This window comes from Streptomyces roseifaciens (assembly GCF_001445655.1).
GTDB lineage: Bacteria > Actinomycetota > Actinomycetes > Streptomycetales > Streptomycetaceae > Streptomyces > Streptomyces aureoversilis.
Window position 1 is genome coordinate 115,344 of record NZ_LNBE01000003.1, and the last position, 57,368, is coordinate 172,711.

55 protein-coding genes and 2 pseudogenes (2 of these 57 cut by a window edge) are annotated in these 57,368 nt (G+C 68.1%); 29 read left to right on the top strand and 28 right to left on the bottom strand.

Features of this window, described 5'->3' with window-relative positions:
* From AS857_RS38660 to AS857_RS06570, 9 genes are all read right to left on the bottom strand, one after another.
* Positions 1-328 carry the beginning of a hypothetical protein gene (locus tag AS857_RS38660; RefSeq protein WP_058042201.1) on the bottom strand. It extends 788 nt beyond the left edge of the window, so 328 of the gene's 1,116 nt are visible here — the first part of the coding sequence; the start codon lies at positions 326-328; its stop codon lies off the left edge, out of view.
* Positions 329-365: 37 nt separating this feature from the next.
* A complete protein-coding gene (locus AS857_RS06535; protein ID WP_144440746.1) occupies positions 366-935 on the bottom strand; it encodes a hypothetical protein in 570 nt (189 codons plus the stop codon).
* 11 nt (positions 936-946) lie between these two features.
* The gene (locus tag AS857_RS06540) at positions 947-2,461 is read right to left on the bottom strand and encodes a TraC family protein (RefSeq protein WP_058042203.1); all 1,515 of its coding nucleotides are present in this window, start codon (positions 2,459-2,461) and stop codon (positions 947-949) included.
* A 36-nt stretch (positions 2,462-2,497) separates the two neighbouring features.
* Entirely contained in the window at positions 2,498-2,980 is a 483-nt protein-coding gene (locus tag AS857_RS06545) for a DUF6238 family protein (RefSeq protein ID WP_058042204.1), read from the bottom strand.
* A 32-nt stretch (positions 2,981-3,012) separates the two neighbouring features.
* Complete coding sequence (locus AS857_RS06550; RefSeq protein WP_058042205.1) at positions 3,013-4,482, bottom strand: SCO6880 family protein; 1,470 nt, start codon at positions 4,480-4,482, stop codon at positions 3,013-3,015.
* Between the two features lie 130 nt (positions 4,483-4,612).
* Positions 4,613-6,073 (bottom strand): SCO6881 family protein, encoded by a 1,461-nt coding sequence (locus tag AS857_RS06555; protein WP_420823941.1) that lies wholly within the window; start codon positions 6,071-6,073, stop codon positions 4,613-4,615.
* A 28-nt stretch (positions 6,074-6,101) separates the two neighbouring features.
* Positions 6,102-6,806 (bottom strand): hypothetical protein, encoded by a 705-nt coding sequence (locus tag AS857_RS06560; RefSeq protein ID WP_058042206.1) that lies wholly within the window; start codon positions 6,804-6,806, stop codon positions 6,102-6,104.
* Positions 6,806-7,114, bottom strand: a complete 309-nt coding sequence (locus AS857_RS06565) for a DUF6112 family protein (protein WP_058042207.1) — start codon at positions 7,112-7,114, stop codon at positions 6,806-6,808. The genes AS857_RS06560 and AS857_RS06565 overlap by 1 nt, the downstream gene beginning before the upstream one ends.
* A 254-nt stretch (positions 7,115-7,368) precedes the next feature.
* Positions 7,369-8,532 (bottom strand): C40 family peptidase, encoded by a 1,164-nt coding sequence (locus AS857_RS06570; protein ID WP_058042208.1) that lies wholly within the window; start codon positions 8,530-8,532, stop codon positions 7,369-7,371.
* A 501-nt stretch (positions 8,533-9,033) separates the two neighbouring features.
* Between AS857_RS06570 and AS857_RS06575 the strand changes: the two are divergent.
* Positions 9,034-9,402, top strand: a pseudogene (locus AS857_RS06575) (DNA methyltransferase); the annotation flags it as partial.
* 120 nt (positions 9,403-9,522) lie between these two features.
* Positions 9,523-9,897, top strand: a complete 375-nt coding sequence (locus tag AS857_RS06580) for a DUF6896 domain-containing protein (protein ID WP_245699632.1) — start codon at positions 9,523-9,525, stop codon at positions 9,895-9,897.
* Positions 9,898-9,901: 4 nt separating this feature from the next.
* Here the strand turns inward: AS857_RS06580 and AS857_RS37310 are convergent.
* A protein-coding gene (locus AS857_RS37310; protein ID WP_162492566.1) for an IS5 family transposase occupies positions 9,902-10,710 on the bottom strand; the annotation gives its coding sequence in 2 pieces (ribosomal slippage) (positions 9,902-10,371 and positions 10,371-10,710; 810 coding nt in all).
* A gap of 69 nt (positions 10,711-10,779) precedes the next feature.
* Between AS857_RS37310 and AS857_RS06595 the strand changes: the two are divergent.
* From AS857_RS06595 to AS857_RS06655, 14 genes and pseudogenes are all read left to right on the top strand, one after another.
* Positions 10,780-11,172: pseudogene (locus AS857_RS06595) on the top strand (DNA methyltransferase); the annotation flags it as partial.
* A 151-nt stretch (positions 11,173-11,323) separates the two neighbouring features.
* Positions 11,324-11,944 (top strand): DUF4913 domain-containing protein, encoded by a 621-nt coding sequence (locus AS857_RS06600; RefSeq protein WP_058042211.1) that lies wholly within the window; start codon positions 11,324-11,326, stop codon positions 11,942-11,944.
* Positions 11,945-11,951: 7 nt separating this feature from the next.
* The gene (locus tag AS857_RS06605) at positions 11,952-12,443 is read left to right on the top strand and encodes a hypothetical protein (RefSeq protein ID WP_058042212.1); all 492 of its coding nucleotides are present in this window, start codon (positions 11,952-11,954) and stop codon (positions 12,441-12,443) included.
* The gene (locus AS857_RS37315) at positions 12,440-13,054 is read left to right on the top strand and encodes a DUF3631 domain-containing protein (protein WP_079110133.1); all 615 of its coding nucleotides are present in this window, start codon (positions 12,440-12,442) and stop codon (positions 13,052-13,054) included. The genes AS857_RS06605 and AS857_RS37315 overlap by 4 nt, the downstream gene beginning before the upstream one ends.
* Positions 13,051-13,740, top strand: a complete 690-nt coding sequence (locus tag AS857_RS06615; RefSeq protein WP_058042214.1) for a helix-turn-helix domain-containing protein — start codon at positions 13,051-13,053, stop codon at positions 13,738-13,740. The genes AS857_RS37315 and AS857_RS06615 overlap by 4 nt, the downstream gene beginning before the upstream one ends.
* A 54-nt stretch (positions 13,741-13,794) precedes the next feature.
* Positions 13,795-14,592, top strand: coding sequence for a hypothetical protein (locus tag AS857_RS06620; protein WP_058042215.1), 798 nt, complete (start codon positions 13,795-13,797; stop codon positions 14,590-14,592).
* A 132-nt stretch (positions 14,593-14,724) separates the two neighbouring features.
* The gene (locus tag AS857_RS06625; protein WP_058042216.1) at positions 14,725-15,216 is read left to right on the top strand and encodes a hypothetical protein; all 492 of its coding nucleotides are present in this window, start codon (positions 14,725-14,727) and stop codon (positions 15,214-15,216) included.
* 39 nt (positions 15,217-15,255) lie between these two features.
* On the top strand, positions 15,256-15,678 hold the full coding sequence (locus AS857_RS06630) for a hypothetical protein (protein WP_058042217.1): 423 nt from the start codon (positions 15,256-15,258) through the stop codon (positions 15,676-15,678).
* Positions 15,679-15,766: 88 nt separating this feature from the next.
* Positions 15,767-16,639, top strand: coding sequence for a winged helix-turn-helix transcriptional regulator (locus tag AS857_RS06635; protein WP_058042218.1), 873 nt, complete (start codon positions 15,767-15,769; stop codon positions 16,637-16,639).
* A gap of 234 nt (positions 16,640-16,873) precedes the next feature.
* Entirely contained in the window at positions 16,874-18,634 is a 1,761-nt protein-coding gene (locus tag AS857_RS06640; RefSeq protein ID WP_058042219.1) for an Ig-like domain-containing protein, read from the top strand.
* A gap of 306 nt (positions 18,635-18,940) precedes the next feature.
* Positions 18,941-19,621, top strand: a complete 681-nt coding sequence (locus AS857_RS42310; RefSeq protein ID WP_420823942.1) for an SPDY domain-containing protein — start codon at positions 18,941-18,943, stop codon at positions 19,619-19,621.
* Positions 19,622-19,867: 246 nt separating this feature from the next.
* Complete coding sequence (locus AS857_RS06645; RefSeq protein ID WP_058042220.1) at positions 19,868-20,257, top strand: SPDY domain-containing protein; 390 nt, start codon at positions 19,868-19,870, stop codon at positions 20,255-20,257.
* A 44-nt stretch (positions 20,258-20,301) separates the two neighbouring features.
* On the top strand, positions 20,302-20,580 hold the full coding sequence (locus tag AS857_RS06650) for a hypothetical protein (protein WP_058042221.1): 279 nt from the start codon (positions 20,302-20,304) through the stop codon (positions 20,578-20,580).
* A 31-nt stretch (positions 20,581-20,611) separates the two neighbouring features.
* The gene (locus AS857_RS06655; protein ID WP_058042222.1) at positions 20,612-21,376 is read left to right on the top strand and encodes an SPDY domain-containing protein; all 765 of its coding nucleotides are present in this window, start codon (positions 20,612-20,614) and stop codon (positions 21,374-21,376) included.
* Between the two features lie 240 nt (positions 21,377-21,616).
* Here the strand turns inward: AS857_RS06655 and AS857_RS06660 are convergent, their stop codons facing one another.
* From AS857_RS06660 to AS857_RS06720, 13 genes are all read right to left on the bottom strand, one after another.
* Complete coding sequence (locus tag AS857_RS06660) at positions 21,617-24,286, bottom strand: RNaseH domain-containing protein (protein ID WP_058042223.1); 2,670 nt, start codon at positions 24,284-24,286, stop codon at positions 21,617-21,619.
* A complete protein-coding gene (locus AS857_RS06665) occupies positions 24,280-27,630 on the bottom strand; it encodes a hypothetical protein (protein ID WP_058042224.1) in 3,351 nt (1,116 codons plus the stop codon). Before AS857_RS06665 ends, AS857_RS06660 begins: the two co-directional genes overlap by 7 nt.
* Entirely contained in the window at positions 27,627-28,784 is a 1,158-nt protein-coding gene (locus AS857_RS06670) for a restriction endonuclease-related protein (RefSeq protein WP_058042225.1), read from the bottom strand. The genes AS857_RS06665 and AS857_RS06670 overlap by 4 nt, the downstream gene beginning before the upstream one ends.
* A 297-nt stretch (positions 28,785-29,081) precedes the next feature.
* A complete protein-coding gene (locus tag AS857_RS06675; RefSeq protein ID WP_058042226.1) occupies positions 29,082-30,569 on the bottom strand; it encodes a hypothetical protein in 1,488 nt (495 codons plus the stop codon).
* A gap of 78 nt (positions 30,570-30,647) precedes the next feature.
* Entirely contained in the window at positions 30,648-31,085 is a 438-nt protein-coding gene (locus AS857_RS06680; RefSeq protein ID WP_144440747.1) for a hypothetical protein, read from the bottom strand.
* Between the two features lie 46 nt (positions 31,086-31,131).
* Entirely contained in the window at positions 31,132-32,862 is a 1,731-nt protein-coding gene (locus tag AS857_RS06685; protein WP_058042228.1) for a relaxase/mobilization nuclease domain-containing protein, read from the bottom strand.
* A 10-nt stretch (positions 32,863-32,872) separates the two neighbouring features.
* Entirely contained in the window at positions 32,873-33,265 is a 393-nt protein-coding gene (locus AS857_RS41120) for a plasmid mobilization protein (protein ID WP_245699633.1), read from the bottom strand.
* A gap of 245 nt (positions 33,266-33,510) precedes the next feature.
* On the bottom strand, positions 33,511-33,744 hold the full coding sequence (locus AS857_RS06695) for a hypothetical protein (RefSeq protein ID WP_058042230.1): 234 nt from the start codon (positions 33,742-33,744) through the stop codon (positions 33,511-33,513).
* Between the two features lie 94 nt (positions 33,745-33,838).
* Entirely contained in the window at positions 33,839-34,030 is a 192-nt protein-coding gene (locus AS857_RS06700) for a hypothetical protein (protein WP_058042231.1), read from the bottom strand.
* A gap of 86 nt (positions 34,031-34,116) precedes the next feature.
* Positions 34,117-35,385: a DUF2637 domain-containing protein gene (locus AS857_RS41125; RefSeq protein WP_063804191.1), complete on the bottom strand. Its 1,269-nt coding sequence runs from the start codon at positions 35,383-35,385 to the stop codon at positions 34,117-34,119.
* Positions 35,382-35,993, bottom strand: a complete 612-nt coding sequence (locus AS857_RS06710; RefSeq protein ID WP_058042232.1) for a WhiB family transcriptional regulator — start codon at positions 35,991-35,993, stop codon at positions 35,382-35,384. The genes AS857_RS41125 and AS857_RS06710 overlap by 4 nt, the downstream gene beginning before the upstream one ends.
* Positions 35,994-36,098: 105 nt before the next feature.
* Positions 36,099-36,800, bottom strand: a complete 702-nt coding sequence (locus AS857_RS06715; protein ID WP_058042233.1) for an ATP-binding protein — start codon at positions 36,798-36,800, stop codon at positions 36,099-36,101.
* Complete coding sequence (locus AS857_RS06720; protein ID WP_058042234.1) at positions 36,800-37,843, bottom strand: hypothetical protein; 1,044 nt, start codon at positions 37,841-37,843, stop codon at positions 36,800-36,802. Before AS857_RS06720 ends, AS857_RS06715 begins: the two co-directional genes overlap by 1 nt.
* Before the next feature lie 512 nt (positions 37,844-38,355).
* Between AS857_RS06720 and AS857_RS06725 the strand changes: the two genes are divergently transcribed.
* Positions 38,356-38,811, top strand: a complete 456-nt coding sequence (locus AS857_RS06725) for a helix-turn-helix domain-containing protein (RefSeq protein WP_058042235.1) — start codon at positions 38,356-38,358, stop codon at positions 38,809-38,811.
* A gap of 28 nt (positions 38,812-38,839) precedes the next feature.
* On the opposite strand, the gene AS857_RS37325 is transcribed toward AS857_RS06725, so the two are convergent.
* Positions 38,840-39,673, bottom strand: a complete 834-nt coding sequence (locus tag AS857_RS37325) for a helix-turn-helix transcriptional regulator (RefSeq protein WP_160330194.1) — start codon at positions 39,671-39,673, stop codon at positions 38,840-38,842.
* Between the two features lie 271 nt (positions 39,674-39,944).
* Between AS857_RS37325 and fabG the strand changes: the two genes are divergently transcribed.
* The 4 genes from fabG (at position 39,945) to AS857_RS06750 (ending at position 43,734) form a co-directional block, all read left to right on the top strand.
* Entirely contained in the window at positions 39,945-40,649 is a 705-nt protein-coding gene (gene fabG, locus AS857_RS06735; RefSeq protein WP_058042236.1) for a 3-oxoacyl-ACP reductase FabG, read from the top strand.
* Positions 40,650-40,808: 159 nt separating this feature from the next.
* Positions 40,809-41,333, top strand: a complete 525-nt coding sequence (locus AS857_RS06740) for a hypothetical protein (RefSeq protein WP_058043951.1) — start codon at positions 40,809-40,811, stop codon at positions 41,331-41,333.
* A gap of 35 nt (positions 41,334-41,368) precedes the next feature.
* Positions 41,369-42,556 carry an MAB_1171c family putative transporter gene (locus AS857_RS06745; protein ID WP_216823952.1) on the top strand — a complete coding sequence of 396 codons (1,188 nt, stop codon included), beginning with the start codon at positions 41,369-41,371 and terminating at the stop codon, positions 42,554-42,556.
* Positions 42,553-43,734, top strand: a complete 1,182-nt coding sequence (locus tag AS857_RS06750; RefSeq protein ID WP_058042237.1) for a cytochrome P450 family protein — start codon at positions 42,553-42,555, stop codon at positions 43,732-43,734. Before AS857_RS06745 ends, AS857_RS06750 begins: the two co-directional genes overlap by 4 nt.
* 58 nt (positions 43,735-43,792) lie before the next feature.
* On the opposite strand, the gene AS857_RS06755 is transcribed toward AS857_RS06750, so the two are convergent.
* The 4 genes from AS857_RS06755 to aroF are packed head-to-tail and all read right to left on the bottom strand — an operon-like array spanning position 43,793 to position 48,523.
* A complete protein-coding gene (locus tag AS857_RS06755; RefSeq protein WP_058042238.1) occupies positions 43,793-44,845 on the bottom strand; it encodes a zinc-binding dehydrogenase in 1,053 nt (350 codons plus the stop codon).
* A 6-nt stretch (positions 44,846-44,851) separates the two neighbouring features.
* Complete coding sequence (locus AS857_RS06760) at positions 44,852-46,360, bottom strand: isochorismate synthase (protein ID WP_058042239.1); 1,509 nt, start codon at positions 46,358-46,360, stop codon at positions 44,852-44,854.
* A gap of 1 nt (position 46,361) precedes the next feature.
* On the bottom strand, positions 46,362-47,459 hold the full coding sequence (locus AS857_RS06765; RefSeq protein WP_058042240.1) for a class I adenylate-forming enzyme family protein: 1,098 nt from the start codon (positions 47,457-47,459) through the stop codon (positions 46,362-46,364).
* A 20-nt stretch (positions 47,460-47,479) separates the two neighbouring features.
* Entirely contained in the window at positions 47,480-48,523 is a 1,044-nt protein-coding gene (gene aroF, locus AS857_RS06770) for a 3-deoxy-7-phosphoheptulonate synthase (protein WP_245699635.1), read from the bottom strand.
* A 258-nt stretch (positions 48,524-48,781) separates the two neighbouring features.
* On the opposite strand from aroF, the gene AS857_RS06775 reads away from it, so the two are divergent.
* The 8 genes in view from AS857_RS06775 to AS857_RS06810 are tightly spaced (at most 52 nt apart) and all read left to right on the top strand, a layout consistent with a single transcriptional unit that may run on beyond the window.
* The gene (locus AS857_RS06775; RefSeq protein WP_245700003.1) at positions 48,782-49,447 is read left to right on the top strand and encodes a cyclase family protein; all 666 of its coding nucleotides are present in this window, start codon (positions 48,782-48,784) and stop codon (positions 49,445-49,447) included.
* Between the two features lie 34 nt (positions 49,448-49,481).
* Entirely contained in the window at positions 49,482-50,843 is a 1,362-nt protein-coding gene (locus AS857_RS06780) for an aldehyde dehydrogenase family protein (RefSeq protein WP_058042242.1), read from the top strand.
* Positions 50,840-51,580, top strand: coding sequence for an SDR family oxidoreductase (locus tag AS857_RS06785; protein WP_058042243.1), 741 nt, complete (start codon positions 50,840-50,842; stop codon positions 51,578-51,580). The genes AS857_RS06780 and AS857_RS06785 overlap by 4 nt, the downstream gene beginning before the upstream one ends.
* 49 nt (positions 51,581-51,629) lie before the next feature.
* Entirely contained in the window at positions 51,630-53,366 is a 1,737-nt protein-coding gene (locus tag AS857_RS06790; RefSeq protein WP_058042244.1) for a carbamoyltransferase family protein, read from the top strand.
* On the top strand, positions 53,363-53,662 hold the full coding sequence (locus AS857_RS06795) for a hypothetical protein (protein WP_058042245.1): 300 nt from the start codon (positions 53,363-53,365) through the stop codon (positions 53,660-53,662). The genes AS857_RS06790 and AS857_RS06795 overlap by 4 nt, the downstream gene beginning before the upstream one ends.
* A gap of 52 nt (positions 53,663-53,714) precedes the next feature.
* A complete protein-coding gene (locus tag AS857_RS06800) occupies positions 53,715-54,710 on the top strand; it encodes a hypothetical protein (protein WP_144440748.1) in 996 nt (331 codons plus the stop codon).
* Positions 54,711-54,750: 40 nt separating this feature from the next.
* Positions 54,751-56,034, top strand: coding sequence for an ATP-grasp domain-containing protein (locus AS857_RS06805; RefSeq protein ID WP_058042247.1), 1,284 nt, complete (start codon positions 54,751-54,753; stop codon positions 56,032-56,034).
* 16 nt (positions 56,035-56,050) lie between these two features.
* Positions 56,051-57,368 carry the 5' portion of an amino acid permease gene (locus tag AS857_RS06810; protein ID WP_058042248.1) on the top strand. Its footprint extends 131 nt past the window's final position, so the window shows 1,318 of its 1,449 coding nt (coding positions 1-1,318); its start codon is at positions 56,051-56,053; its stop codon lies off the right edge, out of view.

A 57,368-nucleotide genomic window follows, 5' to 3' on the forward strand; every position in this document is an offset into this window, starting at 1 on the left:
CAACGGTGATCCCGTTGGGCTCGGGTACGCCGTGGAAGAGGTGGTCGTCCAGTTCGGGCGGCGCGAGGGCGGCCACGATGAACTCGTTCTGGTTGAGGGGCCGGTCGATGACGTACAGGCGTTTGCCGCCGGGGCCGGTGAGTACGGCGTCGTGGTTGAGGACGAACTCGGCGACGGCCCAGTGGGCATGGGCCATGTCCCACAGCTGTTCGGCGATGGGGAACTGGGCGGGGTAGTCGGGGTGCGGGTGGTACTGGCTGGTCCACGTGCCGGGCAGCCGCTGGGCGAGTGCGTCGGCGAACGCGGACAGATCAGCTCGGTGAGGCAAGAGGGAGGTTCTTTCCGGTGACGGGTAGGTGGTGCGGTCAGGGGGCCGGTCGGCGCAGAGGGGTGGTGGGAACGGCCACCGGCGTGGGGGGCTGCTGGGCCTGCGCGGTCGGGACGGCACTGCGTGGGGCGGGACGCCGTGGTGGCTGGGTGAGGTGGCGGGTGTCGGTTTCCAGCTGGGTGGCGGTGTTTTGCAGTGCTGTGCGGGCGTCGTCCAGGCGGTCACCGATGACGTTCCATGCGGCCTGCTGGGCGTCGGCGAGGTCCGGTCCTGGCCGGCGCGTGGCGTGTTCCTGGAGGAAGGCGACTTGCTGGAGCGCTTCAGCCAGGTGACCCATGGCCTGTGACGTCCCGGCTGCGGCGGTGGCGAGGGCTCCGGCACCGCGACGCTCGGCGCGGTCGGCGGAGGGCTCGCCGGTGAGGTTGTACAGCAGGGTGTTGGAGAGCATCTCCGATATGCCGCCGAGGGCCTTCATCCGGGCGCCGGCGGTGAAGGCCGCTGTCTCGGGCGTGTTATGGGTGAACAGTGTGAGACCGTTGGCCAGTTCACGTAGTTCCTGGGCGATAGTGTTCAGGTGGGCGGGGCTGCTCGGGTCTATGCGCAACAAGATCGCTCCGGTCAATGCATGCGGGCATCGGTGTCGAAGAGCGCCAGTTCCTGTGGATGGAGCAGGTGCTGGACGATGAAGGACCGGCCGGCGACCTTCCACAGGCCGCGTCCGCGGTTGAGATGGGCGATGGCCTGGGATTCCACGGAGGTCAGTCCCAGCAGTCCGGCGGCGGCGAGGACTTGGTCGGCTTCCTGGTGGTAGACGATGCGGGTGGAGCAGTCCGCGAGCAGGCCCTCGGCGAGTGCACGTCCCCGCGAGCCCGCATCACCGGCGGTGAGCAAATCACTGAGGCGGTGGATCACCATCAGGTTCGCGATGCCCAGGCCGCGGGAGAGCTTCCACTGGGACTGCATGCGCTCGAGCAGTCCCGCGTGCCGCATGAGCCGCCACGCCTCGTCGTAGACGACCCACCTGCGGCCGCCATTGGGGTCGGCGAGCGCGGACTCCATCCACGCGGAGGCGCAGGTCATGGCGAGGACGAGGCCGGTGTCGTCGCCGGAGCCACCGAGGCGGGAGAGGTCGATGGTGAGCATCGGGCTGCGCGGGTCGAAGACCACGGTGGAGGGGGCGTCGAACATCCCGGCCAGGTCGCCGTGGACCAGTCGCCTCATGGCGTGGGCGAGGTCGCGGGCGGCGTCGCCGAGGCGGCCGGAGAGTTCCCCGCCGGCGATGTCGAGCAGGCCCGGGTTGTTGAGGGTGGCGGCGATGTCGCCGAGGAGCGGGGTCCGGCCCCTCTGGGCGGCGTGGGTGACGACGCAGTCGAGGGCGACGTCGAGCGCGGTGTGCTCCATCGGCAGCAGGTCCCGGCCGAGGACGGTACGGGCCAGGGAACCGAGCAGCATCAGCCGTCGCTTGCGGACCTCGCTGGCCCAGTCCTCGGCCGTCACGCCGTCGGGCTGCGGAGGCGCGTCCAGGGGGTTGAGTTTGCCGGGCAGGCCGGGTCCGAGCGCGATGGTCGTGCCGCCCAGCGCGGCCGACACCGCCGTCCACTCGCCCTTCGGGTCGCAGGGGACGTAGATCCGGTATCCGAAGGCCACGCTGCGCAGCGCGAAGCTCTTGGCGAGCGCCGACTTGCCCATGCCGATGACGCCGGCGAGGAGCACGTTGGGGTTGGTGAAGCCGTCGAGCTTCCCGTACAGCGCGAAGGGGTCGAAGGTGAACGATGCCTCGGCGTGGACGTCGCGGCCGATGTAGGTGCCCTCGGCGCCGAGGCCGCCTTCGGCGAGGAAGGGATACGCACCGGCGACGGTGGCGGTGGTCATGCGGTGGGCGGGCAGGGACAGCTTCCCGCCGCGGGCTGAGGCCGGACCCGGCCGGCCACTGGCCGGGTACTGCGGCATCGGTCCCTGGTCGTCCGTCCGGACACGGCGGCGGACAGGGGCGGGGACGGCCTTGCGGGCCTTGTCGCGGGCGGCGTGCAGCTGCTGCCGGTCGGCGCGGCGTCGGGCCCGGTCGCGGGTGTGGGGAGTGAAGAGAGGCGAGGCGCTGGCGCGGCGGGCGGTGCGGGCGGGCCGGTGGTTCATCGGGTGGGGTGCTCGGCTTTCAGCGGGGGAACGGCTTCAGCCGGCGCGATGGCGGGCGTGACCGTGGAGGGGCGAGTGCAGGTCGGCGGGGGTGGTCTCCTGCCGGACGACGGTGCTGGTGCGCAGGTGGCGCAGGCAGATCGTCAGGAACGGCGGCCCGGTGGGGTCGATGTCCTGCTCGCAGGTGTCGTCCTGCGGCGCGTCCGGGCCGGACGCGGGGGTGCGGGGAGCCTGGTGGAAGGCATCGTGGAGGTGTTCGCCGGCCTGCCACAGACGGGTGCGGGCTGCCGCGAAGTGGCTGCTCTGGGCGGGGCGTTCGTCGCGGGTCTGCTGGGTGAGGCGGCCGAGGAGGGTGTGGAGGGCGGTGAGGTGGGCGTGGAGGGCGTCCACGTGGCCCCGGGTTGCCGGACGGCCGCCGGGGGGTGAGGTGGTGGTGCGGGCGTGGTGGCGGATGCCGGCGGTCGCAGCGGTGAGGTAGGCGAGCGGCTCGTTGTCGGCGAGCGGGGACGGAGGCGTCACGAGAGGGTGGTCCTTCCTGCGGCTTGCGGGTGTTACAGGGCGGTGCGGGCGAGCGGCAGGGCGGCGGTGGCGAATGCGTCGGGCTGCTGGCGCAGGAGGCGGCGCAGGTCGACCTGGGCGGAGACGGCGGCGGTCTCGACCTGGGCGCAGGCAGCGTCGAGTTCGTCGTCGCTGTCGGCGGAGACGGTGAGCAGGCCGGTCAGGGCGACGTCGGCGTGGCCGGCGATCAGCTGCCGCTCGCGCTGCTTGACGTCCGCGTACTCGACGCTGTCTTCCTCGTTGTCGACCTGGCCCTTGCGCTGGCGCTCGGCCGCATCCGCGATGATCGTCGCCTTCCGGCGCTGGACGTCCTTCAGCGCGGCCTCCAGCTGCTGCGGCACATAGATAAGAGAGAAGGAGCGGCGTACCCCGGCGGAGAACAGCACCGTGTGCAGGAACCCGGCCCCCACCTCGGTGCGGGGCCAGTTCTCGACCCAGTAGGTGGCGTGGTGAGCGCTGTCGGTGATGACCCGGTCGGCTTCCTCGACCTGGACGACGGGCCCGGCGGCGGCCGGGTCGGCTTCGGCACGGCCGGTGGGCGACCACTGCTGCAGAGCCGAGAGGGCCTTGGGGTCGTAGGCGGTGCGGATGACCGCGGCGATCTCCCGGGCGTCCAGCCAGCCGGTGACCGTCAGTCCCGCGTTGCGGGCGGCCTGGGTGAGGGTGGCGGTGGTCTGCTGCAGCACGGTGAAACCACCCGGCAGTCCGTCACCGGCCTGCGAGATCAGCCGACGGGCGGCCTTCATATCGAGGGAGATGGCCAGGTACGCCTCGTGAGGGGCGGCGGCCGGGCCGGCGGCGGCGACGAGCTCGGCGTACACGGTGCCGGCGACCGGAGCCTGGGGGTGACCGTGCTCGTTCCAGTGCCGGGTGAGAGCGTCACCGGAATCGGGGATGGTGCGCTCGAGGACCTGGATGGTCTTGATGTGCCCGGTGCGGGCCAGGCCGGCGAGGGTCCGGCCCCAGCCGGACACGTTGGCGTTCTGGGTGGCCGGGTCGAGGAGGGCGAAGGCCCGGCTGGAGATGCGGGCGACGGCAGTCATGGTGCCCGCGCGCGGGTCGTGCACGGCGGCGAGCTGCCGGTCGGGGGAGGTGAACACCCGCAACGAGGCGTCGGTGCCCGGCAGATGGAGCAGGCCCTCGGTATGCGGGCGGGTGGAGGGACGGGAGAACCACATGTGCTGTCCTCGGGCGCGGCGGATGTAATAGCGGGTGACGACCGGGGCCCAGTCGATGAGCGAGCGTCCGCCCCGGCGGACGAAGACCAGCGCGGCAATGGCTACCCACAGCGGCGTGAGGGCGAAGGCGCCGGTGAGACCGGTGCTCACGACGATGAGCATCAAAAACGCGAGCGTGGAAGCGGTCAGGGCGAGCTGGGGCAGAGAGAGCCCGAGCAGGATGCCGCGGCGACTTCGGTGCGGGAATTTCACCGTCACCGGCACGGCGGCGGAGTGATCAGACATACAGAGGGGGCCGTTCTGGAGGTGCAGGGGGCACGACGAAGCAAGGGGGGCGTGGCCAGGTGGGGCCCGGGGCACCCGCCGCCCCAGTGGACTGAGCCGGCGGGTGCCCCAAGGGGTGGGGGACGGTGGATCAGTTGCCGGTCGCGGGAGGCGACGGCGGGGTGGCCGCTTCGCCGGACCGGGTAGCGGGCTGCGGCCTGGGTGTGGAGACCGCGGGGCCCTGCGGAGTCGGGGCCGGCGGCCCCTGCCCGATCAGACCGGAGCCGGAGGCCAGGCTCGCTCCCGGCTGGGCACCTGCGGCCATCGGACCGGACTGCTGAGGCGGCGTGCCGCCGCCCTGGCCCATCGGTTGTCCGGACCTGCGGGACGCGGAACCGCTGTCCGCCGTGGCGAACCGTGGCGGAGGCGTGGGCGTCGGCTCGTCGCCCGAGCCGCCCTCGCCGTGCCCCCCGGAAGATCCCGACCCGGGGCCGGAAGTCCCGCTGCTCGTACCCGGACCGGAGTCGGTATCCGCATCCGATTCCGAGCCGGAGCTGGAGGGAGCTGCCTTGGCCAGCAGCTGGCCGGGGACCTGCGACGGGCCCTGCGGGGCTGCCGCGCCCAGAGCGGCACCGCTGCCCCCTCCGCCCGACATGGCCATGGCCTTGCGGCCGACGCCCTGGGCGGTACGGGAAGCAGCCGCCATACCGGCGCCGCCGGAACGGTGGAGGTCCTCGCCGTGACCATCAGCGGCCCAGTGCACGAACCGGTACGTGATGTACGGGCACAGCAGCACCATGACCATCACGACGATGCCGGCCATCGCATCCGACACGGCGGCGAGCCCGTTCTTCGCATCGGTCTTGCCCATGGCGGAGACACCCAGCAGGAAGACGATCGTCATCAAGAGCTTCGAGACCACGAGGGTGGCGGTGGCTTCGATCCAGCCCTTGCGCCACCGTTTGGCGACTTCCCAGCCGCCGCCCGCACCGGCGAAGCAGGCGAGGGTGACGAGGACGAGGATGCCGACCTTGCGGACCATCATCACGCACCAGTAGAGGAACGCTCCGATGGCGGCTCCAATGGCCACGAACGTGGGGACCAGCCAGCCGAGTTCGTACATGCCGCCGTACTGGGAGACCTTGATCATGCGGCGAACGGAGTCCGCGATCGAGGAGTGCCCGGCTTTGAACAGCCCGTCGCTCAGCGCGTCGACGACGGTGAGGGCGACCGTGGTGAATGCGATGGCGCCGAAGGCGAACATCACGCCGACCAGCGTGCCGCTGAGCGCCTGGCTCAAAGCCTGGCCGTCTCGTTTCCAGGCGGCTCGCACCAGTTGCATGCAGAACGTGCCGACGATCACCAGGAGGGCGATCGGCAGGATCAGTTCGTAGTTGTCTCTGAACCAGCCTGCGTTGAGATCGACCTTGGTGGTGGTGTCGACGGCCTTGGCGGCCAGGTCGGCTGCCGAGGCGGCGAGTTCGCCGACGCTCTTGGCGATCCACGCGCCGAGACCCTCGGTGATGGACTTGCCGGGGTCGGTCGACGAAATCGATCGCGTCGACCGCCTTGCAGACGTTGTCCACCAGCGGGAGATTGCAGAAGCCCACAGATTTTACCTCCTTCCTGCTGGGCGTGGGTCAGGGAGCGACGCGGGGAGAGACCCCGGACAGGGCGCAGTTGCGGTCGGGGCGGCACTGGACGGCGAGCGTGATCGCCCGGCCCTCGGCGCCGGCTCCGCCGCCGCGCCAGGCGATGGACTGCTTGCCGCTGACGGTGACCACGTAGACGTACGCCTCGGTGATGGCGCCGGGGTTGTCGCCGAGCGCCTTCGTGAACGCCTGCGGCATGTGACCTTCGGCGATCTTCGCGGTGGCGTACTGGCCGTTGTCGTGCATCCGCGACCACAGCGTCGGGTCGGGGACCTGCGAGGTCACCGAGTCCCAGTCGGTGTACTTCGACTCGTTCGTCATCCATGCCTTCAGCCCGGCCAGGTGCTGCGGCCGGGTGGTCCGGCGGGCGTCGTAGGACCACAGGGCACCGGCAGCGGCCTTGGCGAACTCCACCGGGTCACGGGTGGACGGCGGCTTCGGTACGGAGCCGCTGCTCTCGCTGTCGGCCGAGGCCGTCGGCGAGGGGCTGCTGCTCGTGGAGGCCGGAGGGGGCGAACCGGCAGGCTTGTCGGTGCTGGCGGTGAGGTAGGCAGTCAGCCCCGCAGCACCGGCCAGGACCGCCAAGGCCGCGATTTCAGCGGCCAGGCGCCGGTTCATCGACCACGAGGCCGTCCGCGAGGTCAGCGCGGCGAAGCGTGGGGCGCGCGGGCGCTTGAAGAGACGTTTCGGCATTAGTGGACCTGCGTCCCGAGCGTGCTGAAGAACGACACGATGCCGTTGGCGGCGCCGAGGCCGGGCGCGCAGCCTGCGCTCACGACCGCGCCCTTCTTCCCGTTGGCTTCGGCCTGGTGGCCGCCGGTGTAGTGGCCCCAGGCCCACACGGCCAGGCTCACGGCTAGGGCGCCGACGATCGCGATGATCGCGAAGAGGTTGATCGAGGAGATGACGTCCTTCAGGACGGACAGGCCCGGAAGCCCGCCCTCCTTCGGGCTGATGCCCGGGTTGTAGGCGAGGTAGCGGACGTGGTCGAGCGTGGGCACAGACGAGCTCCTTGCGGGCACGCCGAAACGGCGTGCGAAAGCGACGAAAGAAGAGGGGGAGAAGGGAGGCGAGCGCCTCGGAGAGGGGGGAGAAGTGCCGCAGTGGGCTCAGGCGCAGATCTCGGCCTGCTTGCCGGAAGGGGCGGTTGCGGCCGAAGACGTGAGCCGTGCCGACGTGATGTGCTTGACTGGTGCAGCGGGGTGTGTCCCGGACGTGGGGCGAGCGGCTTCGGTGAAGCTGGCTGTCGCTGCGGTCAGTTGAGGATGCGGCGCGCGGCGAGAATCTGGGGCTTCCAGTTCGCGAGCGTGGTGATGCGCACGACGTCACCGGTCTTCGGCACATTGATGATCAAGCCGCTGCCGATGTACATCCCCACGTGCTCAGGCACCGCCGCGGTGCCCCGGGTGAAGAGCAGGTCCCCGGGCTTGAGCGAGTTGACCGAGACGGCCTTGCCCTCGTTGACCTGGGTGTAGGTGGTGCGGGAGATGTTCACGCCGGCGGCGTGGTAGGCCATCTGCATCAGCGAGCTGCAGTCGCACCGGCCCATCGGGTCCGGCCCGTGCGAGTTTTCACAGGTGCCGCCCCACTGGTACGGGGTGTCCAGCTGGCCGAGCGCCCAACGGATCGCGGTCTGGATCTTCTTCGGGGCGTCCTTGGGAATCGCGTAGCCCTTGGGCACTGCGCCCGGCGGGATCGTGCCGAAGTTGCTCCCGTCCGCCCCAGTGGCGCAACCACCCTTGCCGGTCGTGGAGTTGTTCTTGTCCTTCTTGTCCTTGTCGGCGGTCTTGCCGTCCTCGGGCTTGGACTTGCCGCCGTCCGGCAGCGTCTTGATGATCGCTGACTGCAGGGCACGGGCCAGCGGCTCCCACTGCGCGTACGCATCAGGGAAAGCCGAACGCTGGACGGCCTGCGCGGCCTGGGTGACCGTCATCGACTCCCACCCGCGCACCTCCAGCAGCGCCTTGTAGAACTTCGTGGACGCATACACCGGGTCGCGTACCTGGGCGGGGGTACCCCAGCCCGCGGACGGCCGCTGCTGGAACAGTCCGAGGCTGTCCAAGTCGCCGTAGTTGAGGTTGCGGAGCCGGGATTCCTGCATGGCGGTGGCCAGGGCGACGATCTGTCCGCGCTCGGGAATGTGCATGGCCACGCCCGTGGCCACGATCGTCTTGGCGTTGGGGATCTGCTCGGCGGGCAGCTCGAGCCCCTCGACGGAGACCTTCCCGCCGCCCTTCCCGCCAAGGATGTCCTTGACCTGTTTGGCGACCGCTTCGGCGTCGACCGATCCGGCCTCGCCTGCGCAGTCACCGTGGGCGGCGTTGGCTGCGCCGCCGCCGGCTGCGGCGACCGCGGCGGTGCCGGCCAGCAGCAGCGGGCTGAGGACCGCGACACCGATGGTCGCGACGACGGCTTTCAATGCCGCCTGCCCGGCCGGTCAGAAAGGGCCCGGGGCGGCGGAAGGGCTGGATGAGGGCATGGATGTGCCAAGGCAGTGTCTTTCGAGTGGAGCCGTCCGGGCGTGCGCTTGGTTCAAAGGGGCCCGGAACGGGTCTGGTTGCTGGTGGTGCGACAAGCCGGCGCGGGGGAGTTGCAGCTCCCGGGCCGCGTCCGGGGTGGTGTGTCAGGTGTTCGGTGGCATGGCGAAGAGACCTCTCCTGAAGGGAGCTGGGGATGGGGGGAGGTGCCGTCCGGCGTGGCCGGGGCGGGCATGACCAGAACTGTAGGGACGGAATCCCGGTTGGCCAAAGGATTCGGCGGGCGGAACTGATTTCTGGGCAGTTTTCCCTCTGATCGGGGTCAACCGGTTTTTCGCGCCTACAGTTTGGAGTCGCTCGCAGCCGCCGCCCGGCTCACCAGGGCGTGCTTACTACGCGAGCGCTCTCAGTTCTCTCTCGCACCCTTTGAATGGGACCTCGTCATGTCTTTTTCCCTGCACCAGGGCGACGCTCTGTCCGTACTCGCCACGCTGCCCGATAACAGTGTGGACGCCGTGATCACCGACCCCCCGTACAACTCCGGCGGTCGCACGGCCAAGGAGCGCACCTCTCGCACGGCACGGCAGAAGTACACCTCGACCGACGCCGAACATCAGCTGGCGGATTTCCCCGGCGAGAACATGGACCAGAGGTCGTTCACGTTCTGGCTGACGCAGATCCTCACCGAGGCACACCGGGTGACGAAGCCGTCGGGCACGCTGCTGCTGTTTACCGACTGGCGCCAGGCGGGCTCGATGTCGGATGCGCTCCAGGCGGGCGGGTGGACGTGGCGGGGCACGCTGGCCTGGCATAACTGATCGTTTCAGAATGCCGTCCTGCGGAGACGCTGGCGGCTCATGGAACAATCCCTTCAGCCACGGGCTCAGGGGGGATGGTGCTGTATGGAACGGGTTGGGGCTGCACGGGAGCTCGTGCTTGGCTACGTCGAGGCTCTGAACGCGGTTGACGAGGCTATGAGGGCCGCGATCCCGTCGCTTGAGCAACTCGCAGATGTCCTCGGCCTGGTCCGTTCGCGCCGAATCATCAGCCGGAGTGGGCACATCGGCACCTACTCCTACACGGTTCATGGGGCCGGGTGCCGCTTCGTCAGCGACAACGGCACCGAGGTCGATGTCGACTTCGACGCCGACGGGAGCGAAATCTTCGACCTCTGGCGGCTGCGCTCGTACGGGCTGAGCCTGCCGGAGCCTCTCGACGTCACTGATCAGGACCTGCGGACCGCAGTGCGGTCCCTGCAACCGCTTCTGACCGAGGTGCGACCGGGGTGGTTCAGCGTAGCCAGCTGATCGATCAGGATGGGGTGCGCAGGCGGCGCAGGCATATGAGGCCGCAGGCCAGTTCGAGCAGGCCCTGATGAAGATCGGCGCGTCGCTCGTAGCGGGTGCGGAGCCGTTTGAACTGGTGCAGCCAGGCGAAGGCGCGCTCGACCACCCAGCGCACCTTGCCCAGTCCGGAGCCGTGGGCGACGCCGCGTCGCGCGATCAACGGCTTGATGCCCCGCTTCCACAGCAGGCGGCGGTACTTGTCGAAGTCGTAGCCCCGGTCGGCATACAGGCGCCGGGGCTTGCGGCGGGGACGTCCCCGCCGTCCGCGGATCGGTGGGAGGGCGTCGAGCAGGGGCAGGAGCTGGGTGACGTCGTGGCGATTGCCGCCGGTGAGAGTGACGGCGAGCGGGGTTCCGTGGCGGTCGACGATCAGGTGGTGCTTCGAGCCGGGGCGGGCGCGGTCGACGGGTGAAGGGCCGACGTGATCCCCCCTTTGAGGGCCCGGACGTGCGACCCGTCCACGGAGCAGTCGTCCAGGTCCAACAAGTCCGCGCGGCGCAGTTCGGTCAGCAGGGCGGCGTGCAGGCGTGGCCAGACGCCGGCCTCGGTCCAGTCCCGCAGCCGGCGCCAGGCCGTCACCCCGGAACAGCCCACGGTCTCCGCCGGGACGTCCCGCCAGGCGACACCGGTCCGCAGCACGAACAGGACTCCGGCGAGTGCTGTTCGGTCAGGAACACGCAACCGCCCGGGATACCGGCGGCGCCGTTCGGGAGCGGGTGGCAGCAACGGGGCCACCCGCTCCCACAGGTCGTCCGGAACAAGATCAGCACGCACCCGGACACCCTGCCGACCAGGATTGGCGAGTGCAAGACCCGCAGCTCAACTCATTCTGAAACGATCAGTAAGCCTCAGGCCCGGCCGCAGAAGGGCCGCTTCAAGCAGTCCTGCGAGTTCATCCACTGGGCGTCCAAGGGTGCGGTGGACGCCGATCGCAACCCGGTCTACCTGCCCGGCCTTTACACGGGATCCCAGCCGCGCAAGGGCCGCCAGCACATCACGCAGAAGCCCGTTGAGGTGATGCGGGAACTGGTGAAGATCTGCCCGCCCGGCGGGGCCATCCTCGATTTCTGCGCTGGCTCCGGATCCACCGGCGTCGCCGCCCTGCTGGAAGGCTACGACTTCATCGGCATCGAGAAGACGAAGCACTACACGGACATCGCCGAGAACCGCCTCGCTGAAGCTCTCCACACGGTCTCTTCGCAGGACGATTACGCCCTCGCCGGCCCCACCGAGTAACCGACGACGCTCACCAGGGGCCAGGAGCGCCACCCTTATCGGACACGGGCTCGCTGTACCACCTGCTGATAGCGCCCGGATGCCGGTTACCCAAACCGGCTTACGTTCGGACGCTGGTCTTCACTGAACTCGCCCTGTTGAAAGAAGCTTTGTGCCTGATTCCCCCGACCCGTCCACGGGAGAAATCCCCGAGCCGGTCCGTATGACGGACCTCGACCTGGCTGATCTGTCCGCGAGCGTGCGCCGGCTGATCGACCAGTCCCAGGAGCAAGCCCGCGCCCTGGACCACCTGGCCGCCGACCCGCCGCCGATACCGCTGCCAGGACCCGACTTCACCGGGTTCGCTCCTGGTCCAGGACCGGCCGGCGGTGGCGAACCGCTGTTCATCATGGCCATGGAGGGCCAGGCGTACGAGAGCGAGCTCGACGCGCTCACCGACTGGGTCGATGACCTGCTCCTGCCGGTCTACGGCCGGGAGATCACCTCCAGCGCCCCCTGGTGCCCCTGGTGGGACCAGCACCCCGAGGCCGTTGCCCGCCTCCACGCTCTGTGGCTGGCCTGGCAGCAGCACATCGACCCCGAGGCCGGACCGTCGGGCCCCTCGACGTGGCACCGCGACCACCTCGACCACACCATGGCCCAACTTCGCGCACCCGGTGGTCCGTTCGCCGCGTGCACCACGAATCCGGCCCGGCCCGCGCACCGTCTGCTGCCCGGCCCGAAGCCCACCACCGAACCGGTCCCCACCACCGGACACACCCAGGCCGCGTGACGCTGACGTGAGCTTCCCCAAGTTCGCGTTCGCCGCCGACCCCCGCGCCCTGGACGACCTGCGCGAGGCACCGACCGAGATCCGCGACCTTGCCCTCCTTTCCCTGCAGGACCTCGTCCACGGAGAACAGCGCGGTCAGCGTCTCGACGACCGGCACGGCCAGGACCTGTCCGACTGCCGCAAGCTCTACGTCGACGCCAAGGTCGACTGGCGCATCGTCTACCAGGAACGCCCCGCCCCGGCCGGCTCCATGCACAAACGGGAGATCTTCCTGGTCGCCATGCGCCCCCGCGCCGGCTTCGAGGCGTACAACACCGCCTTCCACCGGCTCGGCCGCACACGCACCACCACCTCCCCCCGCGCCACCGCCGCCCGCGCCCGATCACCCCGCACCGTGCCGGTCCACACTTCCGCATCCCCCACGCCCCAGCGGCGCACTGTCCCCGCGGCCACCGCCGCACCGACGGCTCCGCTCGCCCAGAAAGGCCCTTCCCGATGACGCCCTTCCTCGCTGAGCTCCTGATCGGCACCCCCTGCTGCGCACAGCATCGCCCCGGCGGGGCGAGTATGCGCCTGCCGTACCCGGCGCTCACCCCGGCCATCCACACTGACGAAGCCCTGCAGGAGGAGCACCGCGCCCGGTGTCGACAGACGGCAGCCGAGCTGCTGGAGCGTACGGAAGAGCTCGTCCACCTGCTGAATGCCACACCGCGCCGCAGCGCAGCCCCCAGAGAAGTTGCCGCGCACCCGTCCGCAGGCCGGCGCACGCCTGACGCGGTGAAATACAGCCAGGGCGATACGGGAATTCTTCGGACTTGTCGTGAGGTGTTCGCCGCCCACGCAGACCCTGGAACTCTGCCCACTGCGGACCTCGTGGAGGCCCTGCGTTCGACGAAGGGGTCGGCCTGGGGCGCCTGGCAGCGCGAAGACCTCACCCCCCGACGCCTGGCCATGCTGCTGTCCCCGTACAGCATCCGCTCGCACAATATCCGCCTGCCCGACGGCACCCAGCGCAAGGGCTACCGGCGCTCGGAGTTCACCGCCGCGCTGCACCGACACCGCCCGGACCTGCCGGTCAGCCCCGCCCGCCATGACGGGCGTGCCGTGTGAGCACCACGAGAACTTCCCCGAAGACGCTGACGGCCCTCGATGCACGGGTGGAGAGCGCAACGGGGTGGAGCATCGACGCACTGTGGGAGACCGGCGTCCATGCGGATGAGGGGCTCGCGGATGTGGTGGCCGCGCACCGCGCGCTGGCGGACGCGGAGCGGGGTGTCACCTTCTACCGCACCCTGCTCCACCGGCTCTCCAGCGGCGAGTTCGAGGTCGAAGACGCCCTCTTCCAACGCATCGACCGCACCGTCGCCCAGCTGCAGGATGCCGCCGCCCAGCGTGACGAGCGCGCCGCCGAACTGCTGCGCACGCTCAAGCCCTTCGAAGAACGGAACCGGCCCCGCCTGGCGCCTACCGGTGCCGATCTGCTCCAGGCCGACTACGCCGCGTTGGTGGCCATCGCCCCCGGCGGCGCGGTACTGCGCGAGCACCTGCTCACCCACCGCATGTCCGTGACCACCCCCTCCGGCAACCGCGTCACCTGGTCCGCCTTCCAACGGCTCGAAGCCCAGGGCCTGGTGAACCGGGACACCACACGACCTTTGCACACCGGGCAGCCCATCACGCTGACCGATGCCGGCCGCGCCTGCCTGACCCGCACCCGCCAGAGCCCACCCGCGGTGCAGACCGTCCCGACCACTGCGCCCGTGGCTGCGCAGACGGCCCGGCCCCGCCGACGCTGACGATGCCGACGCCACGGTTCCTCACCGTGGATGACCCCTGATCGAAGAGCACCGTTGAACCATCCCGAATGTGACCTGCCCGACCTGTCCGCCCTGGTCTTCCGTCTCGACGGATACATCCTGGCCGACGGGAGCGATGAGTACCTCTTCCACGCTCTGACCACCAACCACGACTGCCTCGCTCCGCTGGTCACCCACCACACTGACGATGGTTGGCACAGTTACCTCGTCCTGCATGACACCGCGGCCACCTGGGACATCCCCGGGAGCCCGCAGCTGCTGGCCATGACGCTGACCCGGGACCTGGACAATCGGACCTTCCGCTTCGACGCCGAGCGCCATCCCCTGATCCCCCTGGCCCAGCGATGGCTGATCGCCCGAGGGGCGACACCGGATGCCGTCCGCGTGCCGTCGGAGCGCACGGGAGCACGGCCGGCCGATGCACTGACCACCGTGCTGGAAGAACAGGTGATGACCTCCGGCACCCGGTACGACGTCGTCGAGCACTACACCGACGACTGCACCGAGTACGAGACGTCCGTGCTGGTCCACGACACCGACCCCTCCAGCGCCGACAAGCCGTACCGTCTCTTTCTTGAAACGTGGTCACCCGACAGCCCGACCTACACCCTGCGCGAAGGAGCATTCCGCAACGCGGAAGCAGCATGGGAGTGGATGGAGAACCGCGAGGGACCCCTTCCGGCGCCGCGCACCTCCGTCCCCGGCGTGCTTGCCACGCCCAGGGCCGAGGCCGCCCGCGCCACCACCCGCAGATCGCCGCCCCAGCCACCCCCTGCGGCCCTCCCGCCCGCCAAGCCGCCGACGCCTCCCTCGTCAGGGCGCCGGCGCTGACCGGGCGGCTCGGCCCACAGCCGCCCCAGCCGAGCGGTGCCTGCTTATAGCGCGCGATCACCGGTTATCCAAACCGGCCGTCATCCAGATCCTGGAAGCACTACCACCCGTATGTGCCCCGGGAGTTGATCTATGAGTGACGACGAGGTGTTGGCACTGTTCGGTGCACGGATCGAGCAGTCCCTCGGCCGCACCCTCACCGACCTCCAGCAGCACACCGCGACCACAGCGCACCCTGACACGGGCCTCGCGGAGATCGTGGAGGCGTACGCCCGGCTGTCCGAATTGCAGCAGACGCTGGAAGGCCACTACGACGTACTGCTCGAACGACTCGGCGCCGCGGAAGACGGCCTGAGCGAATCCGACGGATGGCATCTGCTGGAGGCCGCGGGCGCGGTCACCGAGGCGCTGGCCGCCCGTGACGCCCAGGCCACGGCCCTGCTCCGCCTCGTCGACCGCCACGCCTCCCTTCCCATGACCGGCCCGGTGGCAGCGCAAGCCCGGCGGGCGGCCGCGGCCACCGCCCACTCCCCGAACTACCCGCTCGCGACAGCGTCAGTACCGGCCGCGAGCACCGCACCGCCGACAGCCATCCGCACCGAGGCGCCGGCCCGCCGCCGGTGAACCACCCTTTTCCACCCTGTCGTTGATGTTGAGGTTTGTGTGAGCGTTGCTCTGCGCCCGTCCAGCAAGGACGGCGTCATCGAGGCCGCCTTCGGCCACAGCATGGAAGAACTGCACCAGCAGCAGGCCACCGCGTCGGTCTCGCCGGCCGTGCAGCGCATGCTGGAGCTGCGGAGATTTCTCACCGTCGCCGAAGACCACCTGGACGAGGTCCGCGACCGCCTCCACACGGCCACCGCCCCCGGCCAGGAACCGGCGGCCGAGGACCTGGCCGTCGACCTCCAGTGGCTGGCGGCAGCCACCACCGCCAAAGCCCAGTACGCCCAGGCCATCGACGAGCTGCTGCGCACGATGCCCACCAGCTCCTCCCGGCCTGCAGCTGCCCGCCCGGTGGCCACGGCCCTGCCGGTGCCGCGAGCTGCACCGGCCTCCACCACGCCCGCCGTACGTCGCAATCGCTGACGCGCCAATGCCAGGTACTCAGCCCTCGTCCCGAGCATCGTGCGCAACCGCTGCCCGTACCCGCTGACCTTCTGCAAGGAGCCCTTCGGTGACCGCCACCACCTTCACGCCCCCGACCTCCCGCATCAACGATCTGCAGCGCGTGGAGGAGTCCCTGGCGATGATCGCCCCACGCTGGAGCGTGTGGACGCTGCAAACCCTCCAGCAAACCGGCCGCCTGCGCTACCACGAGGTGCGCGAGAAGCTGCCCTGGCTGAAAGATCCCGCTGTCTCCCAGCGACTGGCGGCCCTGGCCGACCACGGACTCATCGACCGCACCGCCACCGACGGACGCCCGGTCTACTACGCCCTCACCGACCGAGGACGCGAACTCGCCCCCGCCCAGGACGCACTGGCTGCCTGGGCCGCCGCATGCCTGGAGGAAACCGGCCCCACCGCCCGCGCCGAGCAGGTCGAGGACGCACTCAAGCTGATCACCCCGCGCCACGCCACCGCCGTCCTGTGGGCGCTGCAGGCCAACGGCCCGATACGCAGCGGCGAGCTGGCCCGCGAAGTAGCCCCCGGCCTGTCCCCGATGGTGATCACCTCCCGGCTGCGGCAGCTGGGCGCCGACGGTCTCGTCGAGCGCGTCACCGACAACCACCGCTCGCCCTACCAACTCACCGCCGCCGCCCGCGCCCTGGGCCCGACCTACACCGCGCTGTCGGCGTGGGCCGCAGGCCAGCCGCCCACTACAGCACACCACCCTGTCTGGGCACCCGCCCAGGCCGCCGACCGTGCGCAGGACGGGCAGGTACGACGGTCAGTGGCCGCGGCCGCCGTCGCCACCAGCCCCCGCACCACCCCGGCCATCACCGCACAGCGCACACCGCCCTCGTGGCGGCAGAGCGACATGTTCTCCCACACCACCCGCCACGTGCCCAGCATCCCGGCCCCGACGACGAGCGGGCGGTCACGATGACGAACGCCACGCCCCTCATGCCCGTTGCTGAGCACCGGCCGGAACCGACGACCCTCACATCCTCCGCCCCGGCCTTGGGCACACCGTTCACCATCGCGCACCGTAGCCGCACCCCCTGACGGCCGCGCCTCGCTGCTCTCCTTCCGTCTCCAGTCCCGCTGGGCGCGGGCTTCACCCCACGGTCCCCGCTGCGCGGGGCCGGTACCTACCGCATCGCAGGAGCACCACCACCCCATGCGTACCCGCACCACCTCTCGCACCGTCCGGCTGCTGTCGACCGCCATTGCCGCCGGCGTGGCAGGCACGCTCGCCTGGATGCCGACCGCCCAGGCCGCCGACGCCAAGCCGCTTGATTTCGGGCCCGGTTACACGATCCCGGACTCCGACGGCAACGCCGCCACCTCCCACATCGGCGCCTACGGTCCGCCTGGCATCAAGGTCTGGGGCGACAGCGAGACCTACTGCGCCGACCCCGAGCGCAAGGGCCCCCAGGCCGCCGGAGGCTACACTGGTCCGAAGACCGTCACCCACTGGACGTCCTCCGAGACCGGCCAGGCTGTTCCCGACTCCCACGTCGCCTACGCCTCCTACGTGATCGGCAAGTACGGCCAGACACAGTCCAACGAGCAGGCTGCTGCCGTCGACGCCGCGACGTACGAGTTCCTGGCCGGCGGGAAGTACGCCATCAACAGCTCCCGCGGCAAGCAGCGCCTGGGCTACCCGAATGTGTCGCCGACGGCCCGCACGCTGGCCGAGGGCTACATCGCCGAAGCGAAGAAGTACGCCGGCCCGTACACCCTGCACATCAAGCCGAGCGTCGAGACCACCACGGCGGGCAAGAAGGTCTCGGTGGCCGTCGAGGTCACCGCCTCCCTGTCCGGCGCCAAGGTCCCAGGCGTCAAGATCGACTTGTCCGAGACCGGCTCCGGCACCGCCCGCGGCAGCGTCACCACCGGAAAGGACGGAACCGCCATCTGGCAGTTCACCACCGGCACGGCCGGTGAAGCCGCGGTGAAGGCGACGGCGAGCGGGCTGCCGGGCTCACAGCTGAAGGTCCTCGAACCGCGTGACGCCTCGGCCCAGCGCATGTTGCTGGCCGGCGACACCATCACCGCCGAGGGCACCACGAAGGTCAAGGTCACCCCCGCCACTGGCGGCGTCGAGATCCACAAGACCGACCCGGGCAAGGACACGATGGCCGACGTCGGCTTCCAGCTCATCGACCCGGTCACCGGAAAGACCGTCGCCGAAGGCAGGACGAACGCGGACGGCATCCTTGCCTTCGAGAACCTCGCACCGGGCACGTACCGCCTGCACGAGACCGACAGCGGCGACAAGATCCACGCTCTGGTGCCCGACCAGGACATCGTCATCACCGAGGGCCAGTCCGCCAAGGCCCATCCGATCACCGTCGTCGACCCGTTCAAGGACGCCGACCTCCTGGTGAAGAAGATCGACAAGTCGACTGGCAAGGCACTCGCGGGCGCGGTCATCGAGATCGACTCCGACGTCGTCGACGCCGCGGGCAAGCACCAGCCGGGCAAGAAGATAGCCGAGCTGACCACTGGCGCGGACGGCACCGCGAAGCTCAAGCTCGGCGTCGACCTCAAGACGGGCACCCGCTACTGGGCCAAGGAGACCAAGGCCCCCGAGCACTACCAGCTGAACGAGATCCCGTCGTCGTTCACGGCGAAGCCGGGGGAGCAGGTCGCCGTCACTGTGGAGAACACCCCGTCGACCACGCCGCCGACGGCCCCGCCCACCACGCCTCCCTCGATGCCGCCGACCACCCCGCCGCACCGGCCGGACAAGCCCAAGACCCCCGACACCCCGGATTCCGCCGGCGGAGCACTCGCCCACACCGGTGCCGACACCACGGCGTGGGCGCTGGGCGGAGCCACAGCCTTGCTGCTGGCCGGTGGCGGCGCCCTGTGGGCAACCCGCCGCCGGCAGAAGACCGCCGCCGAGGACGAGACCACTGACCCGCAGGAGTAACCCCCGCCCGGTTTCTGGCCGGGAAGCCTGAACCCCCTCCCGGCCAGGAGCCCACTCCTGTGGCCTCCCGTCCTGTCGCGCGTCTCGCGGCGCTCGCCGGCCGGCGAGCGCCGCCCCGGTTTCCAGGAGCCACCGCTGTCCCCCTCTGTCCGCGAGGACCCGTTCCAGGAGTACCTCGTCTCCCCACGCCACCTCGCCGGCTCCACCGCCATCGGCGACCCCGGACTCCAGGCCCTGCGCGACCTCGGCTGGGCCCTGCACCACGACGACCTCGGCAACACGTACGTCTCCGCACCAGACCACCGGATCCGCCTGGGCTACCTGCCCGAAGGAGACGACGACGGCCTGTGGCGCATCAGCGCCTACGACGACGCCTTCGGCTCCGTACGCTGGGCCGCGACCTTCAACGACCGCACTCCCACCGAATTCGTCACCGCCTTCACCACCGCCCTCGCCCAGGCATACACCCAAGGCCCTGACACGTACCTCCACGGCGCGACCAACGAACCCGCCGAGGCGTTCACCCCGCTGACCGCGGCTGGCTGGCAGCACGACCGACGCGCCTGGACGGACGAGCTCACCGCCCCCGACAGCCATGCACGCCTCACCTACGAGCACCTCGCCCCCGACCACCAGAGCGAGATCACCGGACACCACTCCCGCTGGTGGCTCCGAGGCGGCACCGGCCGCCGCTACCCGGACTGGTACGCCACCTTCACCACCCACACCCCCACCCAGCTCATCACCGCCACCACCACAGCCATCGCCGACCCCACCCCCGTCACCCGCTACACCCGCGAACTGTCCCGCCTCACCCGCAACCACGCCCAGCTCACCCCCATACCACCCCCGATCCCCACACCCCTGGACGTACGCCGCGCACACGCCGCCCGCGCCCGCACCGCGACCACGCAACGCCCTGGAACCGCCGCACCCAGACCCGTACCGCTGTCAGCAACACCAGCGTCCGGACGCCGAGTCCGCTGACCACGCACCCATCCCGCACGAGGCCCTCACCCCACGGTGAGGGCCTTTGTCATGTCGCCCTCGCGAACATGCCGGGACCAGTCCCCCGGGCGACGAACACCGCGTGATGATCGGTGAGATGGCAATGCAGACAGTCGATTCGCCCACGGCAGACGCGAAACGGCCGTATCGGACTGGAGAGACGTCGCAGACCCATGTCAAAGTCACCCAGTCCGAAAAACCGCAGGCCAGAGAAGGGAAGCCCTCATGGCCATCGAGACGACGACACCGGGATTCCGTACCACCCTCGCCGCCCTGCGCCTGCGCGAGTGGCAGATCGGCCCCGGACAGGCCACCCGTGTCCTGAACCAATTCGACGCCGACGACTACCACTTCGTGGTCGACGACAGAGCCGACGTGCACGTTTCGTCGAAGGACGGCCGCCTCTACCTCGGATACTTCCCCGAAGGCCGACCTGGGACGGACGGCGAGGGCTGGAAGATCGCCGTCACCGGCACCGCTGAGGTACCCGGCTGGGCAGCGAGCTTTGAACCGGAGACCCCAGCCGAACTCATCGCCGCCTTCGTCGCAGCGGTGATCTCCACTTCCCGACCCGCCGCCCCATACACAACGACCGCAGCGACGATGGCCCTCTGACCCATTCCATCGCAGTACCGGTACACATACCAAGGAGAACGATCTTGCCCCAGGACATCACCGTGCGAGAGCTCGTCCAGCGCCTGCAGACCTACAACGATGACGCCGTCGTCCGCCTCGCCGTCAACCCGGACTTCCCCTTCGCGCACTACCTCGGCACGCTCACCGAGGGGCTCGACGACGACGGCCGTCGTGCCGTGTTCATCGGCGATGGCGGACAGCAGAGCTACCTGCCCCGCCCCGTCGCCGTAGCCCTGCGATGGACCGCCGACACCACCGCGCCGCAAACTCGACGCCGCCAGGTACGCGCCACGGCACGCTGACCCGGCCGACCACCAACCGCCTCACAGATCAGTGGAGTTCTTCCTGTCCTCGACCAACCCAGGCCAGGCCCACGGCAACCAGCGCACCAGCGTCCCGGCCGCCGACGCCGGCCCATTCCTCGTCTCCCCGCGCTACCTAGCCGACAACGACGGCCTCCTCGGCGACCGCGTCACCAACGCCCTCGTCGACCTCGGATGGAGCTGCTGGACCACCCGCACCCAGACCCGCCACCTCCTCGATGCCAACCAACTCCGCGGCGCCGAATGGCTCCCCGGCCACCCGAACGTGCTTTTCGACGGGGACCCCGTGGTGTGGGAGTTCTTCGCCCGCACCGAAGTCGCTGCACCGCCCCTGTGGAACGCCTACTTCACCGCCCGCGTCCCCCACGAGCTCGTCACCGCCTTCGCCGCCGCCCTGGCCGCCGCCCAGGACGCCACCAGCGGGATAGAACCTGGCCGGCCCCCGCTCGAGCCTCTCGCCGACGCCCGCTGGTCCACCGATCCGACCGACGCCGGAAACACCTACTACGCCCCGAAACTCCAGGCATGGGTGACCTACGGAGCGGTCTCCGAGGCCATTGAGGACGGCAACCCCATCCCCGGTCTGCCCGGATACCTCGCCTGGGCCCAAACCGACGACCACCTCCCTCACCAGTGGTGCGCGGCCTTCAGCCCTTCCACGCCGCAAGAACTGGTTGGCGCGTTCACCCAAGCACTCGCTGACCCAGCCCCCGTTCGCCGTTCCATCCTTCTTGAGGAGAACGTGGGACACCTCACCATCAGCTTGCCGCCCTGACCCACGAGGGCGCCGGCTCCGCACCATGCCGTTGCGGATTCTTGTTCTGACCCAGTCTCGGTAGTGGCACACCCCAACCGGGGTACGCCACTACCAGTAGGCGCCATCGGGGAACGGCAACCGCTGGCCCGCTGGCCCATCGAGGTGCACTGCTGCGCCATGTGTCCGGCGATTGGACAGCTTGCCATTGCCCTCGACGGCACCGCCCCTTTGGAACGCTGTCCTCGCCGCGAAGAGCGATCAGGGGGCATCCTCACCGGGCTCGGTTTCGGCTTCAAAACTGGGCCCGCGGTACTCGGGATGGTTTCGATCAACTGCCCCGGCGACATGGAGAGGGACGGGAAGGCGGGTACGGGCGTCCCAGGCCAGAGACTGATGGCATAGCGCCGCGGCTAGTGCGGCCAGATCCTGCGCCTTGTGCCCGCCGGTCTGGGGCACGGTGATCTGCGTCGCGGTGAAACTGTGCCAATCCTTTCGAAGCAGCGCCTCTTTCAGTTCCTCGGGGATGGTGAAGCGCGTGTAGGTGCTGCCGTTGATGCTGGTCTGACCGAAACCGTCGTAGCTGCGCGATTTCTGGGCAAAGTACCAGCTGGTCAAGCCGGTGACCGTAGTACGTGCGTGCAGCCAGTCATCAGGTGCTTGTGGCCGTGCTTGGTCCCGTCGCCCCCGTGCGTCGGCGCGGTCGACAGGGGTGGGTACTTCGCCGTATGACGTGTTGATGCTGACCACGGCGATTGAGCGGCCGTTGCCGCCGAGTCCGTCGCCAGGGAGTGCGCCTTCGCTGAATTGAGCATGCTGCAGTCCTGGCCAAATGGTTCGACATGCTTCCGTGTCGACGAAGATGATGAGTGGCGTCTGACCGGGCAGAATCCGCAGTGCGGCCTTGATGTGTTCACGGACCAATGCGGCGCCTTCCTTATGGCGGGCGTGCTGGTCCACTCCGATCGGGCCGGCGCCGAAGGATGCCTCTCCTTGCGGGAGAGGTAGCCAGGTGTGGTCGCGACGGCTGTACATTTCCAGTCGCCAGGGCTGCTGTGGATCCGGATGGGTGTGCAGGGCCGTGAGGACCTCCACCATCTGTGTCTTGTCCGCGGAGCCGAACCTCGAGCTGACCCGCTGCTGTCGCAGGTGCAGGCCGACGAGGATCGTGGGGTGATCAAGTGCGACACCATCGGCGAGACGTCCGTCGACCGCTCCAAGGCGGAGCATCAGGTCGCGCAGTCCGTTGATGGCTGGATAGTCCAGACGCGGGCGACTCTTTTTCGACTTCTTGGCATCCTCGCACTTGCCTGACGTCGAGGAGCTGTCAGCGTCCGTGACCAAGGTCTGAAATTCAGATCCGACCTCCGAGTCCTGGATCTGATGTTCTTCGTCTTCCGGGTTGCGCGGCTTCGGCCGGGGACGCTGGGCAATGAACTGGGAGACCATGCCTCGTTGATGGAAATGCCTGCGGAGATCGCGCTTCGGGTCGTAGACGTCGGCTTGTTGTCCCTTGCGGGAGGTGCGCTTCTTGGGGTTCCAAATCGTCTCAACCCACACACCGGTGAGCGCGGTGCTCACGAGCGGCGCGAGAAAAGTGAGCTCTCGGTCCCAGTCAACCGGTGTTGGGGAGACCAGAGCGGGCATGCGTCGGAATTGGACACAGAGCCTGTCCGTGAGTGGGTGATCACGATTGTCCTCCCAGGTCGCGGCCCCCTCTGGTTCTTCGAGGTACGGCGTCAGAGCGGTGATCAGGCGCTCACGGGTGTATTCCGCGTCGTACAGGGCGAGGACCCTCACTCGGTCATGCCCCGTACCACTCAGCGCATGGTCAAGATCCTCCCGTGCGATCGGTCCCTTGGCACGGCGGATTACCTCGACGTCGGTACGTTCATATGCAACCTGTTCGATTTTCAGGGTTGCGGCGGCCTCTTTGATATGGTTCGCGAGGTAGAGATTGAAACGGGTGCCTGTGCCTTTACCGAGCGGATGCTCAGTGGGGCCCGGGACCAAGGCTCGCACTGACCCGCTGGTGTCGGCCAGCATCTCGTTGGTGCCGAGTTCGATCGCTTCGAGATTGCAGGCCGCGACGACCTGGGCCGCGAAGTTTCGGGCGTACGGTTCCCAGCCCTCGCTGGTACGGCGGTGGCCGACGGGCAGGCGTAGCACGGTGTTGTTCTTGCCGCGTTCGATGAACGCGGTGCGTGTGCTGGCCCAGTGGGTAGCCAGTCTGCTGAAGGTCGGCAGGACGTGGATACCGATCCGGGGCTCGCCGGGCAGCGTGATGACACGGAAGTCGAGTTTGTGCATGGCGTAGCCGGTCCTCGCCGGCCGCTCGGTCTTTCCTTTCAGGACGTGGTCCCAGGCGAGCAGGCTGCCCCTGGTGTCCATCACCCATTCGAGGCGCTGCCCTGCGTCGGCCGGACCGGCAGGTAGATGGAGCGGGACGCGAGCGAGGGCGGCAGCGAAGTTCCACGCGGCGACTCGAAAGAACCACTGGGGCGCTCGGGGCCGCCCGGTGGACGCATCGCGAATGAAGGATCCGAGTTCGCGCTCGGCTCTTTCCCCCTGTGCCAGAAGCGGGGCGAGGGTGTTGTCATCCGCGCCGCCCCGGATGAGTTTTTCCCAGCTACGCACGGCCCGGGTGAGCAGGCGCGGCGTGATGGGCGTGGTGGTGGCCAGGACGGCGGGGACATGGAGGTCGTCTTCGGGCGGGACGATGGTATCCGGCATGATCACGATGGGCTGGTTGGTCACGGCGGACAGCGCTGTCGCAAGTCCTGCGTAGGCAGGGCGCACCGGCTTGGATGTGTCGTTGTCGCGGTAGCTGGGCAATTGGCCCCATGCCTCGGCGAATTCTTCGCTCAGCTGGTAGAGCACGACCCGCCCGAGGCGCTTGGGGGTGAGGAGGTAGGCCAGGGAGGTCAGCATGCGGTTTCCAGAGAGTCTGTGGTGACGGTGTGGTTGTTGGCGAAGGTGAAGAAGGCACGAAGGGCCTCGCCGTTGGTGGTGAGCAGGATGTCGAGTTCACCGGTACGGGACCAGTCGGCACGGAGCTGCCGGATGAGACTGGGCAGGTCGGAGTTGCCCTTGGGGTCCAGGAAGGCATAGTCGACGAGCCGAATCCGCCCGGGTGTGCCGCCACGGCGCGCGCGGCCAACCAACTGGATGATGGAGGCGATGAGTTCGGCAGCGATGGCCTTTTTGGCCCGGCGCGGTAGCACGCTGAAGTAGCGCTGGCTGCTGAGCAGTTCGTCGAAGTACAGGCCGGCAGTCTTCTTGGATCGCGCGAGTTCGAGCCATGGTTGGTCATGGACGCGTTGATCGTCAAGGGCTCTGGCGCCCACATGGGCGAGTAGCTCGTCGGGATCATCGACGATCGACATCGGGCGTACCGCGAGCCAGATGGAACCGATGCGGGAGCGGCGCTCACCGGGCGTAAGGATATTGAGGCTGCGCTCAGCTCGCTTGAGCGGGGCGATGAGGATGCGTGCGTGCGCTCGTGCGCCGAAGTCCTCCAGCTGGTCTCCGGCGATCTCGATCCAGGGCCGGTCTTCAGCCTCCGGTTCAGCCGTCGCGTCGGTGTCCGCGTCAGGCCGCACCGCGACAGCGATCAGACCAGGTGGTGCGCCGGCGATGCGCATGCCTTCGGCCAGGTCTCGACAGCTTTGATAGGAGGTCGTGGCGAGCAGGATCGCGTCCTGGACGCCGGGGGAGTTGTCCGCGGCGAGCGTTTCGAGCTCGTGCGAGAGCTCGCTCCACAGTTTCATCCCGAGCTGCCTCGTGGCCTCCCGTCTCTTCTTGCCAGTAAGCCCCGAGATCCGGATCATTTCGCCGTCCAGGCCAGGGATGGCGCGGGCGTCGATGACCACCTTCGATCCTTCGTCCGGCACGATGAACTCCGGCCGGGTGTGGATGTGGTGCCGGTGCGCCCCAGGCATGTAGGCGGTTGCCGACAAGCCGAGGACGACTCGCGGGTATCCCGAGTGCGCGAGCGCGGTGATCTGCCCCAGTGAGGTGATGTAGCGGTGCGGGTCACCGCCAAACGCGGCAGCGCTGAGCTTGGTCTCGTGCGGGGACTTGGGGTTGTGGTCCTCGGTGAAGGCGAACACCAGCCGCCCGAGTGGCCCGTGCGGGATCGCCCGCCACGTCTCATAGCCGCCCAATGCCTGGGCAATCTCCTCCGCCGCCGGAACGCCGGCGAGCTTGAGCTGCGGGGCATCGTGAACGAAGCTGTACAGCATTCCCCTCAATGGAACCAGGAACATCCGGCGCACCAGCCGGTCGATTACTGCTGCGCGGGTCTTTGCAACGGGTACCCAGGAAGCCAGCATCTCGAACAGCTCACCGCGAGCGTTCTCCAGAACCCCTGCGGCGTCCACGGCGGTCGTGATCGAGCGTACCGTCCGCGCGAACTCGCGGACATGCGCGGGCAGGAGGTACGACGCGATCTTGGTGTCATACACAGCTTCCAGCAGTACGGCCCCTCCCGAATCCTCCGGCGCCCCGGGGTCGGTGGACACTTTGGATTCATCGTGCGCGAGGAAGGCAGCGAGGTGCTTGCTCAGCCATCCATCCCAACGCTGGGGAACGATCCACCGTCGGCCCCCTCGGTGCTTGCGGCGCTTCTCATATGGGTCGTCAGGGAGCTGATCGCTGAGGGCCAGGTCGCCTCGCGCCAGGTGCATGGTGTAGGTCTCGGCCAGGCGCCTGCACTCCGACACGTTGGAGCGTGTCCGCTCTTCCAAGGCTCCGGGCAGTCGGCCGAAGGCACTGACGAGCTGTGTGTCCACCTCCAGCAGTGGGCGATCGTGTCCACGATCACCCCAAGCCAGTGTCAATCCACGCCCGGAACGGCCCATCACCGTTGACTGGAAGGCGTCGAGTTCATCAATCAGGACGACCTGGGCGCGCATCATGAGGAACTTCTCCACGCTGACCTTCTCGTCCACCATCCCGTCGTCCATCTCCAGTGGGATGTGCATCCGCCCCTCGTAGAGGTTGGCGTGCGTGGTGACGATAATGCGGGCCGTGCTTGCCTGCCGGGCCAGCCGGAATTTGCCGCAGCTCTGTTTGAAGGGGCAGACCTTGGGGGCTGGCATGCTTCGGTAAGGTTCACCGCGCTCTGGGCGTACGGCGGTCAGCTTCGTGCACGGCTCGCCGCCCGGCACCCATGTGTCGACTGCCTCGTCTACTGAGGCACATGCGGGCAGTTGGCAGGAGTAGCCGATCCGGGCGAATACCCAGTCGACGTAGTCCGGGTCATGCGAGCCCTTGACCGTTCGCTCCAGTTCGCGCATCAGGGCATTCGGCGACATCAACGGGACAACCACCTGTGAGGCGTCCGCCCCCAGCCGTTCTCGAACGCCCCACGCGTCCAAATCCTGTTCGATTGAGTGGGTGAGCTTCAGGGCATTCGCGTTGGTGTCGACGACCAAAGCCACCGTGTGCCCTTCCTGCACAGCCCATGACGCGTAGCTCCGCAGCAAGACGCTCTTACCTGAGCCCGTAGGGGCGCTTAGCACGCGGGTCGGCCCCGCAGGCAATCTCAAGACCTCTTTGACAGCATCCCCCCGTGCAGTCCGCATCTTCATGAAGAACGGGGTGAGAGTCTCAGCGCGGAACGCCTTGCCTGTGGCTTCGTCGAGCTCTGCATTCAACTGCAGGAAGTTCTCGATCTTGATCTCCGCCTCTGCAAGGTTCGGAGCGGTGGGCAGCCGTACCGGTCGTGGATCGCGTGGCGGTGCGTGGCGTTCTTCGAAGGTGTAGTAGGCGAGGACAGGTGCGTTCTGGCGGCCTGCCATTGGCACGCGCAGGGTGTGGGTGTATTCCCCTGGTTTCGCGATCGGGCTGGCGATGGCCTGAGAGGTTCGGATGTCGTCCATCTCAGTCAGTAGCTGGTCAATGCAGTCGCGGGGTTCGAGGCCATGGTGGGCGGCCACTTGCTCTTCGTCCTCGTGCAACCGGAAGCCTGGAATGTTCTTGTCAAAGAAGTTGCGGATGGCGTGCTCGCGGAATGCACCTTCATTCGCAAGCGGGTTCATCCTGTGGTCGAGCAGTCGGCTGAGACGACGGTGATCGTCCAGGGAGAGAGAGGCGAAGGCAGCCCAGACGTCGTACTTCCCAGTCAACAAAAACTGGGCGGCTGTCAAGGTGGTCCCCGATCGGCCGTCAGGGAAGTAGGCCTGTGCGCAAGCACAGGCGCAGGCGATGAGGCGCGGCAAGAGCCGGGACTCACGCCGCCTGATACCGTCACGTTCACGTTCGTCAGTCACTGGGCCCTCCTCGCCTCGGCCAGCTTTTTCTTCACGATCCGGTTCACGTCGTCGACCATGAGCACGGTGTAGTCGGGCAGGAGGTCTTGCAGTTCTGCGCGCTGGGCGATGCCGCGGTGGTTCGGGAGGACGATGGTCTTCGCGGCGAGCGGCTTCTTGGCGATCTCGTCGGCTAGGGCGGAGGCGCTGGTGACGTCTTTGAGGTCGATCGCCAGTGTCCAGTCCAGTTCTTTGATGGCGAACTTCACGTCGTAGGCATCCTGGTGAGGCCAGAGGGAGACAGTCAGAGGCGGCTTGCCGTCCCATTTCTTGTGGAGCTTGAGCTCCTCGATGCCAGGAACGACGATGTAGCGCCACACCGGGAACTCGACGCATACCGTCTGCCGGCTGCCTTCAGGGTGCACGATCTTGGCCGCAGGCTGCCTGCGCACCGTGTCGTCACGTGGGCGGAGCTTGGGAGGCTCCCCGCTCTTCAAACTGCGGATGGCGTATTCGGCGTTATGAGCCCGGTAGCTACAGCGCACCGCTGCGCCGTTGACCCGCATGGGCCATTGGCAGGTCGGGCACGGCCACCAGTGGCGTCCCTGATGGACGCGGTCTGGCGGGAGGGGGACGTAGCGGACTGGAGGCAGAATCCCGGCATCGCTGCACTGGTCAGCGATGGTTTCCCGTTCGCCGGCCGGGTGCTCGATCGGGAATCGTCGGCGAATTACGTAATCCGATTCGCTCGCGCCGGCTTTGAGCCCCAAGAACGCCTCATGCTCGATGATCTCGTGCTGCAGCCACGTCCACGTGGGCATCCAGCCACGTCCTCGATCGCCTTTCTCCAGTAGCGAGACGATTGCCGAGCACCCGTCGGAGTAGACGTCGTCGCTGATCTCACCCCACTCCAGGACCGTGATGCGCCCAAGGGGGTCGTCCTCAAAGACGTCGGGAGCGATGCGGCGTAGTGGATACTGCGACAACTGGTCGACGAGTTCGGCTGGCGTCAGGGCCTCCCGGCCAGTACCGAGGATCGAATTGACCACCCCGGTCATACTCATGACTTCGCGCCAGGCCCGCGACTCTTCGCGCCGAACCATCCAGGCGTACCCGAGGCGAATGGTGGCGCTAACGAGCATGGTCCGGCGTCGGCTCATAACGGCATCAAGCACCGTCACTCCTCCATCTCACTTTACTGAGTGTCCTTGACAGGGAGCTGCGTGTGACGAGAGTGATGATGTCGTAGTCATGAGAACGAGAGCGCAAGAACCCGAGTTGAACGTGTCGTGGGTCCAAGGCCTGCTGTAGCGCTGACCAGCATGTTTATGATCGGTTGGGGGGTGCGCCGTGATCGAATATTCACCCGATCGGGTGCTCGTCCGTTGCGTCCGTGGCCCGTTTCGGGCCGGGGGGACACGAAGGTGATGGCTCTGATATCCCTCACGAACCGAGTCTGCGTGGCTGCGCGACTAGTCCAGCAGCGGGGGAAGGGTGACCTTGATGTTCAGGAAGAATTCGGGTCGGTTCATCGGAGTCTCCCCGGCGGCAGCTGCAAGGGCAGCTTCAGAGCTGCTCCCCAGCCACATGCCCACGATCAGATCGGTCAGGTAGTTGTCTAGTCCTACAGCGACGTGGCGGATATCGCTGTGTCCGACAGTGAACAAACTCGCCCGTCTTTGGTTCGCTGCTCCGATTGCGGCCAGGAACTTCGCGGGTACGACGCAGACCTTTCCGCTGTTGGGTATGAGCCAGTAGGACGCCGTGGGGCTGTGTTCCAGCAGGGTGTTGAGCTGCAAGCGGTTGATCTTCCATGCGTCTCTCCGAGAAGCGCTGGGGATCAACGCATCGGCTTTTTTGACCTGAACAAGGTCGCCAATACGTGTCGTCAATCGGTCAGGGGCTTCGACTTCCAGGAGGATGCCGATGTCTGCACCGTTCGTCTTCTCTACCTTCTTGGTCTCCTGCCGACTTGCCAGCGCCACTTCTGGGGATTCTGGCGTTGCCCATCGCCCCATTTTCGATCCGATGGAGAAGTTCTGCACGAGCTTCTCCAGCAAGCGTGCCGTCAGCGACTCCTCTTCCTGGGCGCCGGATCTGGACACGAATTCCATGAAGTCCGCAACAGCAGCAGACACCGCGCCGCGTGTCAGATCTTCCAGATTGTTGCTGGCCAGCCACGTGGATGACGGGGCCTCAAGGGGCCTCGGGAAGACCCGCCGACGAGCATCAAGGGAGCCTGCGAGAACGTCCAAGAGCCTCTGCTCGATGGGGCCGCTGCCGTCAGCCAGAGCCTGGATACCCTCGGCCCGCCTCCGGACCTCCAGCATGTCGCTTCGTACGCTCGCCTTCAGGGATCGCCGTACTGAACGGTGCTGTTCCGCGAGGGCAAGAGTGAGGCTTACGTCGAGATCGCTCACATGGGGGCCAATGGCGAGTAGCCAATCGAGAGAGTTGGCCCACAACGTGGGCCGGCGGCTCGCCCGCTTTTCAATTCGGGCACGGAGTCCTCCTGCTTCCACGGGGTAGCGCTCTGCGCTGAGGAGGGTCACGTCGCACCATAGGGCGGCGAGTTCCTCCTCAACGTGCGGAGCCAAGGTTTCCAGCACCTTGCGCACCAAGAAGTCAGGTCGGCCTGGGACAAGCTGGCGCACTGCCTCCGCGACGCCTACCGCTACCGCGCTGGGAGTCGGTAGCGCCGATGCGATGCGCGCAGGTGACTTCAGCCCGGACATCCAGAGAACGAGGTCCGGTACGGAGCGTCGAGAGCTCCCGATAGGAAGAGCCGCAGCCACGAGGCCCAGCAGGTAGAGCTCCACCAGGCTGCGGTGGTCCTCGACCAACTCCTCGACAACGTTCTCCGCCCCGAGCTTGTGATCCGCCGAGCGTCCCGCGGCCAGGACCTCCAGGCAGCAGTCGAGGCACTCGCCTTTGGGATAGAAGTGGTAATCGTGCTCCATTAGACGACTGTACGAGGCGCCGCCTGGCCGAGGAAGACAACCGAGGGCTGCGCCTTGCACCTGATGCAAGATCGCGCGCTATGAGAGATAGGTGCCAGCAAAGGCGCCGTCGTAGCCCATGGAGCGCAGGGCGTGACGGAAGTCTGGTGCCACATCGGTGACGGGGCCCATCAGGTCGTCGAACCGTTGGGGCGTCATGCGTGGTTCGGGCCAGGTGAGGGTGCAGCGGCAGCGGATGAACACGCCTTCGCCGGTCTTGATCACCATCCATTCCCTTTCGGCCTCGCACTGGCGGCAGGTGACAGTCGTCTCGGCGATGACCAGTGGCCCGGGGTGAGGGAAGGCCATGAACGACGCCGCGGTCCGGTCCACTCGCAAGTCCGTCGGTACCTCGAAGGACTCCGGAGCGGACTGCGCTGCTGCTGGAGCGGCGGGCTCCTGCCCCTGGCCGGCGGTCTTCCTCTTGAGCCAGAACACCCGATGTCCCTCCTGTTGCGCTGCGGTCTGCTGTTCCACGATCGGCCGCGGGTGTCCTGCAGAGCTACTTGCGATTCGGTGTGCATCAGCGACTCGTCCGCCCTGTACGGCGGTGGTTGTCGGCAGATGCCGGACGTGCGGTACGGGCAGTGGCTGTCGGCATCGAGGCGGTCGTGGTCTTCGGGGTGTGGGCGGGAAGGACGGCGAGGCGGCGTATGCGCCAGACGAGGACGTCGCTGACGGAGTCGGCCGAGTACAGCTCGCGCTGGTCGGCGGCTTCGCGGAGGAGGGAGGCGGGGTCGGCTCCGGCTCGTGCGGCGTCATTGAGGGTGGCGGCCAGGGCATCCCATCCGCCCTCGGCGAGTACCGTCTCCGCGAGGTGTGGCAGCACGGTGCGCACGGTCGTCTCGTACTGGGTGCGGGTGGCCCGCGGGAGGCGTCGGCCTCGGTGGCGTAGTTCGGTCAGCGGAGCGTGGGCGGCGGTGCGGTAGGCGGCTCGCAGGTGCTCGGCGGCCTGGCGGGCGGCTGCAGCCTGCTGGGCGTGCTGGTGCTGGGCGTGCCAGCGGGCCGCGGCCACCACAACGAAGAGCAGCGTGGAGAGCACCATGGCGGTGGCCGCTCCGTCTTCGCCGCGTCCAAGGGAGGGGCCAGCGTAGACGATTTCCCGTGCGGCCCTGCGCAGGGCACGCGCTTGGGCGTGCTGGGCGCGGATGTGCGAGCGGCTGGCGCGCTCGAAGGATCGTGCCGCCTGCCGCAGTTCGTCGCGCGTGGTGACGGCGGAGGTTTTGGCGAGGGCGTCGAGAAGCTCTCCGGTGGCGGAGAGCTGTGCGGCTGCCGCGCCGTCGTCGCCCTGGTCTTCGAGGAGGAGAGCGGCGTTCCAGGTGGGGCTCGTTGCTGTGCGGCGGGCCGAGGCTGGGCTGGTCGGTCGGGAGCGGACGGTGTCGCCTTCGCCCAAGTCCGTTGTGGGGAGCGGTTCTTTGGTTCCGGGGGCAAGGCGTTCGCGGATGCGGGGGAGGGAGAGGTCGGGCGCCAACTTCGACCCTGAGTAGAAGACCGGTTCGCCTTGGCCGTTGCGGTCGCCCGGGAGGGCGACGGTGTAACCGAGCAGGTCGCCCGAGGGGGCGGCGCGGGTGCGTACGAGCAGGCCGGCTGCGGCGAGGCGGTCGAAGAACTCCTGCTCGGTGTCGGCACCGGCCACCGCGCGCCGTACGCTCTCGCGCAGTTCCTCGCGCGGGGTCTGCGTGCGGCGTTGGCGTTCGGCCTCGTGCCGTTCGGCGCTGGTGGGCCGTTTCGCGGCGGTGCCGTCGCCGGCGTTGACGGCGGTGAGCCCGTAGGCGGCTTCGATGAGACGGCATTCGGCCTGAGCGCGTTTGCCCGAGCGGTGGTGGTTGGGCATGTGGCCGTCCTCGCGCACCAGGGTGGCGATGATGTGGACGTGATCGTCGGCGTGCCGGACCGCGGCCCACCGGCATCCGGCACCGTCCCCGTCGTCGATGCCGGTGGCCGCGACGACACGCCGCGCGATCTCCCCCCACTCCTGGTCGGACAGGATCCGGTCGCCGGGAGCCGCGCGGACCGAGCAGTGCCACACGTGCTTGTCCGGCCGCAGCTCCTTCTCGATCGCCTGCACCGGCTGGTCGAGAAGGAGCTGGAGCTCCTTGAGCGTGGCGGCCGCGTCGCGGCCGGGGTCGGGGGCGGCGCCGTCGAAGGAGGCGACCAGGTGAGGGTCGATGTGCTCCTCATGGGTGCCGGGGCCGTAGAGGTAGGAGAGAAGACCGATGGTCCGGTTGCCCTGCTTGTGGACTCGGGGGATCACGTTCGGGTGCTTACTGGTCGAGGAGTCGGACGGTGGCGGCCTGCAGGCGGTCGGTTGCCCGGCGTACCGCGCTGAGGACGACGTCGGTCTGGGGCGCGTGGCCGTCGGAGTTGAGGATCTTGGCGATCTGGTTGAGGTTGTTGCCGACCTGGCCGAGGTGCCTTCGTGCGGCGAACAGTTCGGCGAGCAGTTCACGGTCGCCTGCGATGCGGGCTGCGGTGGTGGTCAGATCGCGGGCGGCGGCGAGGCCGGCGTGGGCGAGGAAGCCGGCATCGGTCATGCCGGCGGCTTTCGCGCCGGCGGAGATGAGGGCGAGTTCGCTGTCGCTCAGACGGACATTGCGGAAGCGGTTGCGCTGACGTGGCTGACGGGTGCGGTGGCGCACGCGAGGCTGCTGAGACACAGCGTGCTCACAGTTCTCGGTGTGACAGGCGTGATTCTCTCCCTGCCCTGGCTGCGGTCCGCCCTCGGTAGCAGCCCCTTCGGCCGGTGCCCCCTGGCGCCGGTCGGCCTCCGCCACCCCCGGGACGGAGGCGGTTTTGGATACTCCCCCGGCGGGGGAGTATCCAAAACTCCAACTTGCTCGGCCTGAGGTCGAGTTGGATGTCACCTGCGGGTCCGAGGAGTTCGGGGAGGGGCGGCGGTTTGTCATCGCTTTTCACCGTCGGCGGCGCGCACCTGCTGCTGGAGTGCGGCGGCTAGGACCAGGACTTCGTCAGCGTCGCGCAGCAGCCACATGGTGCTCTCCGGGCGGATCTGGGCGAGCCACTGCCCGTCCGGTCCTTCGACGATGGCGTGTACGAGTCCGTAGCGCAGGAGTACGTCGGCCCAGGCTGCGGCCTCCAGGTCGGTGTTCGGTACGGGCATCACGTAGTGGGGCATTGCGGGTGAACTCCCTTGCAGTGCGGGGCGGGGCGGCGGCCCGGCCGGGTGTGGTCGGGCCGCTTGGTGGTGTCAGCGGCGGTATGTGTGCTGGTCAGCCGCATTCGCGGCAGCGGCGGAGATGCCGGTTCAGGGCCCGGGCCATGGCGTGGCGGGTGGTCTGGGCGCTGGTGCGGCAGGTCCGGCCCAGGGGGCTGGCCGGGGCGCGGTCGGCGCGGCTTTCGTAGCCGACGATGTCGCGTTCGAAGGCAGTCTGGATGGAGCGGAAGCGGTGGCAGTGGTGCACAGCGATGGCCTTTCGCGGGCATGTGGGGTGTGCGGCAGCCGGGGGCTGCGGCCGTCGCACACCGGGAAGGCGGGCGAGTGGGGCGGTCAGGCGGCGAGCGCGGCTTCGTCGCGCAGGCGCTGGAGGATCAGGCCGAGGCGCTGGTTGCTGACCTGGATCTGGTGCTCGCGCAGGCCGCTGCGGACGACGGTCCGGTTGATACGGCCATGGAGTGTGACAGCGGCGCGGGCTATCGGCAGGAGTTCTTCGATGTCCTGCTCTTCGCCGTCGCCCCCGGTCGCGGACCGGTCCGCGCTCTGTCGGTCCGCAGCATCCGCGGTCCGCTGGTCCGCAGTGGCATCGAGGGGAGCGGACTGGTTCTGCGGACCGGTCCGCTGGTCCGCACCCTCCTGCGGACCGGTCCGCACCTCTTCGTCTGTCGCGGAAGGTGCGGACCGCTGGTCCGTCGTGGACCGGTCCGCGGTCTGCGCCGACGGTCCGGAGGATGGGGTGTCCGCAGTCCGGGGACCGGGCCCCCGGACCGATGCCGTCGCGGACCGGTCCGCAGACGCGGTCCGGGGCAGCGGACCGGGTGTCCCTGGTTCCTGGGGGTGCGGCAGCGCCTGGTCGCGGTCGGCGGCAAGGGCTTCGTGCGAGGCCGACGCCTCGGGGAGCAGACCGTCGGGGGTCCCGGTCCGCGGTCCGCTGAGGGGGCGGACCGTCTCGGCGGACCGGTCCGCAGCAGTGGTCCGGAGCGAGCGGACGGGTCTGCTCGTCTGTCCGGCGCTGTAGTCCTGGTGCGGACCGGTCCGCACCGTGTTCTCCGGACCAGCTGCCGCACGGCTTCGGTCCGCGGACCGGTCCGCAAGGGCGGTCCGCTGGTCCGCACATGCTGGCTGGTCCGTGCGGACCGGTCCGTGCGCCGCCTCGGTGCGGGCGGGCTGGTGGCGGGTGATCAGGATGTAGAGGTGGACCGCGCCGGCGAGGGCGAGCGGGGCTAGGGTGGACAGGACGCCGACGGTGACGTCACCGAGCCGCAGTCCGGCAGTTTCGGCGTGGTGCAGCTGGTTGAGCCGGATAGCGTGCAGGGCGTTGGCCCAGATGCTCGCGGCGGTTGCGGTGCCGAACAGGGCCCACACGTAGAGCCGTGCGCGCCAGGGAGCGGTGCGGGTGAGGATCAGGGCTCGGACGCCGTAGCCGATGAAGCCGTCGATGACCAGTGGATAGAGGTAGGTGAGCAGGCCGCGGATGTGGATGGCGACGGCCATCTGCTGGAGTGCGTCGTAGGACAGGGCGCATCCGGCGGCGCCGAGAGCGAGGATGGCTGCGCGGTCCCAGTCGCCGACCGCCGTGGTGGTGTTGCCGGTGGGGGTCACGCGGCCTCGCCGAGGCTGTGGCGGTCGATGATCTGGCTCAGGCTTCCGGGCACCGCTGTGGTGCCGGAGGTGGCAGCGTCGGCAGGCTCGTCGTTGCCGCCTGTCTCGTGCCAGTAGCGGTCGCGGTCCTCGATCTCGTTGTGTGCGTTGCGCAGCAGGTCAGTGGCCCAGTCCTGACTGACCTTCAGAGTCCAGGCGAGCTGTTCGGCGGTGAAGCCGTGGAGGTAGGCGAGGCGGGCGACGGCGGCGCGCTCGGTGCTGCTGAGGTGGACGTCCAGGCCGCGCAGTGCGGCGGCGACGCGGGCCCCGTCCAGGCGGTAGTCGAGCTTGTGGTGCAGGGGCCGGCGTTCGTCCTCCGTCAGGCCTCCCCGGATGCCGTAGAAGCTCTCGCTCTCCAGGGCGGCGTCCAGGCAGATCCGGCGGACAGGGCACTGGGCGCACAGCGCCCTGGCCTGGGCGATGTCCTTGCGGGCGCGGGAGGTGGGGAAGAACAGCCGGTCGGCGACGTCGGGTTCGAGGCCGCCGCAGGCGGCCTTGTCGTGCCAGGACTGGTCACCGAGCCGCCGGAAGTCGGAGGCGGGCGTGGCGGTGGTGGTGCGGGCGTGCATGGGAAGGTGCTCCGTTCGCCCCCCGGGCGCGTGCGGACAGCGCTCAGCGCGGGGGTTCGGGTGAAGAGGATGCAGGAGGAAGCGGCGAGAGCCGGGAGCAGCCAGTCAGGCGGCGTTGTCCCGGCGGCGGTCGGGGCCGGTGAAGACCACCTGTTCGCACATGCCGGTCAGGCGGGACGCGACCCGGTCGCCGATCTGTGCCCGGAGGTCGCTTATGGGCAGGTTGCTGGTGACCAGGGTGGGCAGCTGGTGGATGCTGCGCTGGTTGATCAGCCGGTAGGTCAGTTCCTCGGTCCATTCCGAGGACTTCGCAGCGCCCAGGTCGTCCAGGAGCAGCACCGGGATGCGGATGATGCGGCGCAGCATCCACTCCGGGTCGACGCCCTGGCGCGGGCGCATCTCGGCGTAGAGGTCGGCGGCGGTGGTGGCGTGCCAGCGCACGTCGAGGCCGGCGCCGAGCAGGCTGCGGATCGCCCCGTACGCGGCATGGGTCTTGCCCCGGCCGGTCCGGCCGACCAGCAGCAGCGACGGGCCGTGGGTCACCTGCCGCCGTGCGGAGACGTTCGGTGCTTCCGCGGTGCGGGTGATCGTGCGCACCCAGGCGGCCACCCGGGGGTGGTCGGCGACTGCGTCCCGGTACAGGCGCGGGATCTGCCTCTGCGCCCGCTCGAGGGCGGGGATCGGTTCGGGCGTGTCGCTGACCGGCATCCCGCCCGGGGGCATGCCGCGCTCGGCGAAGATCCGCTCGAAGCGGGCGGCGATCGGGGCGGCCGACAAGGGCGCCGGATCGCGGTGGCGAGGGGGCATCAGAGCACCTCCTCGTACGCCGAGTCGTCCGCCGGGTTCATCCAGGGCGTGTACCCGCCACCTGCCCGAGCGGGCGTCTGCCGGGCGGTGGCGTTCATGACCTCGTTGACCAGGCTCGGCAGCACACTCGGGCTCAGCCCCTTCACCCGCAGCCGCTCCAACGCGGCGCGCAGGTGCTCGGTGGCGATGCCCTCGCCGAGCAGCTGGTTCAGCTCCCGCCCCAAGTGCCCGAGCACCCGCTCCGGCGGCCGGTGCTCACAGGCAGCGACGTACTCGCCGATCAAGGTCTTGGCCGAGACGGTCGAGGGCGCGGGCGCGGTGCGCCCCGAAGGTATGGATCCAGGATCCAAGATCCTAGATCCAGACGGCGAGGGCTCGTCGAGTCCTCGACGAGGGTCCGATGAGTCTTCGTCGAATGTGCTTTGACCTGCGGTTTCCTCGTCAACCGTGGAGGTGGCGCTCTCCGGGTGCCCGGCGGAAGGTGCCGGGGTGTCCGCAAGCGTTGGGGAGGGGGCGGTCTTCGGCGGCGAGGGCTGTTCGGGACTCGCGAGGACTCGTCGAACATTCGTCGAGGGCTCGACGAGCGCTCGGGGAGAGTTCACCGAGTCCTCGACAACGCGGACCGACGGTGCCGGCGCATGATCCGGCCGTGGCGTTTGGCCGCACTCACCCTTGCAGGCACCGCACCGCTTGTCCTGGTCGTGGGCGGAGCACAGCGGCAGCCGGGAAGCGCTGGGCCGGTCGATCTTCTGGTGCTTCGCCCAGGCCACGATGTGCAGGTACCCGCGGCCGTCGCATCCGGTGTACCGGCAGATCAGCCCGGCACTGGCGAGCTGCTGGAGATCGTCTTCGACGTCCAGCGGGGTGTGCTCGGGGCGCAGTGGCCACAGCTTGCCCGCGATGATCGCGGGATGGTCGCGGTGACGCCCGTGGTCGTCGGCCTGGGTGAGCAGCCCGAAGAACGTCCGCTCGGCGGTGACCGTGCAGGCCGCGAGGGACTCGGAGACGAACGCCTCTGGTTTGATCGTGCGGATGCGCGCCATGATCAGCGGCCCCTGTCAGCTGCGAGGCGCTCGGCACGCAGGCCATGGCCGGCGGCTTGGTCTGCCGAGGTTTCCTGCTGGTGAGCAGGCATGTAAGAATCGCTCCTTCGAGTGGGGCCGTCCGGGATGCCTCGTCCAAAGGGTCCGGATCGGCTCTGGTTGTGACCTCCTCGCCTTTGCAGAGGCGGGAGTGTCGTTGTGGTTGGCGCCTGAGAGTTACCGCTCTCGGGCGCCAGCTCGTATCTGCGTCTGTCGTGGCGCCGAGTGAACCACCCTTTCTCCCCGGACCTCCCTGGCCGCGGGGACCAGCACCATACGGTCAGCATTCCGCCACAGTCCAGCGGTTGCTACTGCCTCTGACCAGCGGCGGAACACTCCGGTGTCGCGAGCCGTGAAAAACTTACACCCCAGTTACACCGCGTGGCCAACTGGAGTGTTCGACCTCGGGCTGGCGCTACACTGGAGTGGTGATCGCTAAGTTGACCGGTGACCCGGGTGAGGGGAGGGCGGAGATGGCAGACGGTTCGGAGAAGACGTTCGCTGAGCTTCTGGAGCACCTGTTCCAGGAGATCCATCCACCCGGGCGCGGCTCGTACACCAATGCGGAGGTCGCGGAGGCGATCACCAAGGCTGCCGCGAGCGGTGGCAAGGGCATCTCCGCCAGCGCCATCGCGCAGCTGCGCGCCGGGCAGAAGAAGAACCCGATGATGTCGACGATCAAGGCCCTCGCCGACTTCTTCGGCGTCGAGCCCGGGTACTTCTTCGACCAGGCAGCGAAGGAGCGGACGGAAGCCGAGATCGCACTGGTCGCCGCAATGCGCGATCAGGACGTACGGCGCGTCGCCCTGCGCGCGAAGGGGCTGTCCGGGAACAGCCTGAGCATGGTCACGGCGCTCATCGAGCAGGCCCGGAGCCTCGAAGGGCTGTCCGACGGTGAGTCGACGCACGGTCTGGATCTCAGCCAGTAGCCTGCCCGGGGTAAGACGCTGCGCTGGCTTATGGCCGGCTCGGTGTCCAATCGCGCATGAGCACGATGAAGCGCAGCTGCGTATTGCGCAACGGGGCCAGGGCCATGATTCTCACTGGCACCTCTTCCCTCTGATGGTAAGGAAGGCGCAGGCGCCGGATATCCCCATCAGGATGTACCTGGGTCCGGTTCTCCTTCCAGAGCTCGGCCGCCTCTGCGTTTCCAGCGAGGATGTCGTCTCGGAGCTTCGTCAGCTCCTTACTCTTCGGGTTATGCGCGATGGCCACCCGGATTTGCGCGAGAAAGGGATCCGCCCAGTCGTCCCGCCAGTTGACCAGCTGCTCGCGGGCCTCCGGGTAGAGGAAGGCCCACCGCATGCTGTTCCGCTCGTATGGAATCCAGGGGAACCAGTCCGCCTGCTGATCGTTGTGCGCGACGATGTCCCACGAGAGATTGGTGACGTAGGCCGGGTTCCGGAGCTGGGTATCCAGGAGGGCTTGCATGCTCTCGTCGACCGCCGTGTCCACGGCCAGGCGGGGCGGCTCGGGCGTCCGGCCTACGGCCAGCTGGAACAGCACCCCGCGCTCGGTCTCGTCCAAACGCAGCGTCATGGTCAGCCGCTGCAGGAAGGCGTCCGAAAAATCCGCCTGCTCGCCCTTCTCCAGCTTGCGGTACCAGGTGACACTCACCCCCGTCAGGGTGGCCACCTCCTGCTGAGTGAGTCCGGATCGCAGGCGGCGTCGTTGCGTATCAATGCCGGGGATCCTCCGCGGGTCGAGCCTTTCGCGCCAGGAGACGAGCAGCTGCCCGAGCTCGTTCTCTGACGACCTGACACCTTTGAGATGTCTGTCACCGTTTTCCATGGTGCTCCCGGTCCTCCCTCTGTACGCAAGGGCAGCGGTCATTTCTGATCGTCCCCCCAGAATGGTCGATGCGCGAGCCAACTGGCGGGGTAATGGCGAGGGTAGGGGTTAACAGATCTTGCACACGAGGAGCCCTCGAATGGTCTAACGCAGGTAGCATCACACCGACTGTCGCCACTCCGAGTGGCGATTGTGGAGGTGCAGAATGCAGGGGCTGGTCATTGAGCGATCGGCTGCCACCGAAGTTCAATTCGAGAAAGTTTAATTTGCAATGTCGCGCTCTGTTCTTGTCACGGGGGGAAACCGGGGGATCGGACTGGCCATTGCCCGCGCGCTCTCGGCCGCGGGGGACCGGGTCGCGGTCACCTATCGCAGCGGCGAGCCGCCGGAGGGACTGTTCGGCGTGCGCTGCGACGTCACAGACTCGGACCAGGTCGCCCAAGCTTTCGCGGCGATCGAACAGGAGCAGGGGCCCGTCGAGGTCCTCGTCGCCAACGCGGGCATCACCAGGGACAACCTGCTCCTACGCATGGACGAGGCCGACTTCCTCGCCGTCCTGGACGCCAACCTCGTCGGAGCCTTCCGCGTCGCCAAACAAGCGGCCCGAGGCATGCTCCGCGCCCGCAAGGGCCGCGTCGTCCTGATCGCTTCCGCCGTCGCCCTCGCCGGCGAGGCGGGTCAGTCGAACTACGCGGCCTCCAAGGCCGGCCTTGTCGGATTCGGCCGCTCCCTGGCCAAGGAACTCGGCTCCCGCGGCATCACCGTCAACATCGTCGCCCCCGGCCTGACCGACACCGACATGACCGCCGCCCTGCCGGATGAGCGCAAGCAGCACATCCTCGAGCAGATCCCCCTGCGCCGCGCAGCCGCACCCGAAGAGATCGCCCACGCCGTCCAGTTCATCGCCAGCCCCGAGGCCGCCTACATCACCGGAGCGGTGATCCCGGTCGACGGCGGCGTCGCCATGGGCCACTGACCTACCAGCGGCACCAGCGGTAGCGCCACACGGCCGCGTTACGCGCCGGTGAGCGCTGGCGACCGCCGCCTTCGAGGCGTGCAATACCCACGCGTCGTGCCTGGACCGGGAAGCCCGGAACGACGCCGATGGGCCCTGCAGAGGGGCTTGGAGGAGAACATGGACGACCGGCTCCGCATGGACTGCTCGGAGCGGCTCGAACGCTTGAACCTTCCCCACCGCTTCGGCACCCAGCAGCTATGCGACGCCGTCGCCGAACTCCGGGGCAAGCCGATCGTGCTCCGTCCGATGGAGACTACGGTCACTGGCGACCTTCCGTGCGGCCTCCGCGTGGAGACTGCCACCGCCGACGTCTTGTACTTCGAACGGGGAACTTCTGCTCTCCACCAGATGCACATCCTCGCCCACGAAATCGGCCACGTCCTGTGTGACCACCCGGGCACCCTGTCGCTGGGTGACGGCGCGGACCAGGTCCTCGGCCTCAACCCCACGCTCGTACAGCGGATGTCCGGCCGCACCAGCTATCGCAACGACGACGAGCGCGAAGCGGAAATGATGGCCACCGTCATCCGTCAGCGGATCTACCGCGGCAGGGAACTACCACCCAGCCGACCCCACGACCGAACTGAACGCTGGGAAGCCCTGTTCGCCAGCTCCTCCCAGAAGAAGCGCAAAAGCCTGTGACTCCTCGCCTCATCTTCACCACTGCGGACATCCTCATGCTGGCGGCCATCTTCTGGTTCGTCCGGGGCCGCCGCTCGAACCGGCGGCCTGTGGGCGCGAACGCCATGGTCGCCATCTTCGCCTCACTCTGGGTGGCCTTCGCTGCGTACGCTCCGGCCGACCGGTTCGTCATCGAGTCGATCGTGCCGTATGCCTCCCGGCTTGTCAGCAACTGCGCCAGCCTGGCCGCCGCCACCGCGGTGCTGGCGTTCATGTTCCAGCTCAGCGATCCTGATACGGCACGCCGACGCATCCGCCTGCGGCTGATCTATCTCACATCCGCGGTCTGTGTGATGAGCGGGCTGTTCATCGCCGGGCAAACGGACCGGTTCTCGCCCCAGCTCTACGCACTCTACGTCTTCGTCTACATCACCTATCTGGGCATCACGGTCGGCGAGTTCCTCGTCCAGACCTGGAAGCAGTCCTGCCGCTCCCGCAGGCCCAGCCAGCGCATCGGGCTTCGCATGGCGTCCGTCGGCTGCGCCTCCGCCCTGGTGTATTGCGGCTACAAGATCTTCACCCTGCTGTCCTTCGGGTTCAACCTGGGCCTGATCATGCACAACTACCAGTGCTCCAGCATCGTCACCCCCGTGCGCTGCACGTTCAGTGTCGCCGCGCCAGCCATCGGCGTGCTGCTGGTCGTCTTCGGACTGACTCTGCCGGCACTGGCCTGGCCCATCAGTCAACTGGCTCGCAAGCGCTGGGAGGCACGCTCCTTCAAGGCTCTCGCACCCTTGTGGAGCGAGCTCGTCGAGGTCAGCCCCGACATCGTGCTCACCCCCACCAGCTCCGGCGAAGTCGCCGAAGAAGACGCGGACTTCTTCCTCCACCGCCGTGTCATCGAGATCAACGACGGCATCCTGACCCTGCGGGCCTACCGCTCCGGACGCGTCCAGCAGGCCACACGACACGCCCTGGCCCAGCTCGGTGAAGCCGACACCCTCCGTGGGTATGCCACGGTGGAAGCGGCTGTGCTCAAGGACGCCGTCAGAGCCAAGCACCGCGGCCTGAAGCCGAACGGCGACATCGCCCGGCCCGCACCCGGCACTGATGAACGCGATGGCAACCTCAAGGCCGAAACCGAGTGGCTGCTGCTCGTCGCCCAGGCATACGCCAACAGCGACGTCGTCCGCGCGACCACCCATGAGACCGCACACGCAAAGGAAGCCGTCCCCACACCATGAGCGACCCGCTGTCCTGCCCCGAGTTCCTCCAGAACCCCTACCCCTTCTACGACGAACTCCGGGCGACAGCCCCCGTGACCCCGGTGACCACCGGCTCCGCAGACAGGCCTAGCTACCTCGTGACCGGCTACGCCGAGGCGAAGGCAGCATTCACCGACCCGCGACTGTCCAAGGACACCGCACGGTTCTTCGCCAGCCGCCCCTCCAACCGCAACCTGCACCCCGCGGTCGCGCACAACATGCTCGCCACCGACCCACCCCAGCACACCCGGCTACGCCGCCTGGTGACCAAGGTGTTCACCACTGGATCCGTCGACCGCCTGCGCCCGTACATCGAGCACACTGTCGACCAGCTCCTCGACGACCTTCCGGAGACCAGTGAGGCCGACCTCGTCGCCGGGCTCGCCATCCCGCTGCCGGTTACGGTGATCTGCCAGATGCTCGGCGTACCCGAGGCCGACCGCGCGCAGGTCCGCACCTGGTCGAATGACCTCTTCGCTGCCGGACAGCCCCAACGGATCGACGCCGCTTCCCACGCCGTGGCCGACTACATGGCCGACCTCATCGAGGCTAAACGTCGAGCCCCGGACGACAGCCTCCTGTGCAACCTCATCACCGTCCGCGACGGAGGAGAACAGCTCAGCGAAGACGAACTCGTCTCCCTCGCCGTCCTCCTGCTCATCGCCGGCCATGAAACCACCACCAACTTCATCGGCAACGCTATCCTCGCGCTCCTCCAGCACCCCGAGCTCCTCGACCGCGTCCGCGCCAACCCCGGTCGGATCAGCAGCATGCTGGGCGAGCTGCTGCGCTACGACTCGCCCGTGGGCATCGCCACCTTCCGGTACAGCACCCAGGCACTCACCCTCGGCGAGACCGAGATCCCCGCCGAAGTCCCGGTGCTCATCTCGCCCGGAGCCGCCAACCGAGACCCCGCCCAGTACCCGACCCCCGACCGCCTCGACATCGACCGTGATGCCAGGGGACACCTGGCCTTCGGACACGGCATCCACCGATGCCTCGGCGCGTCGCTCGCCCTGGCCGAGGCGGAGATCGCCCTCCACGCACTCCTGACCCGATTCCCTGAACTTCGTCTCGCGGTGCCGTCCAGAGAGTTTCGGTGGCGACACACGCGACTCATGCGAGGTCTGGAGTCCTTGCCGGCGCTCACGCTGTAGCCCGGCGCCTCATGCCCGGGGTCTGACGCGGCCTTGCCGTGTTCTTACCGCGGCACTGTCACGGTTTGACGACGACCTTGCCGACCGCTTCACCGGCAGCCATCCGTAGCAACCCGGACGACACCACGTCCTTGAGGTCGATGACTGCGTCGAGGGTCCCGGCGGCGATGTGCGGGTGATCCTCGAGTAGCGCGAGCGCCTCGGGCAAGTCCTGGTCGCAGATGTGTACCTTCGAGGTCGACATCCGGATCTCGTCAAGGACGAGCCGGGTCAGGTTCAGGGGCGACGGATCGCGGTGCAGGCCAACGAGCCGGATGTGACCGCCGCGGCTCACCGCGGTCATGGCAGCATCGAGTCCCTTCGGGGTGCCGGAGGTTTCGATGACGATGTCGGCACCGTCGCCGCCCGTCGCGCGCCGAATCGCGGCAGCGGCATCCTCCTGGGACGCATCGATGAGCAGAGAGGCGCCCATCCGCGCGGCGACCTCCAGCCGAGCCGTCGAGACGTCGACGCCGATCGTGTCGATGCCGCGCGCGGTGCAGGCTGCCACGACCAGCGAGCCAATCCCACCGAGCCCGATCACCGCGATGCTTGTGCCGCGTTCGGCTCCGGTGCCGCGCACCGCGTGCAGGGCGACGGCCAGCGGCTGAGCCATGATCGCGACGTCCTCTGGACAGTTCCCGACAGGCCGGCTGATCCTCGCGGGAACGTTCACGCGCTCGGCGAGGCCGCCGTCCACGTGCAACCCCACCGTGTAGTAACGGGCGCAGAGGTTGGTCCGTCCGGCATGGCACCACCGGCACGTCCCACAGGAGACGCCCGAGCCAGGCACCACCAAGTCCCCAACCGTGAAATGTTCGACGTCGGCCCCCACGGCCGCCACCCGCCCGACGATCTCGTGGCCGAGCGCCAGCGGGCCGACGTGGCCACTGGCACGATGCGGGACGGTGAGGGGCACCAGGTGCGGGCCGGAGATAAATTCGTCTACGTCGGTCCCGCAGATGCTGGCGCGCAAGACCTCCAGCTGGATGTCGTGTGCTCCGGGTGGTGATGGGTCGGCCCATTCCTGGACTCGGACGTCGCGTTGCCCGTGATAGACGGCAGCTAGCATTGGAGATCACTCGATTCCGAGAGCGTGGAGCATCGGGAGCAGTTTCGCGCAGGTTTCCGCGTATTCCTCTTCCGGGTCGGAGTCGGCAACAATGCCGCAACCTGCATAAAGGGAAGCGATGTTGTCGTGGATCAGCGCACAGCGAATGGCGACCGCGAACTCACCCTGCCCTGAGCCATCAGTCCAGCCGATCGTGCCCGCGTACCACCCCCGCTCGAGGCCCTCGTTGTGCGCCAGCCAGTCCAGCGACTGTTCGCGTGGGTACCCGCCGAGCGCGGGAGTGGGGTGGAGGCGTTCGACGAACTGGAGGATCCCCAGGTCAGGCTGGACGCCGCGTCCTTCGACTACGGTGGCCAGGTGCTGGACGTTGGCCAGCTTGAGCACCGTGGGCTCGGGGCTTGCTTCGACGTGCGCACATGTGGGGTGCAGGGCATCGCGGAGCATGCGCACCACGACGTCATGCTCGTGCCGGATCTTGGCGCTATTCCTGAGCTGGGCCTCGAGTTCGGCATCGACCTGGGCAGTTGCACCACGAGGCGCCGTGCCGGCCAGCCCGAGGGCGTGCGCGGTGCCGTCTGTGAGCCGCACGAGATATTCGGGTGTGGCGCCGACGAAGGCGTGCCTGTCGTGCTCGACCGCGAACACGGTGGCGTCGGGGTAGGTGCTTCGCATGCTTTCCACCGCGGCGGGGACGTCGAACGGACCATCGGCGGTCACGCGCAGTTCTCGGGCGAGGACCACCTTCTCGAAGGCGCCGTTGCGTATGCGGCCGACGGCCCGGCCCACCAGGTCCTTCCACCGCTCGGGGGAGGGGAGTTCCTGGCGGTCGAGGAGTGACCCGTGTTGTTGGCGCCACACGCCGTCGGCACGAGGGGCGGCGGACTCCGGCAGCAGGCACAGTTCGGCCAGATGGACAAGGTCCTTGGCGATCTGCTCGGGTTCTCCGCCCGGGAACATCACAGCATTGAGCCGCAGCTCATCCGGTGCTGTTGTGCCGGTGGTGCCCGGTACCGTGGCGGAACTGCGCACCTGAAGGGCGGGAACCCACATCAGGGCGTCGGGTAAGGCGGTGGCGCCCGGTGTGGTGGAGGGAGCGAAGGAGAATCCACCCACGAGCACGGGCCCCTGTCCGGTTGGCAGCCCGATACCGCTGCCTCCGGCCACCGGTTCTTGGACCAGCTCCTCCCATGACGCGGCGACGGAGCGGATGCGATCCTCACCGTGGCCGGTCAGATCATGCGCCGCACCGATGGCGACGAGCGAGCTGCGGTCCCATCCCGACTGCCAGTACAGGGAGCGGTCGGCGGACTCGCGTGCACGGCTCCAGAGAGCGGCCGGGTCAACGTGCGGCAACGGGGCGGCCCAGCTGACGAGTACAGGAAGCTTTCGTTGGCGCGCTGCTGCGGCGGCCTGTCGACACATCGCAAGCAGCTCGTCGCGGGAGGCTTCGTCGAGCAGTTGCTCGCCCGACACAGGGCGGAGCGACAGCCCGGGGACGGAAAGATGCGCAGACATCTCAGTACACTCCTTCGACCACGGACGGGGCGTTGCCGGATGTCAGGGGGCGGACGTCGGCCACGCCGTCTTGCGGGTACGCGGAGGTGGGCTCGATGCACAGCGCCGAGTCGCGCTCCAGGGTCCAGGGCAGCAGCAGGTCGCGCGAGATCAAGCTGATGCGGGCCTGTCCCCGTTCGCCGTATGCCACGTCCCGCGTCGTCTCTTCCGGGTCGACCAGCCGCACCCGGCTGTAGGGGTAATGCGGAATGAAGACGCAGGGTTGTCCGTCCGGTCCCACGGCCCCGGGACGCTGTGGGGCGATGCCCATCATGGTGTTGCCGTAGAGGCCGACGACCGCGGCGTTGGGGAAGAGCTCCGTTTCCAGGACGTGAAGGGTCTCGGGGCTGATGCTGGTGCCGGCCCAGATGATGCCGCGTACACGGTTCTGGACCAGGTCGAGTATGTCGTCCCGGTCAGAGATGGCCTCGAGGATCGGCGGGGTGGCGAAGAGCACGGAAACAGGCTGGGTGCGCAGCACGTCCAGGGCTTGGTCCAGGACGTGCTGCACATACTGTGCCACGTCATTGGTCTGTTGCTGTTTCGCCCGCTGCTTGACCCAGCGCGGGTCGAAGTCGATGTAGTGACAGAAGGTTTGCCGCAGCTGGGCCAGCAGGCCGATGGATCGGCCCACGATGTGAGGTCCTGTGGGTCCGATGTGCAGCCAGTGCCCGTCACCCACGCCGGGGACCTTGTGCTCGTCCAGGACAGTGCTCACCCACTGGACGCCTTCGCGCCGTGAACGCGACTCCACGATGCGCTTGGGCCGTCCGGTGGTGCCGCCGCTGTCGAAGACCCGAAAGTCCCAGTCGTTCTTGTCGATGCCGACGGGCACCAGGGTGTCGACCGGAACGTCCCGCCACTCCTCGCTGACGTCGGGGAACAGGTCGAGGTCTGCCCAGGTACGGATGTCACGCAGGGGGTCGAACGGCAACTCCGCGGCGCGTTTGACCCAGAACGGAGAGCCGGTGTCCGGCGAGAAGTGCCACTCCATGGCGGCCTGTACGAACTCATCGGGCGAGAGGTCTGCGGTGAACGGGACGGGGACGTCCTTGGACATCTCTTCCTCCAGAGGTGTAGTCAGACCTGGGTGAGGTGGTGGGATCGAGGCTGCGTCAGCGTGCGCCCGACGGCTTCCACGACCGGCTTGAGCTGGTCCATGAGCTCGGCGAACTGTGCGCCGCTGAGAGCCTGGGCTCCGTCGCACAGTGCGGCCTGTGCGTTGGTGTGGACGTCGATCAGCAGTCCGTCGGCGCCGCACGCGGCGGCGGCCAGGGACATAGGACCCACGAGATGGGGCTGTCCGGTGCTGTGGCTGGGGTCGACGATCACCGGGAGGTGGGTGAGGCGCTTCGCCTCGGCCACCGCGCTGAGGTCGAGCGTGAATCGGGTGCTGCGTTCGTAGGAGCGGATGCCACGCTCGCAGAGCACCACGCCTTCATTGCCCATGTGTATGAGGTACTCGGCCGCGAGCAGCCATTCCTCGATCGTGGCTGCCATGCCGCGTTTGAGCAGGACAGGCCGTCCGGATGCGCCGGCCTCGCGCAGCAGCGCGAAGTTCTGCATGTTCCGTGTGCCGATCTGGAGCATGTCGCTTTCCTCAGCGACACGTTCCACGTCGTCCGGTGTGACGACTTCGGTGACCACGGGTAGGCCGGTGCGCCCTCGCTGTTCAGCGAGCAGCGCCAGGCCGGCGACCCCCAGCCCCTGGAAGCTGTAAGGCGACGTGCGGGGCTTGAACGCCCCGCCGCGCAGCACCGTGGCACCGGCGTCGGCAACTGCATTCACCACGGTTGTCATCTGGAGTGGTGTCTCCACCGCGCAGGGCCCCGCGATCACCACGAATCCGTCTCCGCCGACCACCGGCCCGTCCGGGCCGCCCACGGTGACCCGGGTGTCCTCCGGGCGGAACAGACGGCTGGTCAGGCGCTGGGCTCCGGGGACCGTCACCACCCGTTCGACGCCCGTCGCTCTCGTCGCAGCCGAGGCCAGCTCCGGTGTGCCGGCTCCTTCGGTGACGAGCACTGTGGCGCCTGCCACGTGCCCGGCCACGGGAGTCAAGCCAGCGTTCCTGAGTAGTGCGTCGGCGACTTCGGTCTGCTCCCGCGTCGCCTGCGGGCTCATTACCACGATCATGGATGCCTTCCAGAGGGCTGTCATGCGCGGGGTTGCACGTCCTGCTCATCGTGCGGGCGGATGCCACCGGGCGGCTTGGCCTCAGTGCGCCTCGACGGAGCTCTAGCGATCGGTGCGATCCTCCATTGACGACAGCAGCCATGTCAATGGGGGTTGTCAACTCACGTTAATGGTGCTCAAATCGCTGTGCTCCCCCGGACGGAGAGAGCGAACGAGCCCCAGCGAGCGTGGAGGTATGTCGTGAAGATGATCGACATCAGTCAGGGTTGGTACGAGGGCATGCCGTCGTACGACGCGCCGTGGTACCCGAAGTTCGGAGTGCGTCGGGCCATGACGCCGGAGACCGACCCGGCCAAGGGCGGGCGTACCTTCTCCGACCTGCAGATCTTTCCGCACAACGGCTCCCATGTGGAGTCCGGTTACCACTTCTACGAGGACCGCGAGAAGATCGACGAGGTCCCCTTGGAGACCTTCGTGGGGCGCGTCTGCATCGCCGACCTGTCACACAAGCGCGATCTGGACCCGGTCACGGGGGAGGACCTGGAAAAGGCGCTGCACGAGTTCTGGCAGCCCGGGGACCGGCTGCTGATCCGAACCGACCACCCCAACCGCTACCTGGGGCGCGAGGATTACTGGGACAAGCCGCCCTACCTCACGGTCTCGGCGGCACAGTGGGCCGCGGACAACGGCGCCGTGCTCGTCGGCATGGACTGCATCACCGAACGCCCCGACGACCGCAGTGGTCAGGTGCATCGGAGCCTGCTCGCCGCCGGCATCCCCATCCTGGAGAACATCCAGAACCTCGATCAGATCAGTGTGCCGGTCGCCCACCTCATGGCGCTGCCGGTCAAGATCGCGGGAGTCGAGGCGGCCCCGGTTCGCGCGGTGGTGTTCGAGGGCTGGCCCCTCTGACCCCCCATCGAGGCTGCGCCGACAAGGAGCTCCTTTGTTTATCCCCATACTCCGGCAGGGCAGCGAGGGCACTTCCCGCGACACACGTGTCCTGCACGCCGTGACCGGTGCACCGCTGGGAACGCTCCACGAAGCCCCCGCGGTCGTGAATCGGCTGGCAGTGAAGGCTATGCGCACAGCACCCGACACGCCCCCGGGCGAAATCGCCGCGGTGCTGGCCCAGGCGGGTCGGCTGTTCGCCAGGGCAACGCTCGGCGGGCAGACCCCGGAGGAGTACTTCCGGCTGCAGGCACTGGCCTCCGGGGTGCCCATAGCGGTCGCCCGTCGCACCGCGGAGCGCTTGGCGGAGGAGTGCGGGCTGCTCGCGGACGTGACCGAGGAACAACGACCCGCGGGTACCGGACCCGGCCGCCCCGCCCGATGGGCACGCCGCGGATCGGTACTCGCGGTCGTGGCGCCCAGCAACCACCCAGGCACTCACATCGCCTGGTTGCAGGCCATCGCCCTTGGCTATGGCGTCGCGGTGCGTCCGGGCGCGCGCGATCCCATCACGCCGCTACGACTGGCAAGGGCACTGCTGGAGGCCGGCCTACACGCTGGTCGGCTGAGCCTGCTGCCGGGCTCCCACGCCGCAGCGGACGCGCTGGTCGCAGCCGCTGACCTGGCGCTCGTCTACGGAAGCGAGGCGACGGTCGCCCGCATGCGTGGCAATGACCGAGTTTTGGTGCGTGGGCCCGGCCGCAGCAAGATCCTGGTGGACGTCCCGCTGGATGACGACATCCTGGACTACCTCGTCGCCGAGATCGCCGACGACGGCGGTGTCCGCTGCACCAACGCCACGGCCATCTTCACATCGGGCGACCAGCAGGCCCTGGCCGATGCTCTGGCGGAGCGACTGGCCGCGCTCCCGCTGCTCCCCGTGACGGACCCCGGTGCGGAGCTTCCGGCTCGTCCCGTGAAAGAAGCGCGGGCGCTTCGATCCGCGCTCGTCGCAGCCGCGCAGGGAGCGGCGGACGTGGCGGAGCGGCATTACGCCGGCGATCCGACACCGGTCATCGACGGTGACGCCGCCGTCCTGCGCCCGGCTGTGATGTGGGTGGACAGATCCGACCACCCTGGACTGCGAACGGAACTCCCCTTCCCCTGCGTCTGGGTCGCGCCGTGGCGCGCGGGCGAGGGGCTCGGTCCGCTGGACGACTCCTTGGCACTGACCCTGCTCACGGAGAACGACGTGCTGGTGGCCGAAGCACTGGACGCCCCCACGGTCCGGACAGTCATCCACGGCAAGGTCACGGGCTGGTGGGCGGATCCGTATCTGCCGCACGACGGATACCTCGGACAGTTCCTCCGAGAAGCACGCGGCTTCGCCGTCTCCACCAAAAGGACAGCGGAATGACCCTCGAAGGCAAACGCGTACTGATCACCGGGGCGTCTGGAGACCTCGGCAAGGCGATGGCCCACACGTTCCTCGGTCTCGGCGCCGATCTGGCCCTGCAGTACCGCAGTAACTCCTCGCCGATCGACTTGCTCCTCAAGGAGGCCGAGAAGAGGGGCCGTGAGGCGTTCTCCGTCGCCGTGGACCTGGCCGAGCCGGACGGGGCCGACCGACTGGCTTCCGAGGTACTACGACGCTGGCCCTCGCTCGACGGGCTGGTCAACAACGCCGGAGGAGCACGCCCTCAGCCCTTTGACGAGATCACCCCGGACGCATGGGAACGGGCACTGCACCTCAACCTCACCAGCCCTTTCCGCCTGCTCCAACTGCTCCTGCCGGCGCTGCGCAAGCAGGGCGGGTCGGTCGTGAACATCTCGAGCGTCGCAGCACTGACGGGCGGCGCGTTCGGGCCGCAGTACGCCGCGAGCAAGGCCGGGCTGCTCGGCCTCACCCGTAGCGCGGCCCGTGACCTCGGCCGTTACGGGATTCGGGTCAACGCCATAGCACCGGGGCCGGTGGAGTCGGCGATGACCTCCTCGCTTGACGGGCCCGTGCTCGACGGCATCATCGGCGCCACCGCGCTGCGCCGACTCGTCGACCCCAGGGAAATCGCGGAAACCGCCGCCTTCCTGCTCGGCCCCGGATCGGCCGTGTCCGGACAGACCCTCGTCGTCGACGCGGGCCGCCACTTCATCTGAGGACGCATCAGCAGATCGCGTCACCGCAAACGATTCGGAGACTGTGCACATGTACGTACTGGGCATCAACCTGAGCCACGACCGGGCCGCTTGCCTGCTCAAGGACGGACGCGTCATCGTCGCGGTCGAAGAGGAGAGGCTCGACCGGCTCAAGCACTCCGAGGGCTTCATCATCCACGGGCACTTCGAGAAGCTGTCCAAGGTGCTGCCGATGAAGGCAGTCACGTACTGCCTCGACGCGGCCGGGATCGGTATCGACGACGTGGACCTGGTCGTGGGCAACCGTCCCTTGGGCGACGAAGCCGAGGAACGCATCCTGCGCGAACTGCCCATCCGCGACAAGAGCAAGATCCACAGCCTGCCGATGCCGTCGCACCACCTGGCCCATGCGTACGCCGGTTACCTGGCTTCACCCTTTGACGAGGCCGCAGTCCTGGTCGTCGACGGAGTCGGCAGCAAGGTGCCCGGCACCGGCCGGATCGAGAAGCACACCATCTTCGATGGGGAGGGCACGTCCCTACGGCGCGCCCACTCCGAGACCTACCCGGAGGACTGGAGCGAGGTCGGGCTGGGCCTCTTCTACAGCTTCTTCACCGCGAAGCTCGGATTCGTCACCCGCTGGGGACACCCCACGTTCGGTGACTTCGGCTGCGGCGGCTACACCGAAGCGGGCAAGACCATGGGACTGGCGCCCTACGGCCGGCCCCATCCGGAGTGGGAGAACCTGCTCACGGTCAAGGGAGGCAACGTCGAAGCACGCACCGAGGATCTCGAGAAGGCGTGGGCGTCCTGGCTCGCCTCCGACGGCGTGGGGTTCGACCCCAAGCAGAAGGATGCCTGGAAGCACCAGTTCGCCAAGGACCTGGCCTTCAAGGTCCAGGACGAGACCGAGGAAGCCATGCTGCAACTCGCCCGCCACGCCCATGAGGTGACCGGACGCAGCAAGCTCTGCATCACCGGTGGGGTTGCCCTCAACTCCGTCGCCAATCAGCGGATCGTTGCGGAAGGACCCTTCGACGAGGTGTACATACTGCCGCCTGCGGGGGATGCCGGCATTGCCATCGGCGCCGCCTACTACGGCTACTACGCGATCGCGGGCGGCACCGAGCGGCACGCCCTGCGCTCGGGCGCGACGGGCCGTGTCTATTCCGAGCAGGAGATCGCGCAGGCCGTGCAAGCGGCTGGAGACAAGGTCGAGTCGCGCAAGGCGACGGTCGCTGAGGTCGCGAAGCTGCTGGCCGAGCATCGCCTGGTCGGCTGGTTCCAGGGTGGTTCGGAGATCGGACCGCGAGCGCTCGGACACCGCAGCATGCTCGCCGATCCGCGCCATCCGCAGGTCCGCGACTACTTGAACGAGGTTGTCAAGCACCGCGAGGTCTTCCGGCCGTTCGCCCCCTCTGTCCTCCGTGAGGAGGCAGACAAGTGGTTCGACATGCGCGGTGACAGCCCCTTCATGCTGCTCGTACCTGATGTCCTGGAGCGTCGTCGCGCCGAGGTGCCCGCCATCACACACGTGGACGGAACAGCTCGCGTTCAGACTGTCGAGGCAGACGTCAATCCCCGCTACCACGAGCTGATCTCGCACTTCGCCGAGCTCACAGGTGTGCCGGTGGTCCTGAACACCTCGTACAACGACGCCGGTGAACCCATCGTGGAGACGCCTCAGGACGCGGTCAGGACGTTCCTGAACACAGAGCTCGATCACCTTTACATCGGCGATCTCCTGCTGACCAAGACTGGCCGCGAGCTCCCGGACCGGCACCCGAGCCGGCAGCCGCTGGCATGACGACGAAGCGACTGCTCGACGAAGTGCTCGCGGAACTGCTCGACACGACAGACCAGAGCAATCCCCTGGACTACGCCATCGTTGCCGCAGTCGAAGGCGCCGCACTGATCGCCGTGGCAGCCGAGGAAGCCGAACGCGACGCCGATGGTGGCAAGCCGGTGGAGCTGGCCCAGGAAGCTCTCGGGGCAATGCGGGCCTGTGTAGTCGCCACCACGCTGTCGGTACGGACGCTTGAGGACCGGCGCCGGTCGACGGGCAAGCGGACCGTTGACGGTCGTACAGCGGCCCTGTCGTAGGACTGGAGCAGTGACACGACGTCGGCCGCGATTGATTCAAGGAGGACCTCGCATGAGTTCACGAGCTCTCGCACATCACGAATGCCGAGACGCCTTGCCCGCCTTGAACAGGCGCCTTGATGATCCGCGGCCGGAGCTCCTGCTGGTAGGTGGGGAACCGGGTGAGTACGACGGCTGGGCCCGACGTTCCATCGAGCGCCGGTACCGCCTGCTGTCCCTGGCGAGCGGCAGCGTTGGCGATCAGCTCAGCGGCACGGCCACCCTGGCGGGGGTGTCCACCTTTCAAGAGGACAGAGTGGAACAGGCAGTCTCCCTCGCGGAGAGGGCCGGCCTTCCTGCAGGGTCTTTACTGACCGTCATGCGATGCCGCGTGGGACAGGCTGTGGAGCCTGTCCCACCGGCCTCCGTCCACCAATCCGAACTGACGGCACTGGCCGTCTCGGTGATCCGGCACGGGCGACTATCGCCCCTATTCGTCGCTCGCCCGGAACAGGAAGCCGGCGCCATGACGGATTCCGGTTATGTCGTGGATGCGGCGGATCCCCTTCTCAACAGCAGCGGGGTGGTCGATTCGCTGTGGGCCATGCACCGGAGGTTTGACATCGAGGAGGGGGTCACCGCCTCCGAGTTCCGGATCTATGGCAGGCGGGCTGTCGGCGTGGGGGTGAGGGGCCTGCTGGGATCCGACCTCTTGCTGCGTGCCGGCTCGCTGGCCACTGGTACAGACTTCGCTCTCGCCTGGGCTGACCTGGCCGTGGGCGTCGAGCCTGATCTCGCACCGCGCCGTTGCGGGGCCGCAGGAGTGCGGTTCTTCTACCCGCAAACCGATCTCACACTCGATGAACTGCGGCTGGAGACATCGACACTTCCGGGTGGAATCTGGGAAGTTCAACTCTCCGCCAAACCGGGCATGATCGTCCGGGCCCACGGCGGCACTTGCGCTGCCACACCACTGGCGTTGGCCACCGCTGTGGGCGAGGACGGCGCAGCGTGCAGACGCGCACTTGATCTCCTGCCGCAGGCACTGCACATCCGCGGTCGGCTGTAGCTCAACACACCCTTTGACGACAGAATAAATAGGAGCAAATATGCCTGAAACCCGCACACTGTTGATGATCGCCTCCTCGCTCAACCCCGACCTGCTGAAGACACCGCACGAGCTGGGTCTGGAAGTGGTTCTCGCAGCGGCCGTGCCGCCGGCGGACGACAGCCTGTACGACGTCCACCTGGCGGTCGACGAGATGGATGAGGAATCCGTCCTCGCCGCAGTCCGTAGTTATGTTGCCGATGGCGGCAAGGTGGACGCGGTCGCCACCTTCCATGAGGGCGCACTTCATGTGGCTGCCAGGGTCTCCGCCGAGCTCGGCCTTCCGGGTAATTCCCCGGAAGCCGTACGGGCCATGCGTGACAAGTACGTGACGGGGCAGGTTCTCGCCGAAGCCGGTGTGCTCACTCCCCAGACCAAGGTCGTCACCACCTTCTCCCAGGCCGAGGCCGTCGCGGCAGAGCTCGGCTTTCCTTTGGTCCTCAAGCCCCAGGCCAGTGGTGCAAGCCAGGGCGTGACAAAGGTCGAGAACGCGGCAGAGCTGAAGGCAGCCTTCGAGAACATCATCGGGCTGTACGAACCGGAGTCCTTCACTGAGGGCGAGTACTCGGTTCCCAACGTCGCTCACATCTACGCCTACCCGCAGGCGCAGGGGGTGCTGATACAGGAATACGTATCGGGCGACGAGTTCGCTGTGGACCTGGTTTACGGCGGAGGCGAGTTCCGCCCTATGGCTATTCACGACAAGCCGTACCCCTTCGCCGAACCGCACTTCATCGAGGGTGCTTATGCGACGCCGTCGGCTCTCCCCGAGGCTGATCAGATGCGGATCGTCGAGACCTCTGTGGCAGCCCTGAAGGCACTGGGCGCAAGCGTCGGCGGGGCGCACGTCGAGCTGCGGCTGACGGATGAGGGGCCGAAGATCATCGAGGTGAACGGGCGCCTGGGCGGCACCACTGCCTTCGTTCAGGAGTCGATCCGGGAGTCGACTGGGGTATGGGGGCCGCGGGAGTACCTGAGGGCAGTGCTCGGCGAACCGGTGGACTTCACTGTGAAGCCGCAACCGACACCCGCTGGCTTTACTCCGCTGCTTGCCGACCGCACCGGCGAAATAGCCGGCTTCGAAGGCATTGCCGAAGCCGAGGCCGTCCCCGGAATCATCGGGCTGCGCTGGATGGCCAAGCCGGGCGATCACGTGGTGATCAAGTATCCGGAGAACCCCGTGTCGTGCTTTGCCCTTGTGCTCGCCAAGGGAGAGTCCCGTGAAGACGTCCTCTCCGCGTTGGAAGGCGCCGAAAAGGCCCTGAAGCCCGTCTATACCAACTGACCTCCGGGAAACAGCCATGTCGAGTCCGATACAGAAGCTGCCGGAAGCATCATCGCCGGACCGCTCGGCTACTCCTCCCGCGGCCGGTTCGGGAAGTGCTGCCCCCGGTGCCGGGCTGCCGGCCAGGCTCCGGCAGCGGCACATGACCATGATCGGTCTCGGCGGAGCGATCGGCGCCGGACTCTTCGTGGGCTCGGGGGCCGCCATTGCCGTCGCGGGACCGGGCGTGCTCGTCAGCTTTGTCCTGGCCGCCCTGCTGACCGTGCTGATCATGCGCATGATGGGAGAGATGTCGGTCGCCCTGCCGGCGTCGGGATCATTCTCCACACACGCTGAGCGCGCCTGGGGCAGCTGGGCGGGGTTCACCATCGGCTGGCTCTACTGGAGCCTTATGGTCGTGGTGATCGCCATCGAAGCCATGGGTGCTGCGGTGATCGTGAACGGCTGGCTGCCAGGTGTGGACACCTGGGTGTGGGTGCTGCTGTTCATGGCCGCGCTCACAGTGGCCAATCTCGCTGCGGTCGGTACCTTCGGCGAATTCGAATTCTGGCTGGCGGTGCTCAAGGTAGGGGCGATCATCGGGTTCCTCATCCTGGGCACCCTGGCGGTTGCCGGGGCGTTGCCGGGGGAGAAGGCCATCGGGTTCAACAACCTGACGCAACACGGTGGCTTTCTCCCGCACGGCTGGAGCGGCGTTGTTTCCGGCCTGCTCATCGTCATCTTCTCGTTCGGCGGCATTGAAATCGTCACGCTCGCAGCCGCGGAGTCAACGGACCCCGTACGCGCACTGGGCAGCGCAATGCGAAGTGCTATCTGGCGGTTGCTGCTGTTCTACATCGGCTCCATGGCTGTCGCGGTGACAGTGCTTCCGTGGAACGACAGCAAGGTCGGGAAGAGCCCCTTCGTCGCGGTCCTCGAACGCATCGGAGTGCCCGGCGCCGCCCAGGTCATGAACGTTGTCCTGCTGGCCGCGCTGTTGTCTGCTCTCAACGCCAACCTCTACGCGTCCTCGCGGATGATTTACTCCCTGGCGGAACGGGGTGAAGCGCCACAGGCATTGCGGAAGCTCTCCCGCACTGGCGTACCGCGGCATGCTGTGCTGGTCTCCGTGGCGTTCGGCTTCTTCTCCGTCCTGCTGAACTTCAAATGGCCCGACACGGTGTTCCTCTGGCTGCTCAACTCAGTGGGCATCATCGGGCTCGTGGTCTGGATTGCTGTAGCCGTAACCCAGTTACGGCTGCGCAGCCAGCTGGAGCGCACGACGCCGGAACGGTTGCGGTTGCGGGTGTGGGGATTCCCGTGGCTGACGATTCTGGCATTGATGGCGATGGCCG

Bases quoted from the DNA above. Each gene is read 5' to 3' on its own strand.
- AS857_RS06800 (WP_144440748.1), top strand. From the start codon at position 53,715: ATGAGTTCACGAGCTCTCGCACATCACGAATGCCGAGACGCCTTGCCC.
- AS857_RS06750 (WP_058042237.1), top strand. From the start codon at position 42,553: ATGAGCGACCCGCTGTCCTGCCCCGAGTTCCTCCAGAACCCCTACCCC.
- AS857_RS06790 (WP_058042244.1), top strand. From the start codon at position 51,630: ATGTACGTACTGGGCATCAACCTGAGCCACGACCGGGCCGCTTGCCTG.
- AS857_RS06720 (WP_058042234.1), bottom strand. From the start codon at position 37,843: ATGGCGCGCATCCGCACGATCAAACCAGAGGCGTTCGTCTCCGAGTCC.
- aroF (WP_245699635.1), bottom strand. From the start codon at position 48,523: ATGAGCCCGCAGGCGACGCGGGAGCAGACCGAAGTCGCCGACGCACTA.
- AS857_RS06805 (WP_058042247.1), top strand. From the start codon at position 54,751: ATGCCTGAAACCCGCACACTGTTGATGATCGCCTCCTCGCTCAACCCC.
- AS857_RS06675 (WP_058042226.1), bottom strand. From the start codon at position 30,569: ATGGAGCACGATTACCACTTCTATCCCAAAGGCGAGTGCCTCGACTGC.
- AS857_RS06725 (WP_058042235.1), top strand. From the start codon at position 38,356: ATGGCAGACGGTTCGGAGAAGACGTTCGCTGAGCTTCTGGAGCACCTG.
- AS857_RS06695 (WP_058042230.1), bottom strand. From the start codon at position 33,744: ATGCCCCACTACGTGATGCCCGTACCGAACACCGACCTGGAGGCCGCA.
- AS857_RS06710 (WP_058042232.1), bottom strand. From the start codon at position 35,993: ATGCACGCCCGCACCACCACCGCCACGCCCGCCTCCGACTTCCGGCGG.
- AS857_RS06760 (WP_058042239.1), bottom strand. From the start codon at position 46,360: ATGTCTGCGCATCTTTCCGTCCCCGGGCTGTCGCTCCGCCCTGTGTCG.
- AS857_RS06745 (WP_216823952.1), top strand. From the start codon at position 41,369: ATGCTGGCGGCCATCTTCTGGTTCGTCCGGGGCCGCCGCTCGAACCGG.
- AS857_RS06775 (WP_245700003.1), top strand. From the start codon at position 48,782: ATGATCGACATCAGTCAGGGTTGGTACGAGGGCATGCCGTCGTACGAC.
- AS857_RS06715 (WP_058042233.1), bottom strand. From the start codon at position 36,800: ATGCCCCCTCGCCACCGCGATCCGGCGCCCTTGTCGGCCGCCCCGATC.
- AS857_RS06755 (WP_058042238.1), bottom strand. From the start codon at position 44,845: ATGCTAGCTGCCGTCTATCACGGGCAACGCGACGTCCGAGTCCAGGAA.
- AS857_RS06795 (WP_058042245.1), top strand. From the start codon at position 53,363: ATGACGACGAAGCGACTGCTCGACGAAGTGCTCGCGGAACTGCTCGAC.
- AS857_RS06660 (WP_058042223.1), bottom strand. From the start codon at position 24,286: ATGCTGACCTCCCTGGCCTACCTCCTCACCCCCAAGCGCCTCGGGCGG.
- fabG (WP_058042236.1), top strand. From the start codon at position 39,945: ATGTCGCGCTCTGTTCTTGTCACGGGGGGAAACCGGGGGATCGGACTG.
- AS857_RS06645 (WP_058042220.1), top strand. From the start codon at position 19,868: ATGGCCATCGAGACGACGACACCGGGATTCCGTACCACCCTCGCCGCC.
- AS857_RS06625 (WP_058042216.1), top strand. From the start codon at position 14,725: ATGAGTGACGACGAGGTGTTGGCACTGTTCGGTGCACGGATCGAGCAG.
- AS857_RS06560 (WP_058042206.1), bottom strand. From the start codon at position 6,806: ATGCCGAAACGTCTCTTCAAGCGCCCGCGCGCCCCACGCTTCGCCGCG.
- AS857_RS06540 (WP_058042203.1), bottom strand. From the start codon at position 2,461: ATGAACCACCGGCCCGCCCGCACCGCCCGCCGCGCCAGCGCCTCGCCT.
- AS857_RS06740 (WP_058043951.1), top strand. From the start codon at position 40,809: ATGGACGACCGGCTCCGCATGGACTGCTCGGAGCGGCTCGAACGCTTG.
- AS857_RS37325 (WP_160330194.1), bottom strand. From the start codon at position 39,673: ATGGAAAACGGTGACAGACATCTCAAAGGTGTCAGGTCGTCAGAGAAC.
- AS857_RS06550 (WP_058042205.1), bottom strand. From the start codon at position 4,482: ATGTCTGATCACTCCGCCGCCGTGCCGGTGACGGTGAAATTCCCGCAC.
- AS857_RS37315 (WP_079110133.1), top strand. From the start codon at position 12,440: ATGACGCCCTTCCTCGCTGAGCTCCTGATCGGCACCCCCTGCTGCGCA.
- AS857_RS06765 (WP_058042240.1), bottom strand. From the start codon at position 47,459: ATGTCCAAGGACGTCCCCGTCCCGTTCACCGCAGACCTCTCGCCCGAT.
- AS857_RS06785 (WP_058042243.1), top strand. From the start codon at position 50,840: ATGACCCTCGAAGGCAAACGCGTACTGATCACCGGGGCGTCTGGAGAC.
- AS857_RS06640 (WP_058042219.1), top strand. From the start codon at position 16,874: ATGCGTACCCGCACCACCTCTCGCACCGTCCGGCTGCTGTCGACCGCC.